This is a genomic window from Streptomyces sp. NPDC001852 (assembly GCF_042891825.1).
In the GTDB taxonomy this organism is placed as follows: Bacteria; Actinomycetota; Actinomycetes; order Streptomycetales; family Streptomycetaceae; genus Streptomyces.
In genome coordinates, this window is the sequence record NZ_JBIATN010000045.1 from 1 (window position 1) to 46,608 (window position 46,608).

Here is a 46,608-nt window from a genome sequence, read left to right on the forward strand (position 1 = left end):
CCAGCATCAGCACTTTGTTGCTCGTGAGTCCCATGGGCTGTTTCCTGCCTGCGCTTTCCGCCCGGCACCGCCCACGCTTGCTTGCGAAGGCTTGCCCGGGGCTTTCCTTGGCCTTTGACCCGACTTTCCGGTGAGGAGTGAACCTCCCTCCCCGAGACACCGTCCTAGAGGGCGCAATGTCGCCGGATGCCCGATCGGGCCCGGGTTCAAGGTCTCTCGCAGAACTACGGGATGCGATGTCTGTCAGGATAGATGGGGAAATGTCGGGCGAGGTTCCGAGCCGATCAGGCCGGGCGCGGCGCATACTGCGCGGCCCGCGCCCCGAGGCCGTCCCCGTCCTCGTCGGCAGGGCGGCCGCGCTCGTGGGCGTCCTGGACATTGCGGCGGGCGTGTTCCCGCGCTTCCGTCACAGCCGTATGCACGCCATCGCCGAGGTGCTGCCGGGCTCGTTCGGGCCCTTCGCGGCCGCCCTCTCGCTGAGCTCCGGCGTGCTGTTGCTGCTGCTCGCGCACGGGCTCAAACGGCGCAAGCGCCGGGCGTGGCGGGCCGCGGTCGCGCTGCTGCCGGCCGGCGCGGCGGCGCAGTTCGCGTACCGGCACTCGGTCGTCGGCGTGCTCATCGCAGTGGCGCTGCTCGTGCCGCTTCTGCTCCATCGTGACCAGTTCGCGGCCCTGCCGGACCCGCGCAGCAGGTGGCGCGCTCTCACCAACTTCGTACTCATGAGCGCCGGTTCCCTCGTCCTCGGACTCGTCATCGTCAGCGTCCACCCGCACCGGACGATCGGCGATCCGAGCCTGGCCGATCGGCTGACGCACGTCGTCTACGGCCTGTTCGGCTTCGAGGGCCCGGTCGACTACCAGGGCAACACGTCCTGGACCGTCGCCTTCTCCCTCGGCGCCCTCGGCTGGATCACCGCCGCCACCACCATCTACCTGGCCTTCCGCCCCGAGCACCCGGCCGCCCGCCTCACCGAGGAGGACGAGTCCCGCCTGCGGGCCCTGCTGGAGAAGCACGGCGGACGCGACTCGCTCGGCCACTTCGCACTGCGCCGCGACAAGGCGGTCGTCTTCTCGCCCAGCGGCAAGGCGGCGGTCACCTACCGCGTCGTCTCCGGCGTGATGCTCGCCAGCGGCGACCCCATCGGCGACGTCGAGGCCTGGCCGGGCGCCATCGAGCGCTTCATGGACGAGGCCACGGCGCACTCCTGGACGCCCGCCGTGATGGGCTGCTCGGAGACGGGCGGCGAGGTGTGGACCCGTGAGACCGGCCTGGACGCCCTCGAACTGGGCGACGAGGCGGTGGTGGACGTCGCGGATTTCTCGCTCGCCGGACGCGCGATGCGCAACGTACGGCAAATGGTCAAGCGCATCGAGCGAGCCGGCTACGAAACCCGAGTACGGCGCATCCGTGACCTCGGCGACGCCGAACTGGAGCGCATCCGCCGGGCGGCGGAGGACTGGCGCGGCACCGACACCGAACGCGGCTTCTCCATGGCGCTCGGCCGCGTCGGCGACCCCGCCGACGGCGACTGCCTGATCGCCACCGCCCACAAGCAGGACGACGAGCCCGGCGAGTACGGCGACCTGAAAGCGGTCCTGCACTTCGTCCCCTGGGGCACGGACGGCGCCTCGCTGGACCTGATGCGCCGCGACCGCAGCGCGGACCCCGGCATGAACGAGCTGCTGATCGTCGCCGCCCTCCAGGCCGCCCCGAAGTTCGGCATCACCCGCGTCTCGCTGAACTTCGCGATGTTTCGCTCCGCCCTCGCGCGCGGCGAGAAGATCGGTGCCGGACCGGTGCTGCGCGCCTGGCGCGGGCTGCTGGTGTTCCTCTCGCGCTGGTTCCAGATCGAGTCGCTGTACAAGTTCAACGCCAAGTTCCAGCCGCGCTGGGAACCCCGCTTCGTGGTCTACCGCAACAGCGCCGACCTGCCCCGCATCGGCTTCGCCGCCATGCAGGCGGAGGGCTTCGTCAACTTCGCCCTGCCGCTCCCGCGCTTCCTGCGCCGGCGCAGGGCGGCTGCCGAGCGCCCCTGCGCGCACGCCATGGCGGAACGGGACGTCCGCGCGGCCTGAGCACCACGCGCCCGCGTGTCCCGAACGCCAGACACCCGTACGGTCCGAGGGCCGGACGTCCGCGCGGCCCGAGCACCGCGGGACGGCGTGCGGGCCACGGGGCCGAGGGGTGCGGCCGAGGACGGGCCCGGGCGGCGCCCCACCCCCTCCGGCACGGGGCTTCCGCCCGGGCCGCCGCACGTGCCCGGCGTCCTCCTGGGCCTACGCTGAACGTATGAACAACCTCAGCGGGCGCGGCCGGGTCGCCGGCCTTCCGGTATGGGACCGGTGCGCGGTCATGGGTGTCGTCAACGTGACCCCCGATTCCTTCTCCGACGGCGGCCGCTGGTTCGACACGACCGCCGCCGTCAAGCACGGCCTGGACCTCGCCGCCGAGGGCGCGGACCTGGTCGACGTCGGCGGCGAGTCCACCCGCCCCGGCGCCACGCGCGTGGACGAGGCCGAGGAACTCAGGCGGGTCATCCCGGTCGTCCGGGGCCTCGCCTCCGAAGGCGTCGTCGTCTCCGTCGACACCATGCGCGCCTCCGTCGCCGAACAGTCCCTCGCGGCCGGCGCCGCCCTCGTCAACGACGTCAGCGGCGGCCTCGCCGACCCCGCGATGATCCCGGTGGTCGCCGACGCGGGCGCCCCGTTCGTCGTCATGCACTGGCGCGGCTTCCTCCAGGGCGCCGGCGTCAGGGGCGTCTACGAGGACGTCGTCACCGAAGTCGTGGACGAACTGCACGCGCGCGTGGAGGCCGTGCTGGCCGGCGGCATCGCCCCCGACCGGATCGTCGTCGACCCCGGCCTCGGCTTCTCCAAGGAGGCCGAGCACGACCTCGTCCTCCTCGCCCACCTCGACCGCCTGCGCGCCCTCGGCCACCCGCTGCTCGTGGCCGCCTCCCGCAAACGGTTCCTCGGCCGCGTCCTCGCGGGGCCGGAGGGCGCGCCCCCGCCGGCCCGGGAACGCGACGCCGCCACGGCCGCCGTCTCCGCACTCGCGGCGCACTCCGGCGCGTGGGCCGTGCGCGTACACGAGGTACGCGCCACTGCTGATGCGGTACGGGTCGCACGCGCCGTGGAAGGGGCGCGTACGGCAGACTCAGCGCCGGAGGCGGGAAGCGAGCGCGGGGCGCGTGCAGCGACGGTCGTGCCTGGCGCGGATGGCGGGCACCCGGCGCGTGACGCGGACAACACGCCGAGCGCGCTGGGCGAGCCCGGGGCGTGTGGCAGTGGGCGCGCGGCCGGTGCCAGTGGTGCGCGAGGGGCGGAAGGAGCCCGGTGAGCGCCCCTCACACCGATGTCGAGCAGGTCGAGGCCGCCAACACCGCCTTCTACGAGGCGATGGAACGCGGTGACTTCGAGGAGCTGTCCTCCCTCTGGCTCACCCCCGCCGACCTGGGCGTGGACGAGGAGTACCACGACCCGGCGGACACCGGCGTGATCTCCTGCGTCCACCCCGGCTGGCCGGTGCTCACCGGCCGCGGCGAGGTCCTCAGGTCGTACGCCCTGATCATGGCCAACACCGACTACATCCAGTTCTTCCTCACCGACGTGCACGTCTCCGTCACGGGCGACACCGCCCTCGTCACCTGCACCGAGAACATCCTCAGCGGCGGCCCCGCCCCCGAGGACGGCGCGGAACTGGGACCGCTGGTCGGCCAGCTCGTCGTCGCCACGAACGTGTTCCGGCGCACACCGGCGGGCTGGAAGCTCTGGTCGCACCACGCCTCGCCCGTCCTGGCGGAGAGTGACGAGGAGGACGGCGAGCCGGGCGTCGACGGCGTGAACCCGGACGACGGACCCCTCGCGTGAGCGGGTGGACGCCTCCACAGGAGCAAGAAGTGGTTGGAATCACCTACCCCGGGGTAGGAGCCGCTACCACCCCATGACAGCGCCGGGTTTCCCCGGGGAAACGCGAGATGAACCCTCGTGGTACCGGCCCGGGGCCACGGCCCCGCAACCCGGCATTGTCAGTGCCCGCAGGTAGATTCGTCAGTGGCCGGTGTGCCGCCCGCACGTGGTACGGACCGGTCCTTCCCGACGATTGCAGGAGTGATTCGCGTGGATCGTGTCGCGCTGCGCGGCCTCAAGGCCCGCGGGCACCACGGTGTGTTCCCCAAGGAGCGCGAGGAGGGCCAGACCTTCATCGTGGACCTCGTCCTGGGGCTGGACACCCGGCCGGCGGCGGCCGACGACGACCTGGCGAAGACCGTCCACTACGGCGTCGTGGCCGAGGAGGTCGTGGCCGTGGTCGAGGGTGAGCCGGTGGACCTCATCGAGACCCTCGCCGAGCGGATCGCCCAGGCCTGCCTGAAGCACGAAGGGGTCCAGGAGGTCGAGGTCTGCGTCCACAAGCCGGACGCACCGATCACCGTCCCCTTCGACGACGTGACCGTCACCATCACCCGGAGCCGAGTATGACCCGACCTTTCCTCCAGGGTCACAGCGACCCGACCGTCCAGCCGGTGCCCGCCTCCGTCGTCGAGAAGGTCGACGCCGCCGACACGACCCTGCAGAACCCCAAGTGGGCCGTCATCTCCATCGGCGCCAACCTCGGCAACCGCCTGGAGACCCTCCAGGGCGCCGTCGACGCGCTGGAGGACACCCCTGGCGTCCGCGTGAAGGCCGTCTCCCCGGTGTACGAGACCGAGCCCTGGGGCGTGGCACCCGGCAGCCAGCCGTCGTACTTCAACGCGGTCGTCCTCCTCAAGACCACCCTGCCCCCGGCCTCCCTGCTGGAGCGGGCCCATGCCATCGAGGAGGCGTACAAACGCGTCCGCGACGAGCACTGGGGGCCGCGCACCCTGGACGTCGACATCGTCGCCTACGCCGATGTCACCTCCGACGACCCCCAGCTCACCCTGCCCCACCCGCGCGCCCACGAGCGCGCCTTCGTGCTCGCGCCCTGGCACGACGTGGACCCGCAGGCCCAGCTGCCCGGCCGCGGCATGGTGGCCGAACTGCTGTCGGCCGTCACCCGTGCGGGCGTCGAGCCCCGCGAGGACCTGGAACTCCGACTGCCCGAGTAGTCGTTAAGGTCAAGACGTCTCCACCGACAAGGCCGAGACGACCGCAGTCCGGACCGGTCCGGGGGAGCTGAAGGGACACCGTGAGAGAGCTGCGCATCAGGGTGCTGGCGGGCGTGTTCGTCGTGGCCGGGATCCTGTCCTGGGCCGGTGCCCGCCTCTGGAACTCGATCGGGACCCTCCCCAGCGTCCCCCTGGCCGCGCCCATCGTGCTCGCCCTGATCGCAGTGGTCCTGCTCGCCACGGCGCTCTCGCTGCGGGCGCGCTTCAAGGCCCAGCGCGAGCGCCGGCCCGGCGCGAAGGGCGTCGACCCCCTGATGGCCGCCCGCGCGGTGGTCTTCGGCCAGGCGAGCGCCCTGGTCGCCGCCCTCGTCGCCGGCATGTACGGCGGTACGGGCGTCTTTCTGCTGGAACTCCTCGACATCCCCGCCCGCCGCGACCAGGCCTTCTACGCCGGCTTCTCGGTCCTGGCCGGCATCGGTGTCATAGCGGCGGCCCTGTTCCTGGAGCGGGTCTGCAAGCTCCCGGAGGACGAGGACCAGAAGCCCCCGGGAGCAGAGCCGGCGGCGTGACCGCCGGTTTCCGTCACCGGCGAGGTCACCTCGCCAGTATCAGACTCATCGCCTCGGCGCGAGTCGTGGCGTCGCGGAGCTGGCCGCGGACCGCCGACGTGGTGGTCTTGGCGCCGGGCTTGCGGATGCCCCGCACGGACATGCACATGTGCTCGGCCTCGATGACCACGATCGCGCCCCTCGCCTCCAGGATCCGCATGAGCGAATCCGCGATCTGGGTGGTGAGTCGCTCCTGCACCTGCGGGCGACGCGCGAAGACCTCGACCAGGCGCGCAAGCTTCGAAAGACCCGTGATTTTGCCCGTTTCGGCTGGAATGTAACCGACGTGGGCTACGCCATGAAATGGCAACAAATGATGCTCACAGAGCGATACGATCTCGATGTCCTTCACCAGGACCATCTCATCGTGCCCGAGATCGAACGTCGTCGTCAGAACGTCCTCGGGCTCCTGCCACAGCCCCGCCAATAGTTCCCGGTACGCCCGCGCCACTCGAGCCGGGGTTTCCCTGAGCCCTTCCCGATCCGGGTCCTCACCGACCGCGATCAGGAGTTCGCGAACGGCGTTCTCGGCGCGCTTCTCGTCGAACTCGCCGATCAAGCCTTCACCGGCCAGCGTCACGGGGTCGGTCATCTGTTGCCTCGTTCCTCTACGTCTTGCCCGCGGGCATACGAAAATGCCGCGCCCCCCAGGCTAAAACCTGGGGGGCGCGGCATTCATTCCGGCCGGGTTGGCCGAAACCCGATCAGTTCTCCGGGCGGTCTTCCGGCGTCTGGTCCGTCACCGGGGTCGGCTCAGCGGCGGTGGACTTGGCCGTGCTGATCGCGGCCGTCGCGCCGTTCGCGCCGTTCGTCAGTGCGAGCTCCTTCGGGGAGAGCACCGGCGGGCGGGTGGACGGGGTACGGCGGGAAGAGCCGGTCCAGGCGGGCCGCGGCGGGCGCTTGACGATCGGGGCGAAGATCTCAGCAATCTCCTCCTTGCCCAGGGTCTCCTTCTCCAGCAGGTGAAGGACGAGCTGATCGAGCACGTCGCGGTTCTCGACCAGGATCTCCCAGGCCTCGTTGTGCGCGGTCTCGATGAGCTTCTTGACCTCCTCGTCGACCAGCGCGGCGACCTCTTCCGAGTAGTCGCGCTGGTGAGCCATCTCACGTCCGAGGAAGGGCTCGCTGTTGTCGCCGCCGAACTTGATGGCGCCGAGCCGCTCGGTCATGCCGTACTGGGTGACCATCGCACGGGCCAGGTTGGTGGCCTTCTCGATGTCGTTCGCGGCGCCGGTGGTCGGGTCGTGGAAGACCAGTTCCTCGGCGGCGCGACCGCCCAGCATGTAGGCGAGCTGGTCGAGCATCTCGTTGCGCGTGGTCGAGTACTTGTCCTCGTCGGGCAGGACCATGGTGTAGCCGAGGGCGCGGCCGCGGGACAGGATCGTGATCTTGTGGACCGGGTCGGAGTTCGGCGAGGCCGCCGCGACCAGGGCGTGACCGCCCTCGTGGTACGCGGTGATCTTCTTCTCCTTGTCCGACATGATCCGGGTCCGCTTCTGCGGGCCCGCGACCACGCGGTCGATCGCCTCGTCCAGCGCCCTGTTGTCGATCAGCTTCTGGTCGCCGCGGGCGGTCAGCAGCGCCGCCTCGTTGAGGACGTTCGCCAGGTCGGCACCGGTCATGCCGGGAGTGCGGCGGGCGACGGCGGACAGGTCGACGTCGGGCGCGACCGGCTTGCCCTTCTGGTGGACCTTGAGGATCTCCAGACGGCCCTGCAGGTCCGGCGGGTCGACCGCGATCTGGCGGTCGAAGCGACCGGGGCGCAGCAGCGCCGGGTCGAGGATGTCCGGACGGTTCGTGGCGGCGATGAGGATCACGCCGCCCTTGACGTCGAAGCCGTCCATCTCGACGAGCAGCTGGTTCAGGGTCTGCTCGCGCTCGTCGTGACCACCGCCGAGGCCGGCGCCGCGGTGGCGGCCGACCGCGTCGATCTCGTCGACGAAGACGATCGCCGGGGCGTTCGCCTTGGCCTGCTCGAACAGGTCACGGACTCGGGAGGCACCGACACCGACGAACATCTCGACGAAGTCGGAGCCGGAGATCGAGTAGAAGGGCACCCCTGCCTCGCCCGCGACGGCACGCGCGAGCAGGGTCTTACCGGTACCCGGACGGCCGTAGAGCAGCACGCCCTTGGGGATCTTGGCGCCGACGGCCTGGAACTTGGCCGGCTCCTGCAGGAACTCCTTGATCTCGTGGAGCTCCTCGACGGCCTCGTCGCACCCGGCGACGTCGGCGAAGGTCGTCTTCGGGGTGTCCTTGGTGATGAGCTTGGCCTTGGACTTGCCGAAGTTCATCACCCGGGAGCCGCCGCCCTGCATCTGGTTCATCAGGAACAGGAACACGACGACGATGAGAACGAAGGGGAGCAGGGAGAGCAGGACGCCGACGAACGGGTTCTGCTTGGACGGCGAGACCGTGTAGCCGTCCGGGATCCGCTTCTGCTCGTACTTGGTCTGCAGCGAGCTGGCGATGGTCACGCCCTGGTCGCCGATGTAGCTCGCCTGGATCTTCGAGCTGCCGTCGACCTTCTGGCCGTCCTTGAGGGTGACCTTGATCGTCTGCTCGTCGCCTGTGGTCAGCTTGGCCGACTGGACCCTGTTGTCATTGATCGCCGCGACGACCTGGCCGGTGTCCACCGTCTTGTAGCCGCCGGACGAGCCGACGACCTGCATCAACACGACCACGGCAAGGACGGCCAGCACGATCCACATGACCGGCCCACGGAAGTATCGCTTCACGTCCATCCATACGGAGCGGTGCCGCCCCGTCCCTCCTGCCATAGTGAGTTTGATAAGACAGTTCTTCTGACGGTACCCCAGCGTGGTGGTCCGAAGCCGCACGAAGTCTGCTTCGAGGGGCCGGGAAACCCGTCTCTGCATGCTTCAACGGCGCGGAACCCGCCGGGGTTCCCGATCGTCCTACAAGGCTTGGGCCGAGTGGCTCACACCACCTCGGTCCGGCTCAGCCGCCGTAGACGTGGGGCGCGAGCGTACCGACGAACGGCAGGTTGCGGTACTTCTCGGCGTAGTCGAGGCCGTAGCCGACGACGAACTCGTTCGGGATGTCGAAGCCGACCCACTCGACGTCGATGGCGACCTTCGCGGCGTCCGGCTTGCGCAGCAGCGTGCACACCTTCAGGGAGGCGGGCTCGCGGGATCCGAGGTTATTGATCAGCCAGGACAGGGTCAGGCCGGAGTCGATGATGTCCTCGACGATCAGGACGTGCTTGCCCTTGATGTCGGTGTCGAGGTCCTTGAGGATCCGCACGACGCCTGAGGACTGGGTGCCCGCGCCGTAGGAGGACACGGCCATCCAGTCCATGGTGACGGGGGTGGACAGCGCCCGGGCGAGGTCCGCCATGACCATCACGGCGCCCTTGAGGACACCGACGATGAGCAGGTCCTTGCCCGCGTACTCCGCGTCGATCTTCGCGGCCAGCTCGGCCAGCTTCGCGTCGATCTCTTCCTTGGTGATGAGCACCTGCTGGAGGTCGGCACCCATGTCTTTCGCGTCCACCCGCATCACTTTCGGTCGTCCCACCGGCCGCTCACCCCTCGTGGGGGTAAGGATTCAGCCTTGCCGAATCACCAGTCTGCCACCCTGCCGCTGGGCGACGACTTTGCCCGGGAGATTGATGGCTCCCTGACCGCGCCAGCCGGTGATCAGACGGTCGACTTCCTCGATGTGGCGGGCGAACAGCGAACCGGCCGGGGCGCCGGCCTCGATGGCGGCGCGGCGCAGGATGCGGCGGCGGACGGCGGGCGGGAGGACGTGGAGCTTGGTGCACTCCAGCTGACCTGCGGCGTCACGCACGGAGGCCTCGGCCTGGCTGGCCCAGGCGTCGAGGGCGTCGGCGTCGTCGCGGGAGAGCTGGGCGGTGCGGGCGAGCGCCTCCACGACTCCTTTGCCGAGGGCCTTCTCCAGGGCGGGCAGGCCCTCGTGCCTCAGCCGGGAGCGGGTGTAGGCGGGGTCGGCGTTGTGAGGATCGTCCCAGACGGGGAGGGACTGGACCATGCAGGCCTTGCGGGCGGTCTGCCGGTCGAGCGCCAGGAAGGGGCGCCGGTAACGGCCGCCAGCCCCCGAGACCGCGGCCATGCCGGACAGGGAGCGGATGCCGGAGCCGCGGGCGAGGCCGAGCAGGACGGTTTCGGCCTGGTCGTCGCGGGTGTGGCCGAGCAGGACGGCGGTGGCGCCGTGGCGTTCGGCGAGGGTGTCGAGGGCGGCGTAGCGGGCGTCGCGGGCGGCGGCTTCGGGTCCGCCGTCGCGGCCTACGCTCACGGCGACGGACTCGACCGGATCGAGGCCGAGTTCGCGCAGGCGCAGGACGACCTCGTCGGCACGGAGGTCGGAGCCGGGCTGGAGGCCGTGGTCGACGGTGACGCCTCCGGCGCGGATGCCGAGCTTGGGCGCTTCGAAGGCGAGGGCGGAGGCGAGGGCCATGGAGTCGGCGCCGCCGGAGCACGCGACGAGTACGAGCGGGGAGGGGAGCCGCTCGGCCGTCGTCCGGTCCGGTTGCGCGCCGGAGGCGCGGTGGTCGTTGAGGATGTCGTGGAGGACGCGGCGGACCGCCAGGCGTATCGCCGCGACCGCAGGATGGGGACCCATGTCCGGTTCCCTTCATGAAGTTTTCGGGGGGTGAGCCCGAGTCGGTCACTCAGAGTGTGTAGATGGTGACAGAAGCGGGCGGTTCCCCGAGCATTGCACGCCTACGCATGGCCCACGGTCCCTCGGACGGGTGATTGGAGGGGCGTTCGCCTGCCGTCGGCCGGATTCGAATCACGACGTGTCCATGCCGTTCACGACTCGGCCTTGCGGTGCACCCGCGCGACCCAGTCCGCCGGTTTGGCGATCTCCGCCTTGGTGGGCAGGGTGTTGGGCGAGGTCCACACGCGGTTGAAGCCGTCGGTGCCGACCTGCTCGACGACGGCCCGTACGAACCGTTCGCCGTCCCGGTACTGCCTCAGTTTGGCATCCAGACCCAGCAGCTTGCGCAGGGCGAGGTCGAGGCGGGAGGCACCCTTGGCGCGGCGCTGCTGGAACTTCTCGCGGATCTCCGCCACGGTCGGTACGACGCTGGGGCCGACGCCGTCCATGACGTAGTCGGCGTGGCCCTCCAGCAGGGACATCACGGCGGTGAGGCGGGCCAGGATCTCGCGCTGGGCGGGGGTCTGCACCAGCTCCACGAAGGAGCGGCCGCCGTCCTCCTCCTCGCCCTCGGGACGGCCCCCGGCCAGGGACTGGGCGGCTTCCCTGATGCGCTCCAGGAAGGTCATCGGGTCGACGTCGGTCTCGGCCAAGAACGACTGGATTTCGCCCTCCAGGTGGTCGCGCAGCCAGGGCACGGCCGTGAACTGGGTGCGGTGGGTCTCCTCGTGCAGACACACCCACAGGCGGAAGTCGTGCGGATCGACGTCGAGTTCACGCTCGACGTGGACGATGTTCGGCGCGACGAGCAGGAGCCGGCCGCCGCCGTTCTCACCGGCGGGGAGGTCGCGGGTGGCGGGGGCGAAGGTCTCGTACTGGCCGAGGACGCGGGAGGACAGGAACGACAGCAGCATGCCGAGTTCCACGCCGGTGACCTTGCCGCCGACGGTGCCGAGGACCGCGCTGCCGGGGCTGCCGGCGCGCCGTTCCTGCATCTTCTCCAGGAGCGGCCGGAGGATCTCGCGGAAACCGGCGACGTTGGCCCGGACCCAGCCGGGGCGGTCGACCACCAGGACGGGGGTGCCGTGGAGGTCGTCGGTGCCCATACGAGTGAAGCCCCGGACGTGTTCCTCCGAGGCTTTCGCGTGCCGGCGCAGCTCCGCGACGACGGCGCGTGCCTCGTCGCGGCTGACGTCGGGGCCCGGCCGTACGAGCCGTGTCGCGGTTGCCACCGCGAGGTTCCAGTCGACCATCCCGGGAGATGTGGTGCCACCGAAGCCAGTCATGTCGTCAACCGTACGGGACCGCTCCCCCTTGGGGCAGGCCATGAGGGTCGGGAGGAGCCGGGGGCGTCGGGTGGGCGCAGCCCCGGCCCGGTGCCGTCGGCCGTGCCCGCCCGTCGTGCCCTCGGGGGCGCCGGCGCACGGCGGTTCAGCTGCAGCCGCACCCCGCCAGCGCCGTGGCCGTCCTGTCCAGGGCCGACTCGGCCTGAAGGGGGTCCGTCGTGCCGGAGGCCATGAAGGCGAAGGCCAGGAGGCGGCCGTCGGCGTCGACGACCGTGCCGGCGAGGGTGTTCACACCGGTCAGGGTCCCGGTCTTGGCGCGTACGACCCCTGCCGCGCTGTCGGTGTAGCGGTCGGCCAGGGTGCCGGTGAAGCCGGCCACGGGCAGGCCGGTGAGGACGGGGCGCAGGCCGGGGCGGCCGGGGTCGCCGGCCGTGACCAGGAGGGCGGTGAGGAGGTCCGGGGTGAGCCGGTCGTCGCGGTCGAGGCCGCTGCCGTCGTGGAAGGAGGCTCCGGACATCGGCAGACCCAGCTTGGTCAGCCGGGCGGAGATCGCCTTGGCGCCGCCGTCGAAGCTGCCGGGCTCGCCGCTGGTGAGGGCCGTCTGGCGGGCCAGGGCCTCGGCGATGTCGTTGTCGCTGTTGGTCAGCATGCGCTCGACCACGTCGGCCAGCGGGGGCGAGGAGACCGAGGCGAGGGTCTGCGCGCGCGTGCTGGCCTCGGAGGGGCCGGGGGGCGTGCTGGTGATGCCGGCGTCCTTCAGGAAGCCCGCGAACTTGGTGGCCGCGTCCTTCGCGGGGTCGCTCACGCGCGGCGCCGGACCGCTGCTGGAGCCGTTGGTGCGGCCCTCGTCGGCGATCAGGGCGCTGACCGGCGCGAGGTTGTCGTTGACGCCGATGGGGTGCAGGGCGGGGCCGGAGTACAGGGTCGTGTCGTAGGAGAGCGTGACCTTGCGGATGCCGCGCTTGTGGAGCGCCTGCGCGGTGTTCGCCGCCAGATCCCGCAGGCCGGCCCAGCCGTCGGTGTTCTTGCGGGCGGTGAGGGTGGGGTCGCCGCCGCCGACCAGGACGAGTTCGCCGGTGTCGGGTTCGAGGGCGGCGCGGGTGGTGAAGCGGTGGTCGGGTCCCAGGGCGGACAGCGCGGCGACGGCGGTGGCGATCTTGGTGGTGGAGGCGGGAGTGAGGGCCTTGCCGGCGTCGGTGCCGTACAGGCGCTCGCCGCTGGCCACGTCGACGACGGCGGCCGCGTGGGTGCCGCCCAGCGCGGAGACGCCCAGGAGGGGCGCCAGGACGTCGGAGAAGGGCTTTCCGTGCGGTGGGGCCTCCTTGGTGCCCATGGCGCTCGTCCGGCCGTCCAGGCCCACCAGGACCGGTCCGGCGCTCGGGGCGGGCCGGGGCTCGCCCACGGCCGCGGACCGGCCGTGATCTGTGCCACCTGTCCGCTCCAGGGCGGCGGCCCGGTCCCGCTCGGCCGTACGCTGGCCGTCGGCGTCCCAGGGACCGGCAGCGGTCACCACACCGGCGGCCAGCGCCAGGCCGGCGGTGGCGGCGCCCGCGGTGTACTGCCAGGTCTTCACGGCCCGTGGCCGCGGCAGGTGCAGGGCCCGCGTCAACCGCGCGATCCGCGGCCCCGCGGCCGCTCCGGCCCGCGCCAGACGCGGTCGTACGGCGTTCGCGATCCGCTTCACCCGCGGTCTCGCGGCCCGCCAAGGCCTCAGCTCTGGCACGACCACCAGCCCCTTTCGCGATCACACACCTGCGTGAGGGACACTTAATCACCAGAACTATGTGCTGATCATGGAGGAGCCACCGGTGGAGTTCGACGTCACGATCGAGATCCCGAAGGGTTCGCGCAACAAGTACGAGGTGGACCACGAGACCGGTCGGATCCGCCTGGACCGTCGCCTCTTCACCTCGACCGCCTACCCGACCGACTACGGCTTCGTCGAGAACACCCTCGGCGAGGACGGCGACCCGCTGGACGCGCTGGTCATCCTGGACGAGCCGACCTTCCCGGGCTGCCTCATCAAGTGCCGTGCGATCGGCATGTTCCGCATGACGGACGAGGCGGGCGGCGACGACAAGCTGCTGTGCGTTCCGGCCACCGACCCGCGTGTGGAGCACCTGCGCGACATCCACCACGTGTCGGAGTTCGACCGCCTGGAGATCCAGCACTTCTTCGAGGTGTACAAGGACCTGGAGCCCGGCAAGTCGGTCGAGGGCGCCAACTGGGTGGGCCGCACCGACGCCGAGGCGGAGATCGAGCGGTCCTACAAGCGCTTCAAGGAGCAGGGCGGCCACTGAGAGGCCTGTCCCGCGCTGAAACGGGCTGCACGCGCACGCGTGCAGCCCGCTTGTATGTCCGCTGCCTGTCCATGCGCATACTGAGGCCAGCGAAAGGTGACGTTCAGGGAGCGGTGCGAGGTGACGGAGGCGGAGGACCGCAAGCCCCGGTCGGACGAGGCGCGGTACGACCCGGAGATCACGTCCGAGTTCGCCATTCCCGCGGGCATCGAGGTCCCCGAGGGCGGTGGTGAGCCGGAGACCACCTCGGAGTTCGCCCTGCCGGAGGGTCTTCATACGCCGCAGCCGCCGAGTGCCGAGCCCGAGGGGTCGGCGTTCAGCCCGCCGCGCACCTACAGCGCCAAGGACGCCCCGACGGCCTTCACCCCGGCCGCCGGCGTTCCGCTGGTCAGCCTGGTCAAGGACGCGCCCTGGCAGGACCGGATGCGCACGATGCTGCGTATGCCGGTGGCCGAGCGGCCCGCGCCCGAGCCGGTGCAGCGGGTCGAGGAGGAGGGCCCCGCCGTCCCGCGCGTGCTCGACCTGACCCTGCGTATCGGGGAGCTGCTGCTGGCCGGCGGTGAGGGCGCGGAGGACGTGGAGGCCGCGATGTTCGCGGTGTGCCGCTCCTACGGCCTGGACCGCTGCGAGCCGAACGTCACCTTCACGCTGCTGTCGATCTCGCACCAGCCGTCGCTGGTGGAGGACCCGGTGACGGCCTCCCGGACGGTGCGGCGGCGGGGCACCGACTACACCCGGCTCGCGGCCGTGTTCCGGCTGGTGGACGACCTGACCGACCCGGAGACCCATGTCTCCCTGGAGGAGGCCTACCGCCGGCTGGCGGAGATCCGCCGCAACCGGCACCCCTACCCCGGCTGGGCACTGACCCTGGCCAGCGGGCTGCTGGCGGGTGCGGCCTCCACCCTGGTCGGCGGCGACCTGATCGTGTTCGTCGCGGCCGCACTGGGCGCGGTGCTCGGAGACCGGCTGGCCTGGCTGTGCGCGGGGCGCGGACTGCCGGAGTTCTACCAGTTCACGGTCGCCGCGATGCCGCCCGCGGCGATCGGGGTGGCGTTCGCGCTGGCGCACGTCGACGTGAAGGCCTCCGCCGTCGTCACCGGTGGACTGTTCGCGCTGCTGCCCGGGCGGGCGCTGGTGGCGGGCGTGCAGGACGGCCTGACCGGCTTCTACATCACCGCGTCGGCCCGTCTGCTGGAGGTCCTGTACTTCTTCGTGGGCATCGTCACCGGCGTGCTGGTCGTCCTGTACTTCGGGGTGAAGGTGGGCGGCAAGCTCAACCCGGACGCGGCGCTTGTCATCAACGAGCGGCCGCTGATCCAGATCGCGGCCTCCATGGTGCTGTCGCTGACCTTCGCGGTACTGCTCCAGCAGGAGCGGTCGACCGTGCTGTGGGTGACCCTCAACGGGGGCGTGGCCTGGACGGTGTACGGCGCGATGCACTACGTCGGCGGCATCTCGCCGGTGGCGTCGACCGCCGTGGCCGCGGGGCTGGTCGGTCTGTTCGGGCAGCTGCTGTCGCGGTACCGGTTCGCGTCGGCGCTGCCCTACACGACGGCGGCGATCGGGCCGCTGCTGCCCGGCTCCGCCACGTATTTCGGGCTGCTGAACATGGCCCAGAACCAGGTGGACAAGGGGCTGGTGTCGCTGGCCAACGCGGCGTCGCTGGCCATGGCCATCGCGATCGGGGTCAATCTGGGGTCGGAGGTCTTCCGGCTGTTCCTGAGGGTCGGGTCCGCCGGGAAGCGCCGGGCCGCCAAGCGGACTCGGGGTTTCTAGGCACCCCTGGACGGGCTACTGCCGGCGGTGGCCGTACGGGTGCTGGTTCTGGTCGTACTGGTGGTACTGGTTCTGGTCGTACTGCTGCTGGGCGTACGGCTGCTGGTACTGCTGGTGGTCGTAGTACTGCTGCTGGTCGTAACCCTGGTTCCAGTACTGCTGGTCCTGCTGCCCGTACGGCTGGCCCTGCTGCTCGTACTGCTGGTCCTGCTGCTCGTACGGCTGGTCCGGCTCGATGCGGCGCAGCTGGGTGGTCGCGGTGTCCATGACGGGGGTCTGCTGGTGCCGGGGCTGAGGTGCCGGGGCGGACCGTGCTGCCTTCTTCTCCTTGCCCCGTGCCCGGAGGAACTCGATCGCGATCGGGATCACGGAGACGAGGACGATCAGGATGAGGATCGCCTCGATGTTGTTCTTGACGAAGCCGATGTTGCCGAGCCAGGAGCCGAGCAGGGTGACACCCGCACCCCACAGGGCGCCGCCTATGACGTTGAAGATCAGGAACGAGCGGTACTTCATGCCGCTGACACCGGCGATGATCGGCGTGAACGTGCGCACCACGGGCACGAACCGGGCCAGGACCAGTGACTTCGGGCCGTACTTCTCGAAGAACTCGTGCGCCTTGGTGACGTTCTCCTGCTTGAACAGGCGGGAGTCCGGGCGGTTGAACAGGGACGGGCCGACCTTCTTGCCGAACATGTAGCCCGCCTGGTCGCCGAGGATCGCGGCGAGGCAGATCAGGCCGATCGCACCCCACAGCGGGAAGTGCATCTGGTGCGAGGTGATCAGCAGGCCGCAGGTGAACAGCAGCGAGTCACCCGGCAGGAAGAAGCCGATGAGCAGGCCGGACTCGGCGAAGACGACGAGGAGCAGGCCCCAGATCCCGAACGAGTTGAGGAGGTGGTTCGGATCCAGCCAGCTCGGGCCGAGGGCGAGTGTCATCACGGGTCCGGGCTCCTGAGGGGTGAAGGCGACTGCGGCGGCTGGTCTTCGACGAAGGGCCGCACAAAGCTATCAACGTGATGTGGCCGCCCCAGGTTCCACCGGTGTCTCCAGGATGCACTGTGGGATGACTGGGAGAAAGCTGTGACTCATGGGACTCGATGACTACGGCGGCGGCCAGGGGCCCCAGCCGGACGTGCTGGTCGTGACGACGAACGACGTGCCCGGACACCGGGTGCAGCAGGTGATCGGCGAGGTCTTCGGGCTCACCGTGCGGTCACGGCACCTCGGCAGCCAGATCGGCGCCGGCCTGAAGTCGATGATCGGCGGCGAGCTGAAGGGGCTGACCAAGACCCTCGTGCAGACCCGCAACCAGGCCATGGAACGCCTGGTGGAGCAGGCACGCGCGCGTGGCGCCAACGGGGTGCTGGCGTTCCGGTTCGACGTGACGGAGGCCGCCGACGTGGGCACCGAGGTGTGCGCCTACGGCACGGCGGTGGTCCTGGCCCGGGAGTGACCCCCGTGCACACCCGGGCCGGGACCGGTCAGGAGGTGCGGCGGTCGGCGTTGGCGAGGATCGCGTCGCGCAGGTGCTCGGCGAGCCCGGGGTGCATGGCGTCGTAGAACGCCTTGAAGCGCTCGTCGGAGACGTACATCTCCGCGAAGCACCGGTGCATCTCGTACGGGACGTCGAAGTAGTACCTGCTGATGTGCTGCCGGTGTTCCTCGGCCAGGTCCATGGCCGCCTCGCCGGTCGGCCGCTCGCCGGCGGCGACCAGGGCGGCGTACCGCTCGCCCCAGTCGTCGACCTCGGCCTGGATGCGCTTCCAGTCCTCCTTGGTGTAGGTGGCGGCGCGGCGCTGGGACTCGGCCCAGGCCTCGGTGTTGCCCCAGCGCTGCTCCGCCTCCTCGGCGTACTGCTCGGGGTCCTTGTCCCCGAACACCTCGAACCGCTCCTCCGGCGTCAGGTTGATGCCCATCTTGCGTGCCTCCATGGCGTGCTCCACGGCCGCGGCCATCTTCTGGAGCTTCTCGATCCGGGCGGTCAGCAGTTCGTGCTGGCGGCGCAGATGCGCGCGCGGGTCCGCGTCCGGGTCGTCGAGCAGGGCCGCGACCTCCTCGAGCGGGAAGCCGAGCTCCCGGTAGAACAGGATCTGCTGGAGCCGGTCGAGATCGGCGCCGGTGTAGCGCCGGTGACCGGCGTGGGTGCGCTCGCCGGGCACGAGCAGGCCGATCTCGTCGTAGTGGTGCAGGGTGCGCACCGTGACCCCGGCGAACCCGGCGACCTCTCCCACGGAGTAGACCTGTCCCACGGAGTAGCTCACTTTTCCGCTCCTTCGGTCGGTACGTCCTCCACGCTGAGGCCTCACGTCACGTGAGGTGCAAGCCGGATTCTGTTCGGGACGTTCGGGATGTTATAGGCATTTTGTCCGCTTATGGTGAGCCCGTGGCCCAGGAAACCGACGCGCCGCAGGCGCTCCCGACCGCACCTACGGCTCCGGCGCGGGCCCTGCTGCCGTTCATCCTGCCCGCCGTGGCCGTCGGCGTGGTCGCGAGTCTGGTCTACCTCGGGGTGAGCACTGCGGCGGAGCAGCTCCTGCACGTGCTGTGGGGGCCGCTGCCGGACGCGCTCGGGGTGGGCCGCTACTCGGTGGCGTGGATGTTCGTGATGCTGACCGCCACGGGCCTCGCGGTCGGGCTGGTGGTGTGGAAGGTGCCCGGGCACGCCGGGCCCGACCCGGCCACCCTCGGCCTGAACGCCCCGGTGATGCCGCCGGTCGTGCTGCCCGGGCTGGTGCTGGCGACCGGGCTGATGCTGGCGGGCGGCCCGAGCCTCGGCCCGGAGAACCCGGTCATCGCGGTGAACGTGGGCCTCGCGGCCTGGCTCGGCGCGCGCCTGATGCCCCGGGCGCCGGGCACGCTGTGGCCGGTGCTGGCGGAGTCGGCGACGATCGGCGCCCTGTTCGGCACTCCGGTCGCGGCGGCGCTGGTCATCTCCGAGGCACTGGCCGGGCACCCGATGCGCGGCCGGCTGTGGGACAACCTGTTCGCGCCGCTGGCCGCCGGCGCGTGCGGGGCCATCACGACCACCCTGGTGGCGTATCCGACCTTCGACCTGGGGCTGCCGCCCATGGGCCACCCGCACCCGCGGGACGTCCTGGCCGCCCTCGTGATCGCCCCGGCGGCCGCGCTGCTCGGCATGGGCGCCGTGTACGCCTTCCCGCTCGCCCACGCGGCCTTCCGGAGCTTGCGGCACCCGATGCTGATGCTTCCGGCCGGCGGGGTCGTACTGGGCGCCCTGGGGGCCCTCGGCGGCCATCTGACGCTCTTCAAGGGGCTGTCGGAGGTCGGGGAGCTGGCCCGGCACCCGGACGGCTGGTCGGCGGGGCAGTTCGCCGGGATGGCGGTGGTGAAGCTGGCCGCGCTGCTCGTCGCCGCGTCCTGCGGTTTCCGTGGCGGGCGCATCTTCCCGTCCGTCTTCGTCGGCTCGGCCCTGGGGCTGTGCGCGCACGCGCTCGTTCCGGCCGTGCCTCCGGCGCTGGGCGTGGCCACGGGCGTCCTGGGCATGCTCCTGGCGATCACCCGGCAGGGCTGGGTGAGCCTGTTCACCGCCGCCGTGCTGGTCGCCTCGCCCGCCATCATCGCCGTGCTGTGCATCGCGTCGCTGCCGGCCTGGCTGCTGGTGACGGGGCGCCCGCAGATGCAGTTGGGCGGGGGCGGCACCCCGATCCACTGAAAACCTTCCCCGGCAAGCCTGGAGGCACGTTCATGGCCCTGCACAAAGGTCCCGAGAAACACGAAGAGCGGACGATCTCCGTCAACCCGTTCTACGGGGAGGCCAATCCGGTCGGCGGCATGACCGAGGCCCCGCCCACGCACCGGCTCCCGGACGCTCCGCTGGCCCCGTCCACGGCGTACCAGCTGGTGCACGACGAGCTGATGCTGGACGGCAACTCCCGGCTGAACCTCGCCACGTTCGTCACCACCTGGATGGAGCCGCAGGCCGGGGTGCTGATGGCGGAGTGCCGGGACAAAAACATGATCGACAAGGACGAGTACCCGCGCACGGCCGAGCTGGAGAAGCGCTGTGTGGCGATGCTCGCCGACCTGTGGAACGCGCCGGATCCGGCCGCGGCGGTGGGCTGTTCGACGACCGGGTCGAGCGAGGCGTGCATGCTCGCCGGGATGGCGCTCAAGCGACGCTGGGCCGGGCGCAACGCCGACCGGTACCCGGGCGCCCGGCCCAACCTCGTCATGGGCATCAACGTCCAGGTGTGCTGGGAGAAGTTCTGCAACTTCTGGGAGGTGGAGGCCCGGCTCGTACCCATGGAGGGCGACCGCTTCCACCTGGATCCGCAGGCGGCGGCCGAGCTGTGCGACGAGAACACCATCGGGGTCGTCGGCATCCTCGGCTCGACCTTCGACGGCTCCTACGAACCGATCGCCGACCTGTGCGGCGCCCTGGACGCCCTCCAGGAGCGCACCGGGCTGGACATCCCGGTGCACGTGGACGGCGCGTCCGGCGGCATGGTGGCGCCCTTCCTGGACCCGGACCTGGTGTGGGACTTCCGGCTGCCGCGCGTGGCCTCGATCAACACCTCGGGGCACAAGTACGGGCTGGTGTATCCGGGCGTCGGCTGGGCGCTGTGGCGGGACAAGGAGGCGCTGCCCGAGGAGCTGGTCTTCCGGGTCAACTACCTGGGCGGCGACATGCCGACCTTCGCCCTCAACTTCTCCCGGCCCGGCGCCCAGGTGGTCGCCCAGTACTACAGCTTCCTGCGCCTCGGCCGCGAGGGATACCGCGCGGTGCAGCAGTCGACGCGGGACGTGGCGACCTCGCTCGCCGCACGGATCGCGGAGCTGGGCGACTTCCGGCTGCTGACGCACGGGGACGAGCTGCCCGTGTTCGCGTTCACCACGGCCCCCGACGTGACGTCGTACGACGTCTTCGACGTCTCCCGGCGGCTGCGCGAGAGCGGCTGGCTGGTGCCCGCGTACACCTTCCCGGCGAACCGGGAGGACCTCTCCGTGCTGCGGGTCGTGTGCCGCAACGGCTTCTCCCACGACCTGGCCGACCTGTTCCTGGCCGACCTGACCCGCCTGCTGCCCGAACTGCGCCGGCAGCCGCATCCGCTGACCCGGGACAAGGGTGCGGCGACCGGCTTCCATCACTGAGCCACCGGCCCCCTCATCTGCACGGCCTGGACCAATCTCCGGGCGGCCCGCAACCAGGGCCAGATGGACACCGGTCCACAGCATGGTGAAACGGAACAGCAGGAGCAGGCCGGCAGCGGTCGGGAGAGCCCCGGGGCCGCCGCGCGCCCGCCGGCCGAGCGCGTACGCCACCGCTGCCGTCAGCGTCAGAGCCACCGCCGACTGGAGCATGTCGGCGGCCGAAGATCGGTCGAACTTGATCAGCGGTCGTCCTCCGGGTGCCGCTCCCCCGTCGCGTACGGGTTCTCCGCGTCCTCGGCGAGCACGCCGACGAACGGATCGCCCTCGCCGGCGAACGTGTAGGCGCCGTTCTCCAGGCGCTCCACGAGGCCATGGGTCCACTCGGCCTCGGAGTCGGCCGTGTGGACCCACATGTTCATGATCTCGCCGATGTGGCCGAGCTGCCCGGGCCCCTCCTCGGGCACATAGTGCTCGGTGACCGAGGAGCGCCACGCCTCGATGCGGCGCGTGCGCTCCTTCAGCAGCGCCACCGCCTCGGCCCTCGGCAGGTCGACCATGAAACCGATGGCCGCCGTCTTCATGTCGCCGCGCTGGTCGTAGGTGACCAGCGCGTCGCGCAGCAGGGCGAAGTACTCCTCGGTGCCCTTCCCGGTCAGCTCGTACTCGGTGCGCGGCGGGCCGCCGGCCGTCGACGGCGCGATCTCGTGCGCGTGCAGCAGCCCCTGCTTGGCCATCTGCTTCAGGGCGTGGTAGATCGAGCCCGGCTTGGCGTTGGACCACTCGTGCGCGCCCCAGTACTCCAGGTCGTTGCGCACCTGGTAGCCGTGGGCCCTCCCGTGCCGGCGGACCGCGCCCAGCACGAGGAGACGGATCGCTGACATGCGGTCCAGGTTATTGCCGTACGGCCGCCCGCCCCACGGTCACCCCCAGGAGCCGCCCTGCTCCTGGGCCACCAGCTCGAAGGCCGTCCTGCCGTCCAGGGACTCGCGGATGATGTCGGCGTGGCCGGCGTGCCGGGCCGTCTCGCGGATCAGGTGCAGACACAGCCAGCGCAGGCTGACCCGGCCCTCCGGCGGGAACCAGGGGTCCGGCGGCAGCGGGAAGGTGTCGTCCAGGCTCGGCGCGGAGCGGATGAACTTCTCCGTCTCGGCGGCGACCTGCTCCCAGTACGCCAGCTGCGAGGCGACCGTCTCCTCGCCGACCAGCTGGAAGCTCTCGTGCCAGTTGGACTCGTCGCGCTTGACCGCCGGCGGCTCCTGCCTGGCCCGTGCGATCCAGATCTGCTCGACCTCGGCGACGTGCTTGAGCAGGCCGCCGAGCGACAGCTCGCTGGCGCTGGGGCGGGAGCGGGCCTGCTCCTCGGTCACTCCGAGCAGGGCCCGGCGGATCCCGCCGCGCTGCTCCTCGATGAAGGCGAGCAGCGCCCCGCGCTCGTCGCCCTGTGCCTCCGCCGGTACGTGCTTGACCATGGCCGGCCGCCTTTCGGTCCACCTTTGCCGGGGCCTGCGCCCCCTGACACCGACGACGCTACGGGCCATTGAGGTCAGGTACTGTCCGCAATGGCCCGCGACTTTCAGGGCAGCGGTCAGAACGGGAACCCGCTGCGGCCGTGCTGCACCGAGATCCACTTCACCGTGGTGAAGGCCTCCAGCGTCGTCTCGCCGTTCAGGCGGCCGATGCCGGAGTGCTTCTCGCCGCCGAAAGGCACGATCGGCTCGTCGTGGACGGTGCCGTCGTTCACATGGAACATGCCGGTGTCGATCTGCTTGGCGAAGGCGACACCCCGCTCGATGTCACCCGTGTGGACGGCGCCGCTGAGGCCGTACGGCGTGTCGTTGACGAGGCGCAGCGCCTCCTCCTCCCCGTCGAAGGGGATGAGGAACACGACCGGGCCGAACACCTCCTGCTGGAGCAGCGCGGAGTCGGCGGGTACGTCGGTGAGCACGCTGGGCGCCACGAGGTTGCCCTCCGTGGTGCCCCGGACGAGGGCCGTGGCGCCCTCGGCGACGGCCTGCTCGACGGTGCCGGAGACGGCGTTCGCCTGCTGGGAGTTGATCACCGGGCCGATGACGGTCTGCGGGTCGCGCGGGTCGCCCACCTTCAGCGACTTCACCTTGGCGACGAACTTCTCGGTGAACTCCTCGGCGACGGACGCGTCCACGAGGACCCGGTTGGCGGCCATGCAGACCTGTCCCTGGTGGACGAACCGGCTGAAGACCGCCGCGTCCACGGCGTAGTCGACGTCGGCGTCGTCCAGGACCACCAGGGCACTGTTGCCGCCCAGTTCGAGCACCGAGCGCTTGAAGTTCGCGGCGCAGACGGTGGCCACGTGCCGGCCGACCTTGTCGGAACCGGTGAAGGAGATGACCTTCGGGACCGGGTGCTCGATGAACGCGTCGCCGATCTCGGCGATGTCGGTGACGACCACGTTGAGCAGGCCGCCGGGCAGCCCGGCGTCCTCGAAGAGCTTCGCGATCAGGGTGCCGCCGGCGATCGGGGTGTTCTGGTGCGGCTTGAGGACCACCGCGTTGCCGAGCGCGAGCGCCGGGGCGACCGACTTGATCGACAGCAGGAAGGGGAAGTTGAAGGGGCTGATCACGCCCACGACGCCGACCGGCACCCGGTAGACGCGGTTCTCCTTGCCGTCGGCAGGGGAGGGCAGGATCTTGCCCTCGGGGCGCAGCGCCAGGTGGATCGACTCGCGCAGGAACTCCTTGGCGAGGTGCAGCTCGAAACCGGCCTTCACGCGCGTGCCGCCCAGTTCCGCGATGATCAGGTCGGCTATCTCCTGCTCACGGTCCTCTATGAGCCGGAGCGCCCGCTCGAAGACCGCGCGGCGGGCGTAGGGGTTGGTCTCGGCCCACTTCTTCTGGGCACGAGCGGCCGCCCTGTAGGCCTGGTCCACCTCGTCGACCGTGGCCACGGTGATCGAGGCCAGCTTCTCGTCGTCGTAGGGGTTGAAGTCGATGACGTCCCAGGAGCCGGTCCCCGGTCGCCATTCTCCGTCGATGTACTGCTGGGCCAGGTCGCTGAAGTAGGACGACATGTGATCCCTCAATCACTAGCGGAGACAGATCCTGGTCACGGTCTGATCGCACGTCATCGTACTTGTGCTGAAAGAGAGTTGAAGGAGGAGTCCGGACACTCGGAGAAGTCCGGGACACTCGGACAAGTCCTCAGGACAGTTGCAGCAGTCCCCGCAGCAGGTCCCGGCTCTCGTCGGGGCCCGGGCTGTCCTGCTGGAGCTCCTTCAGGGCCTGCTCGTACTGGGCGACGTCCTCGCGCTTGTCCAAGTAGAGGGCGCTGGTCAGCTGCTCCATGTAGACGACGTCGGACAGGTCGGCGTCGGGGAAGCTGAGGATGGTGAAGGCGCCGCTCTCGCCGGAGTGCCCGCCGAAGCCGAACGGCATGATCTGCAGCCGTACGTTGGGCCGCGCGGAGACGTCGATGAGGTGCTGGAGCTGGCCGCGCATCACCTCGCGGTCGCCGTAGGGGCGGCGCAGGGCCGCCTCGTCGAGGACGAAGTGGAACTCGGGGGCGCTGTGCGCGAACAGGTGCTTCTGCCGCTCCAGGCGCAGGGCGACCCGGCGTTCGACGTCGGCCGCGCTCGCGCCCTTCATGCCGCGCCGGACCACCGCGCGGGCGTAGTCCTCCGTCTGGAGCAGGCCGTGCACGAACTGCACCTCGTAGACGCGGATCAGGGACGCGGCGCCCTCCAGGCCCACATAGGTGGGGAACCAGCTGGGCAGGACGTCGGTGTAACTGTGCCACCAGCCGGCCACGTTGGCCTCCCGGGCGAGGGACAGCAGCGACTCGCGCTCCGTGTCGTCCGTGATGCCGTACAGCGTCAGCAGGTCTTCGACATCCCTGGTCTTGAAGCTCACCCGGCCCAGCTCCATCCGGCTGATCTTCGACTCGGAGGCGCGGATGGAGTACCCCGCCGCCTCACGCGTGATCCCCCGCGCCTCACGCAGTCGCCTCAGTTGCGAGCCGAGCAGCATCCGCCGCACCACCGATCCGGGCTCTCCCGCGCTCACGTTCGCCAGCCTCCCCAACCGTCTTCAGGGCCCGCAGTCTGCCACTAAAACACTCCGAGCAGTACTCGTCCGGTTACGGAAACGGAAAGAGGCAGGCCGTTTCTGCCTGCGCGTTGTCGGGAAGAGGTCAGGACCTCTGGCGGCAACCGCCAAGAAGATGGCGGAAAAAATGGCCAAGAAGCGGTACGGGCGGTGCCATTTCGGTCGCGTGCACGTGCATCTGCCCTTGCATCTGCTCTGCGCATCCGAAACCATGGTGCCGCGCCACCGCTGCATCGCAACGACCGCGAATTCCCGGGAGTGCCTCGCATGGGAACGAATGGATCGACCATGCTCAAGCCGTTACGGCAGGGCCTTCCGCCGCTGGATCCCGCAGCCGTGTCCGATGCCGCCTCCTGCGCCCTGCCCGCCCGGTACGAAGCGGTGCGCGAGGCCCGGCGCTTCACCCGCGGCACGCTCGACCAGTGGGACGTCGGCGACCGCTTCGACGACATATGTCTCGTCGTCTCCGAACTCGTCACCAACGCCCTGCGCCACGCACTGCCCTCCGACCCGGGGTGCCTCGAGCACCAGCCCTCGGTACGGCTGCACCTGATGCGCTGGACCGAGCGGCTGGTGTGCGCGGTGCGCGACCCGAGCCACGAGACGCCGGCGCCGCGCGACTCGGACGACTTCTCCGCCGAGTCCGGGCGCGGGCTGTTCCTGGTCGACTCCTTCGCCGACAGTTGGGGCTGGCACCCGCTCGCGGGCGCGCTCGACGGCAAGGTCGTCTGGGCCATGTTCCGGCTCCAGTCGGCCGGCTGACGCAGTACGACACCGACGGACGCCCGAGTTCTACGCGCGTACACCCCGACATCGTTGCCACGAACGGGCACAGGGGCGGGCCACGGGATGTCAACTCACGATCAGGTGGTCGAACTCGCCGTCCTTGATGCCGAGGAGCATGGCCTCGATCTCCGCACGCGTGTAGACGAGCGCCGGGCCGTCCGGGAAACGCGAGTTGCGTACGGCGACGTCGCCGCCGGGCAGCCGCGCGAACTCCACGCAGGAACCCTGCGAGTTGCTGTGCCTGCTCTTCTGCCAGGCCACTCCGACCAGCTGCGCGGCAGCAATGCCGTTGTACACGTCGTACCCCCCGTACACGCCGTCAACGTCGCGGTCCACAGGTCGCTCCCCGGTGGTGCACTGGCTGGTGTGGCCATAGATGCTGTGGTCAACTGACCCGGATCATAACCTTGTTCACATGCAGATGCATGAGCAAATGCACGTGCACGTGCGGTGTTCCCACGGTTACAGCTTTGACGTTCGCTTTACTGTCCGGGAGACCCCTGCGTCAGCGAAGCTGCTCCAGCGTCTGCCCCAGAGCGGGCAGGACATGCCCCCGCCACCCCCCGTCCATGATCTTCCGCGCCATCAGCTGAGCCGGGTCGTCCGGATCGAAACCTTCGTGCACCAGGAAAAGACGCGTACCGCGCCCTTCCTGTTCCAGGGTCCAGGTGATGGTCCAGTCCGCGGGGTTGGCCGGATCGGCGTCGGCCCAGCGGACGGACAGCATCCGCTCGATGTCGTAGGCCAGCACCCGCACCTCCACGACCCCGGAGAAACGGGCGTTGGGACGCGGGACGGAGGTCATCCGGTACCGGTGGCCGACCTCCAGCCGGAAGTCCTCGGCACCGGGCATCTGCCACTGGGTGAGCAGCCCGGGGTCGGTCAGGGCGCGCCAGACCTTGGCGGGCGGGTGCGGGAAGAACTGGTCGACGCGGATGGTGGTCAGGTCGTCCGCGCCCTTGTCACTGCCGGGGCCGGCGTCATGGCCTGGTTCGGTGCCGTTGCCTGGTTCGGTGCTCATGGCTGGTCATCGTCGGGCAGACGGTCGAGCAGGTCGCCGAGGCCCTTCAGCCGGTCGCGCCAGAACCGCTCGTACGGGTGGAGCCAGTCCTGCACCTCGGCGAGGGGAGCGGCCTCGAGGCGGTAGATGCGCTGCCGCCCCGAGCGCTGTTCGGAGACGAGGCCGGCCTCCCGGAGCACCTTGAGGTGTTCCGAGAGGCTCGGGCGGCGCATGTCGAAGTGGTCGGCGAGGGCCTGGACGGGCTGCGGTCCGCGCTCACGCAGCAGGCGCAGCACCTCGCGACGGGTGGCGTTGGCGAGCGCGGCGAAGACGCGGTCCTCGGCGGCGGCAGCCGTCCCGGCCCCAGTACTCATGGTGGGTTCAGAAGCCTTCCTTCTCCGTCAGCAGCATCAGACCGTTGCCGTCGGGGTCCGTGAAGGAGGCCATGCGCCCCCACGGGTACTCCTCCGGACCCTGCACCTCGGTGCCCGCCTCGGCGAGCCGCGCGCAGTCGGCGTCGACATCGGTCGTCACCAACATGATCCCCCGCGCCGAACCGGGCACGAAATCACCCATGCCCGGCCCGGAGAGCGTGAACACGGTCTGCGCGCCCTGCGGGGCGACCTGCAGCCATCGCCCGGGCGGCATCTGCAGATCGGCGGTGACCTGGAAGCCGAGCACGTCCCGGTAGAAGCGCAGGGCACGGTCCTGGTCGGCGACGGGGAGGGTGACGAAGGAGGCGTGGGTGATGTTCATGGGCACGAGGATAGGTAGGGGATTTCCTACTAGTCAAGCGTAGGGATTTTCCTACGTGTAGGTGATGGGCGGCTTCCCGACCTGTGGGGTGGGCGGCTTCACAACGGATTCCTGCCCGGCGTCCGATAGTCCTCCTGGTTGCTGCTGGTAGCTTGCTGCGGGCCGTCCGGCCGAGGGCGGCCGGCCGCTACAGCTTGGGAGCTTTCCGGTGACTACTGCGACTGGTGCGACTGCTGCGACTGCCAGGGTGCGGACCGCGACCGTGGCAGCAGGCCTGGTGGGCGCGCTCGCCGCGCTGACCGCGTGCAGCGGGGGCGGGGGCGGCGGGGGCGAGAAGACCACCGCCCCGACGAAGCCCAGCGCGACCGCGTCGGCCTCCTCCTCGGCCTCGGGAGCGGCGACCGGGGCCTCCGGCAAGGTCCAGGGCAGCTGGATCACCACGAGCGGCGGCAAGATCGTGGCACTGGTGATCACCGGCAAGAAGGCCGGGCTCTTCGTGACGGGCCGGAAGGCCTGGTGCCAGGGCGCCGCGGGCGAGGAGTCCGGGATGCAGATGATCCATCTGACCTGCCCCGACGGCAACAAGGACCGGGCCACCGGCATGGTGGACTCGGTGAACGCCAAGAGCATGACGGTGAGCTGGTCGGGCAAGACCGGCAAGGAGACGTACACCAAGGCGGAGGGCGGCAAGCTGCCTTCGGCGCTGCCGACCAAGGCGAAGCACTGAGGTGAAGCAGTGACAGGGGCGGATCCGGTGAGGAGTGACGCCACCTGAAGTGGTGATTCCGCCGGGGGTGGGCGTACCGGCCCGGCACGCAGGCGCCATGATGCAGGGGCACCGTCACGACCTCGATGGGACTGCTCATGCGCGCCATTCCGCTCACCGTCACGGCCCTCGCCGCCGCCCTGCTGCTCACCGCCTGCGACGACGGTGGGAGCAAGAGCGGCAGCAAGAACGGCTCGGCCTGCGAGATCGGCGGGGTCTCCGTGCAGATCGGGTCCGCGAGCGTGGCCCCGAAGGCCGGTGACACGGGTGAGATTCCGGTCAGCATCACCAACCAGAGCAAGCCCTGCACCCTGGACCAGTTCGCGGGCGTGGTCCTGAGCGCCGGCAACACCGAGGCCAAGGTGCCCGCGCTCAAGGGCGCCAAGGCCCAGAAGCTGAAGCTCGCCAAGGGCGACTCGGCGTCCTTCACCATCGCCTACGTGCGCGGCAAGGCGGGCGGCAAGGCCGCGTTGGACGCCAAGACCGTGAAGATCACCCTGCCGGGGACCACCGCGTCCCGAAGCTTCCCCTGGTCGTACGGCCCCGTCGCCACCCAGACCGGCGGCACCGCCCCGACCGCCTCCGTGACCGCCTTCCAGCAGGTCGGCGACTGACGACCACGGCAGGCTGCGCGTGCTGACCACGAGAGGCTGCACGGGCTGACCCCGACTTCGGCGGGCGGTTCCAGCCTGGGCGGGGTCCCTCCGGCACGGGGGTTGACGCCGGATTGAGGCCGCACCGCTCCGGCCTGGGTTGGGTTGGGCTGACGCCGGGTTTGGGGGGCGACTCCGGCCTGGGGCAGCTGACGCGGGATTCGGCGGCCGACTCCGGCTCAGGGCGGACTGACGTCGGGGTCGGGCGGGATCACTCCGGCCCCGGGCTGGGCTGACGCCTGATTGGGGCGGGCTGATTCCGGCCTGGAGTGGGCTGAGTTCAGCCGGGCTCGCGTCGGCTCCGGCTCCGTGCGGGTCGGCGCTGGATCCGGACGGGTCGGCTTCGGGCCGGACGCGATGACAGTGGCTTCGGGCGCTCTGTCTCCTGCCCGGGTGGGCTCACTCCAGGTTCCGGCGCACTGACGGCGGCTCCTGCGCGCCGGGCACCCGGGCTCACTTCAGGTTGCCGCGGACCGGCGGCTGCTCGAGGTGGGTTCAGTGCAGTCCGCGGCGGGCTCTGACCTGTGCCTGGTCCGCCGCGCGGGCGCCCTCCGTCCAGCCTGCCGCGTCGGTCACGCCACGCAGCCGGGTGGTGGTGGTCTCGGGGAACATGCGCTCCAGCCGGTCGGTGACGGCCACCTCCCTGGTGGCGAGGACCGGCAGCAGGTCCTCGCTGACCTGGGTCTCGACGGCGGCCGCGAGCCGGTCGCCGACCCGGTGGGCGTAGGCGGCCAGGAAGGACTGCCGGAAGGTCTTGGTCCGTTTCCGTCCGCCGGCTCTCTGAGCGGTCTCCGCCCTGGTCATCGCGTGCGTTGCCTGCACCAGCAGCGAGGTGTAGAGCAACTCGACCGCCTCCAGGTCCGCCTCGAAGCCGACGACCGTGGAGAAGCCGAACGGTTCGTGCCACACCGCGCGGCAGTTGTTCGCGCCGGCCACGGCGTCGAGCAGGACCGCCTTGACCTGTTCGTACGGCGGCTCGACCCCGATCCGGCAGGCCCCGGGCGCGTCCGGCGCGGGCGCCCCGGCGGCGAGCAGCGCCTCGTCGACACTGTGCCGCGCCATCAGCTCCTGCGCCTTGGCGCTGAGCGCCTCCGCCTCCTCCGGATACCCGGTCGCCTCGGCCTTGGCGAGCAGCGCGCGGATCCGGGCGAGCATGCGCGAGGCAGCCGGGCCGGGGGCGTTCCGGGGCTCCTCCAGTGGCTCCAGGGCGGGCAGGCGCAGCAGCAGGCGGTACAGCTCCAGTGTGGCCGTGGCCTGCGAGAAGCGGTCGGCCTCGCGGGCGGGATCCTCCGGCAGCTCCGCCAGCTGGGCGGCCCAGCGGCGCCCGCGGGGGCGGTCCCCACCGGCCTGGGCGCGGATCAGCGCGGCGGCCCGGCGCACATGCACATCCTCCAGCTCGCGCCGCACCAGCCGTACGACATCGGCGGGCTGCCAGCCGCGCCGCCAGGCCGTCGCCATGAACTCCTCGCCTCGCCGCGCGAGTTCGGCATCCGCGGTGGGGTCGGCGGCGAGCAGGGAGGCGCCGGTGTCGAGGCCGGTGTCGGTGTCGTCGTAGAGGGCGGCCCTGAAGGCCCTCTCGACCGTGCTGCCAGTGCTGGTCACACCGTCGATCGTGCCATGCCCCACCGACAGCAAACCGAACTTTGTCCACAGGCTGTGGACAAAGGGGCGGGGTGGCGGCGGGAGTGCGGCTCCGGGTTCGGGTCCGGTTCGGGTTCGGGGTCCGCTTCGGGGTCGGTCGAAGTCGCCGGGTGCGCCGGGGAAGTGCGGGGCCGTGGTGGTCAAGACCAACGTAGTGGCCACCCGTCCGCCCTCAACACCGCCACCCAGTGGACCGCTTGGCCGACGGCTCGTCTCAACCCCTGGAATTCCGCCACGCGCGCGTGGAGCCACGCGAAGCATGGCGGCATGGTGGACACGTCTCTCTATGCGGCGTTCCTGATCGCCGCTTTCGCACTCTGCGTCACTCCCGGACCCGACATGATGTTCATCGTGGCGGTGGGCGGCCGGGGCGGCCCGCTGACGGGTATGGCGGCCGCCGTCGGAGTCGCCTGCGCCATGCTCGTGCACACGGTCGCCGCGGCGCTCGGCCTGTCGGCGCTGTTCCTGACCCTGCCGACGCTCTACGAGGCGCTGCACTGGGCGGGCGCGGCCTATCTGCTGTTCCTCGCGGTCAGGGCGTTCCGGGGCGACGGCGGACCGGTCGACACCGAGCCGGCGCCGCGGAACGGGCGCCGACGGGCGTTCTGGCGGGGCACCGTCACCAACCTCCTCAACCCGAAGGTGATCCTCTTCAACGTCTCCTTCCTGCCGCAGTTCGTGAACCCCGCCCTGGGGCACGTGCGTGAGCAGTTCCTCGTGCTGGGATTCACGATCACGGCGATGGGCGTCGTGGTGGACGGCTCGGTCGGCCTGCTCTCCGGGAGGCTCGCCGCACTGCTGCGGCGCAGTCGGCGCCTCGCGCGGGGCCTGGACTACTTCGGCGGGACGGTGTTCGCAGGGCTCGCGGTGCGTCTGGCGGTCGCACCGAAGTGACCGGCACGCCACACCCGAGGAGACTGTCAACCATCGGTTGACAGCCTCGGAGGCGCAACCTACGGTTGACACATGGCGACCAACCCGAACATCACGGCATCCGTACGCCTCGACGACCTCATCGCGGCCATCAAGAAGGCCCACCACGAGCCCCTCGAACAGCTCCAGGACGCGGTGATCGCCGCCGATCACCTCGGTGATGTGGCGGACCACCTGATCGGCCACTTCGTCGACCAGGCCCGGCGCTCGGGCGCGTCCTGGACGGAGATCGGCCGGAGCATGGGCGTCACCCGGCAGGCGGCGCAGAAGCGGTTCGTACCGAAGGAGTCCGCCGACCTCGATGCCGGCGACTTCAGCCGCTACACCCCGCGCGCGCGGAACGTGGTCATCGCCGCGCACAACGAGGCGGTGGCCGCCCGCACCCCGGAGGGCCGACCCGAGCACCTGGTCCTAGGACTGCTGGCCGAACCCGAGGGCATCGGGGCGAAGGCGATCACCGAGCAGGGCGTCCTCCTGGACGCCGTACGGCAGGCCGCGACCGCCGCGCTGCCGCCCGCCGCGGACGAGGTTCCGGACCTCATCCCCTACGGCCCCGACGCCAAGAAGGCCCTGGAACTCACCTTCCGCGAGGCCCTCCGGCTCGGCCACAACTACATCGGCACCGAGCACATCCTGCTCGCACTCCTGGAGCAGGAGAACGGCCAGGGTGTCCTCAGCGACCTCGGCATCACCAAGGCCGGGACCGAGGCGTACATCGCCAGGGTGCTGTCGATGCTGACGGAGCAGACGAAGGCGGCGGCCGCGGAGGCAGCCGGCGCGGAAGCGGCCGACCCCCGCCCGAGCGAGGACTGAAACCGCAGGTCAGGCCGATTGTCAGAGCCGGCTGCCACACTCGCAGTCATGACCGACCGGTGGGCGCTCGCACCGGCCGAGGACGGAGGCGTGGATGTCGCCCCCCTCGGCCCGGACGGCCTGCCCGCCGGGCCGGTGCGGCGGGAGGGCGATCTCGCCGGGGCGGTGCGGAGCCGCCCGGAGGTGACGCGCTGGGTGTGGCGGTCCACCCCCGAGGTCTACCCGCGTCTGCTCGCCACGGGGGTGCGAGTGGAGCGGTGCTACGACATCGAGGACGCCGAGACACTCCTGCTGGGCCACGAGGGCCGGCATGGCGAGCCGCGCTCGGCCGCCGCCGCCCTGGCCCGCCTCCGGGGCGGCCCCGTACCGCCCGACCCGCCCCAGCGCCCGGCCGCACCGGGCGCCCAGTCCCCGCTGTTCGAGGCCACCAGCACCCGCCTGCCCCTGGCCGACCTCCTCGCGGTCCACGCCGAGCAGTTGCGGCGGCACGAGCGGACCGCCCACCCCGGCCGGATGCGGCTCCTGACGGCCGCCGAGTCGGCCGGCACGCTGGTGGCCGCCGAGATGAACCACGCGGGCCTGCCGTGGAGCGCCGAGGTCCACCGCCGCCTGCTGCACGACCTGCTGGGCGAGCGGTACGCGGGCGGCGGCGAGCCGCGCCGACTCGCCGAGCTGGCCGACGAGGTCTCCGCCGCCTTCGGCCGCCGGGTCCGCCCCGATCTGCCCGCCGACGTGATCAAGGCCTTCGCCCAGGCCGGGATCAAGGTGAAGTCCACCCGCCGCTGGGAGATCCGGTCCGTCGACCACCCGGCCGTCGAGCCCCTGCTGGAGTACAAGAAGCTGTACCGCATCTGGGTGGCCCATGGCTGGTCCTGGCTGCAGGACTGGGTGCGCGACGGCCGCTTCCGCCCCGAGTTCCTCGCCGGCGGCACGGTGACCGGACGCTGGGTGACCAACGGCGGGGGCGCACTGCAGATCCCCAAGGTGATCCGCCGGGCCGTGGTCGCCGACCCCGGCTGGCGGCTGGTCGTGGCCGACGCCGACCAGATGGAGCCGCGCGTGCTCGCCGCGATCTCCCGCGATCCCGGGCTGATGGAGGTGGCCGGCCGCGAGAGCGACCTCTACCAGTCCGTGTCCGACCGCGCCTTCTCCGGCGACCGTGACCAGGCCAAGGTCGCCGTGCTCGGCGCGATCTACGGACAGACCTCGGGCGACGGCCTGAAGAACCTGGCCGCGCTGCGCCGCCGCTTCCCGAAGGCCGTCGCCTACGTCGACGAGGCGGCCCGCGCGGGCGAGGAGGGTCGGCTGGTGCGCACCTGGCTGGGCCGGACCTGCCCGCCGGCCGCCGGAGCCGGCGAGGACACGGCGGGGGAGGCAGGCATCCCCATCGGCGACGACGCCGCCGAGACGCACGCCGACGGCCACAGCGCCTGGGGCCCCGGCTACGCCTCCACCAACTCCCGGGCGAGGGGCCGCTTCGCGCGGAACTTCGTCGTCCAGGGCAGCGCCGCCGACTGGGCCCTGCTGATGCTCGCCGGGCTCCGCCGGGCCTGCGCGGATCTCAAGGCGGAGCTGGTCTTCTTCCAGCACGACGAGGTGATCGTGCACTGCCCCGCCGAGGAGACCGACACGGTCGTCCACGCCATCCGTGCCTCCGCCGACCTCGCCGGCCGGCTGACCTTCGGCGAGACCCCGGTGCGGTTCCCGTTCACGACAGCGGTGGTGGAGTGCTATGCCGACGCCAAGTGAGCGCTGCGTCGGAGGTGTCCGCCCAAGGATGTGGAGGGAACTCGGCCGGCGTGTGCGGGTGCGCCGCGGCTGGTCGCGCCCCACGCGGCGGATCCGCACATCGGCACACTCCCGCGCCCCTTCGGGGTCACTCCGCGAGAAGTTCCCGCAGCTCTGTCACGACCGCCTGCTCGTCGGTGCCGTCCAGCGCCGCCAGTGCCGCGCGCCAGGCGTCGTACGCCTCCGTCCGCCGTCCCCGTGCGCTCAGCAGCAGCCCGTGCTGGTGCCGGGCCAGGGCCCCCATGTAGCAGTCGGCGCGGGCGTCGGCCCGGCGCAGCAGTTCGGCGCACTCACGGCCCGCCCGTTCGGTATCGCCCAGCTGCCGCAGCGCGCGGACCAGGCCGAGCCGGGTCTGGGACTCGCCGTGCCAGTCCCCGTGGCCGCCGAGGATGCGCAGGCTCTCCTCGAAGTGCCCGGCAGCGGCGGCCGGTTCGCCGAGGGTGAGATGGGCGTAGCCGATGTTGCAGTGCGCCGAGTGCTGCACGATGACCGCGCCGATCGCGTCCCCGATCGCCAGCGAGCGCCGGTGCTGCTCGATCGCGGCACGCGGGTCGGTGTGCTCGTAGAGATTGCCGAGATGGCTGCGGGTGACGGCCTCTCCGTAGGGATCGTTCAACTGGCGCGAGTACGCGAGGCTCTGCCGCAGCGCCTCCCCGGACTCCGCGAACCGCCCGAGCCCCTCCAGCAGCAGGCCGCGGTTGTTCAGACAGCGCCGGATCCTGGAGACGACACCGAGCCGCCGCCAGATCTCCAGGGACTGGTCGGTCAGCGCGAGGGCGTCCTTCTGGCGGCCGGTCAGGAAGTGCAGGCCCGCCAGGTCGCCGAGGGCGTACGCCTCGGCCGCCGCGTCCCCGAGCCGCCGTGCCGCCCCGAGCGCGGCCCGCCCCAGCACCTCCATCTCGGCGACCCGGCCACCGCGCTGGACGTAGGGGAAGAGCAGCCGCGCGAGCGTCGAGAGGTGCGCGGCCCGACACGGGTCGGACGTGCCCGCGTTGCGTGACACCAGGGCGACGACGTTCTCCAGCTCCACCTCTCCCCAGCCGAAGGCCTGCTCGGCGGACTCGAAGGACGCCAGCGCGGCCACGTCGGCCGCGTGCTCCGGCGGTTGCGCGGAGGTGGGCCGACGCCGGTCCTCCTGATCGATCCCGGGCTCCACGACTGCCTCCAGCAGCCGTTCGGCCACGGCGGCGTACCAGCGGAGGGCGATCAGATCGGGGGCGGGCGCGGCGGCGGGGTCGGTCCGGTCGCCTGCCTCCCCCTGCACACCCGGGCTCTGCTCGGTGTCCGCAAGGGCGCTCGGCGCGTGCGTACCGGTGCCCTTTCCCGTGTCCGCCAGTTCGCGGGCGAAGTCGCGGACCAGGTCGTGCGGGGCGTAACGGCCGTAGGCGGTCTCCTCCAGGAGGGCGACGTCGACCAGACGGTCCAGGGCCGCCTCGGCGCGCCGCGCGTCGGTGCCGGTGAGGCGGGCGATCAGCGGGGCGCCGTAGGTCGGCAGGTCCAGTGCGCCGATGCGGCGCAGCGCCAGCGCCGCGTCCCGGTCCGCCTCGCGCCCGGCTGCGGCGAGCGCGTCATGGGCGACGGCCAGGGAACGCCGGACGCTCAGGTCGTCGTACTCGAGATGACGCAACCGGCCACCGGTCTGCGCGAGTTGGCTCGCCAGCACATCCGGGGTGAGGGCGCGGCGGGCGGCGAGCCGGGCGGCCACGACGCGCAGCGCCAGCGGGAGCCGGCCGGTCAGCTCGACCAGTGGGTGACCGGCGTCCAGCCTCTCCCGTCCGCTCACCGCGCGCAGCAGTGCCGCGCTGTCCTCGCCGGTCAGCGGGCCGAGCGGGAAGCGCCGGGCGCCGTCGAGGGCGGTCAGTGGCGAGCGGCTGGTGACGATCACCGCGCAACCGGGCCCAGCCGGCAGCAGGGGCCGTACCTGGGCCGCGTTCGCCGCGTCGTCCAGTACCAGCAGGATGCGGGCCGGGGCGAGCAGCGAGCGGAGCAACGCGGCTGCCGCGTCCGGGTGTTCGGGGATGCTGCGGGGCTCGGCGCCCAGGTCCCGCAGCAGCGCGGCGAGCGCCTGGGCGGAGCCGAGCGGGGTCATGCCGGGGGTGGCGCCGTGCAGGTTGACGTACAGCTGCCCATCGGGGAAACGTTCCCGCAGCTCATGTGCGACAGCCAGGGCGAGGGCACTCTTGCCGACGCCCGCCATACCGCTGAGCACGGCGATGGCCGGAGCCGGTACGGGCGGATCCGTGAGCGCACGCCGTAGTTCGCGCCGGACATCGACGCGGCCGGTGAAATGGGCAGGGGGCGGCGGGAGTTGTGCGGGGCGTGGGGTCCGACGCGCATCGGGTGGGGTCCCGCCCGCGCGCGAAGCCGGCGTTTCGGCCTCCCCCCTGGCCACGCCGTCCACATGACCCATGGGCCCCGGCGATTGCCGGTGGGCGCCCTCGGCACCCCGCCGACTGCCGTCGCGCTCCCCCTCGGCCCCGTGCCGCTCCTCGCCACTCCCCCGCAGCACCTCGACATGGGCCTCGCGGACCGCCGGGCCGGGTTCGATGCCGAGTTCCTCGACCAGGCGGGCGCGCAGATCACGGTGAACGGCCAGCGCCTCGGCCTGACGGCCGGTGCGGTGCAGGGCGAGCATGAGCTGACGGTGGTACGCCTCACGCAGCGGATACTCGGCGACCAGCGCCGCGAGCTCCGGGACGATCCCGGCCAATCGTGCCCCGTCCAGGGCGAGTTCGGCGTCGTAGCGCCACTCCAGCAGGAACAGGCGGGCCTCCTCCAGACGCTGCACCAGGGCATAACCGCCGAGGTCGGCGGGGAGTCCGCTGAGCGGGGTGCCGCGCCAGAGCGCGAGCGCGGCCGTACAGGCCCGTACGACGCCCGGCCAGTCCCGCCGGGCATGCGCGGCCCGTGCCTCGGCGACCCGGGTGTCGAAGACGTGCACGTCCAACTCGCCGTGGTCGACGCGCAGTACGTATCCCGGCGGCACGGCCCTGAGCCGGTCGGGGTCGTCCAGGAGCCGGCGCAGCCGGGTGACGTGGTTGTGCAGGGACGCCTGCGCGGAGACGGGCGGCGCCCCGCCCCACAGGGCGTCCTTCAGCGCCTCCACCGAGACGACCCGGCCCGGCTCCAGCAGCAGTGCGGCCAGCAGTGCGCGCACCTTGGGGCTGCCGATGGCGTGGACGCCGTTGTGGAGGGATTCGTCCGAGATCCCGAACGCCTGTCGGCCGTACAGGACGGGTGGGCCGAGCAGCCCGAACCGCAGCTCGCACCGCCGCATCACGCCGCTCCAGGTCTTCCTGCGCGGTCGGGTCGACCGCGCTCCGCGACGAGCCTGTGCTCGCCGTTGTCTGGCGGAATTCCGCCCTGTACCGGACGGTTTCCCGCCACCGTCCGACGGCCGCACCAGCCCCGGATCGGCCCGGCCGAGGGCTCCTTTCGGATTCCGTCGGCGAGTTCCGGCCAACGGGTCCGCCATCGGCCGACGAACCGTTGGCCATATGTTAGCGATCCGTTGGCGAATCCTGATGTGATCATTCCATCGGATCTGGCCCGACGGCGCGCGCGTATGTCGCGTAACTCGGGGGAGTGTCGCCGTAGGCCGGGTCCGGGGACGCAGGGGGCCCCGGTCGGCGGAGGTGAACGCCCGGGGCCCCGTCCCGTTCCGCTCCCCACGCCCTGTTCGCGCCGGTCGGGCGATCGGCGATCGGCCCCGTGCGCGCCGGTCGGGCGAACGGTGGGGTATCCGCGTGCCCCCTGGTCGGCATCGTCATCGGCATCGTCATCACGGACGGAAGCGTCGCGCCCCGCCCAGCGGCGGAGGCCTCCTGCCCCAAGTCACCGGCGAAGACGCCGGGTCCGGCCAACTGACGGACACCCTGCGGCTCCGCCCACCGCCAGCCGCCCGACGCCTCCGCCCATCGGCAGATGCCCCACGCCCCTGCGCCCGGCAGACACCCCGACGCCTCGGCTCACCGGCAGACGCCTCACGTGTCCGAGCCCGGCAGACACCCCGACGCCTCGGCTCACCGGCAGACGCCTCACGTGTCCGAGCCCGGCAGACACCCCGACCCCCGGCCCATCGGGAGATGCCCGACGTGTCCGCGCCCCGGCAGACACCCGACGCCTTGCCCCACCGGCAGACGCCCACGTCTCCCGGCCCCGCCCCCGCAGGCGCCCCGCGCCTCAGCTCACCGGCGGGCGGGCGGCCGCGTCTCAGATCACCGGTGGGCGTCCCAGGCGGGTGAGCCGCCACGCCGTCCGCCAGCGCATGGGCCGACGCTCGCCGGCCGGCTTCCGCAGGCCTTCCACGAAACCGCCGAACCAGGCCTTCAGCCCCGCCGGGGAGCGCGTGCGGGCGAGGGTGAGCAGGGTCCACACCCCGAGGTGCACGGGGATGAGCGGCAACGGCAGCCGGCGCCGGACGAGCCAGACGCGGTTGCGGGCGTTGACGCGGTAGTAGATGGCGTGCCGGGCCGGCGAGGTCTTGGGGTGCTGGAGCAGCAGCTCGGGGGCGTAGAGGATCTTCCAGCCGGCGTCGGCGGCGCGCCAGGCGAGGTCGGTCTCCTCATGCGCGAAGAAGAACTCGGCCGGCCAGTCCCCGATCTCGGCCAGCATCGCCATGCGCAGGGCGTGCCCGCCGCCGAGGAAGCCGGTGACGTAGCCCCCGCGCATCGGATCCGACCTGCCCACGCGGGGCACATGCCGTTGCTGGGTCTCGCCGTGCTCGTCGGCGATGCGGAAACCGACGACGCCGAGGCGCGGGTCGGCGGCGTACAGGTCCCGTACGCGCCGCAGCACATCGGGGTCGACGAGCAGGCCGTCGTCGTCCAGCTCCACGACGACGTCGACGTCGCCGTACTCGCGCAGGCGGGCCAGGGCGACGTTCCGGCCGCCCGGGCAGCCGAGGTTCTCCTCCACGTCGATGGTGGTGACCTCACCGGGCAGGGAGAGCCGGCGGGCGAACTCGGGCAGCCGGCAGCCGTTGCCGACGATCACGATGCGGGCGGGGGCGAGGTCCTGCTTGGCCACGGACTCCAGCAGGGCGTCGACCTCGGCGGGCCGGTTGCCCATGGTCACCACGGCGACGGCGATCCTCGGCTCCACCACGTCCCTCACCCCATCCGGCCGACGGCGGCACCGCACCCTGACCGCGCGGTGCCCATCGTTCACCAAGATGTTGCCTCAGATCCGCGGGTTCACCGGACCCCGATTCACTTTGCGGGCCCTTTGCTGCGGCTTTGTCCTGGGTGGGCGTTGTCGTCGTCGCGTGGGGAAGCCTCGGCCCACAACGGCGGAGTCCGTGACAGCGGAGTCCGTGACAGCAGGAGATTGTTGGTCGCCATGGTGGCGAGCCGACCGGGAGTGACGCGGTCCATCGTTTCATGAGATGAACGTCACCTCCGGAAAGGCCGGGCACGGGCCGTCGAGCAGGTGCCTCTGGTCCCGGTCCCGCAGGTGCAGGTCGAAGAACGCGAGCGGGTACGCCTGCTGGATCCTCACGGCCCGGGCGGGATCAAGGGTGCCGATCCAGGACTGAAGATCCGCGGCGCTCATCCCGACGGCCTGTGCCAGCTGTGGGATCAGGAACTGGACGTCGCAGTACGACGAGTGCACCGCGCCCTCCGCCTGAACGTTGAGCCGCCATCCCCGCAGGTGCGACCAGAACTCGGCGACGCTCGGCTGGGTGGCCCGGGGGAACTCTGCGGTCATCAGCATGAACGGGCGGTCCAGGTCGGTGGTGACCGTGGGCTGCATCGGGCCGTCGAAGCTCAGCCCTGCCCGGACGCGCCGGTCCTCGCTCATCACGAACGCCGTCGCCGTCGCACCCTTCGACCAGCCGTACATGCCGATGCGCTGCGGATCGAGGGCACCGAGCAGGCCGGCCGGCAGCGGCCGGTGTCCGGCGTCGGGGTTGCGCCCGGACGCGAGGTCCTCGACGCGGTCGAGCACGAACCGGATGTCGGTGGCGAAGTCCCGCGGTGTCAGGGCGGGTACGTCGAGCGGGACCGTGAGCCGGCCGTCGGGGAACACGCTGAACGCGTCGTACGTGTGGTCCACCGTGACCACCACGTACCCGTGACCGGCAAGCTCCTGCACCACGATGGTGGTGTCCGCCCGGTGATCGTGCGCGCCATGCGAGAAGACGACGACGGGCAGTCGTCGGCCCGTTCGCAGCACCGGGGCACCCTCGTGCCCGGCCGTGAGCGGTGCCACCGCGACATCGGCCGGAAAGCCCGCCGACGTCAGGAGCGCCCGCACCACGGCAGGGGACGTCCAGCGGGCCAGTGGATACCGTTCGACGCCCCGGGCGGGGTACCAGACGGCGGCCATCAACTCACGGTGATGCCCGGGGCCGGCCACGGGATCCGGACGTGAGGTGTCGACGAGGTGCAGGGGCACCGTGCCCACGGGGTACGGTCCGGTGGGCACGGGCAGGGTGAGCTGCACCGGGCCCGCGGCGTTCGAAGCCGCCCACGCGGGGCGTGCGACGCCCATCGGCACGGCGGCCCCGACCGCCAGCGCGGCTCCGAGCAGGCGACGGCGCGTCATTCCTCCTCGGTTCATGAACGGCGTGGTCGTCACGGACCCTCCCTGGGGTGGTCGGCAGCACTGGGTTTCTGGGCAGCACCGGGCTGAGCCCGGCGCTCGGGCCGCCGGCCCGGCCCGGCAACGTTTCGGTATTGATCAGCTCAGTGGCTCGGCGGAGTGCGGCCGTCATGCGGCGCGGACATGAGGTAGGCGAGCACGGCCAGCACGCGGCGGTTGTCGTCGTCGGAGGGGGCGAGCTCGAGCTTGGTGAAGATGCTGGTGCTGTGCTTGGACACGGCCTTGTCGCTGATGAAGAGCCGGTTCGCGATGGCGCTGTTGGAGCGTCCCTCGGCCATGAGTTCAAGCACCTGGCGTTCCCGCTCGGTGAGCCTGGAGAGGAGCGCGCGTTCGCCACGGCTGCGGCGGCCGAGCAGCTTGGTGACCACTTCGGGGTCCATGACCGTGCCGCCCGCGGCGACCGTACGGATCACGTCGACGAACTGGTCGTCGCTGAACACCCGGTCCTTGAGCAGGTAACCGACCCCTCCGGCCCGGTCGGCGAGCAGTTCCTGGGCGTAGATCTGCTCGACGTACTGGGAGAGGAGGAGGATCGGCAGCCCGGGCATCCGTTCGCGGGCAGTCAGTGCCGCACGGAGTCCGTCGTCGGTGTGGGTGGGCGGCAGCCTGATGTCCACGATCGCGAGATCCGGCCGGAACTCCAGCAGCGCGCCGAGCAGCCCCGGCGCGCTGTCGGTGGCCGCCACGATCTCGAACCCACGCGCCTTGAGGAGCCTGACCAGCCCCTCGCGGAGCAGGAAGAGATCCTCCGCGACGACTACGCGCACGGCACCTCCATGACCACGATCGTCGGCCCCCCGGGCGGGCTGCTGACCGCCAGGATGCCGTCGAAGGCCGCCAGCCTGCGCTCCACCCCGGCCAGCCCGGTGCCCCGGGCGGGATCCGCGCCGCCCACGCCGTCGTCGACCACCTCGATGCGCAGCAGCCCGTCCGTCCGGGCCATGCGGATCTGGAGTCCGTGCGCCGAGGCGTGCCGGACGGCGTTGGTGACCACCTCGGCGACGGCGAAGTAGCAGGCAGACTCCAGCGGGGCGGCGAGCCGTTCGGGCAGGTCGATCTCGGTCTCGCACGGCAGGGGCAGGTCCAGCGCGAGCGCCCGGACCGCTTCCCCCAGGCCCCGGTCGGCCAGCATCGGCGGGTGCATCCCCCTGATCAGGCCGCGCAGTTCCTCCAGTGCCGCCGCCGAGGCGACGCGGGCCTCCACGACGAGTGCGGCGGCCTCGTGCGGATCGCTGTGGATCATCTCCTCGGCGACCCTGAGGTTCATCCCGATGGTGACCAGCCGTCCCTGTGCGCCGTCGTGCAGGTCCCGCTCGATCCTGCGCAGTTCCGCGGCCGCGGAGCTCACCGCATCGGCCCGCGTCTCCGTCAGCTCCCGCACCCGCCGGGCCAGCGCCGGATCCGGCTCCCGCCCCAACAGCCGCCTGGCATCCGGCAACACGGTCAGCGGCAGCAGCCAGAGCCCGAGGGCCAGCAGCGCCGCCCCCTGGATCCCGCCGAGGACCGACGCATGGTGAGCCGTCTCCATGGGGAGCAGCGGCGCCGGCCCGCGCGGGGAGCCGAACTTCTGCACCACCACCAGGGATTGCCCGAACCCGCTCTGGGCGACGTCGTACACCCCGATCCCCACCAGCCCCAGGGCCGACAGGTCCGCCGCCGCCCTCGGCCACCGCACCAGCCCGACCACGACGGCCGCCAACAGCACCAGCCCCACCAGATAACCCACCACGGCCGGCCCGATCCCGGTGCCCGGCGACGCGGACTGCCACAGATCGAGGCCCAGCAGATCGCCGGTCATCACCACGACGGCGGGTAACAGCAGGGCCCAGCGCGCGGACCTCGACGCGTCGGCTGCGGCCAGACGCCCGGGCCTGCCGCTCGCCAGCCGGTGCAAAGCCGCACCGGCGAAGGCGGCGAGCACCGGGACGCTCCCACAGCCCACCAGGACATTCAGCGGTGTCCGCCCGTAGCCGGCAGAGGAATGCGTGAGCCAGTACGTCCATTCCAGCAATTCCCCGGTCACCGCCCCGACCGCGGGCAGCACCCACCGCCTGGGCACGCTCGCCGAGCCGAGCAGCGCGGTGGCCAGCAGGCCGGCCATCAGCAACGCCGCCGGGAACAGCCCGTCGGGTTGCAGATCCGGCACAGTGACGACGTAGCCGGCCCCTACGGCGGAGTTGTGCAGGGCGAGCAGCAGAGCGGGCACACTGCCGTACGCCGCCGTACCCACCAGCCCCGCCACGACCGGCCACCCGATCCGCCCAGCCGGTCGTGCGACGCGCCCCGGCCGGTCCCGCGCCTGCTCCGCCCTGACGGCCAGCACAGCGCAGACCGCGGTCAACGCCACGAGCACGCCCGTCGGCCAGGGCGCCGCCCCGTCCACCGGAAACGGCCACATATCCGACCCCCGTCTCGTCATCCAGGCCACGCGCTGTGACCCGTAGATCATGCTGCTGCGAGGGGGTCGGCCGGCACCATGGGCCGAGACCTACTTCCGAGGTGGGCAAACACCTACCCCGGCCGGACCGGGAGCGCAGGGAGACCGAACGAAACAGCGCCCGAGCCGAACGAAGCCGCCCCGGGCGCTGACGAGCAAGTCGCGACCCCTTCGTGGGCGGCGAAGACGACGGTGCCGTCGGGCAGGTCCCACATGCCCCGGACGATGACAGCGGCGACCAGCACGGCCATGCATGCGAGGGCGGGTGGGCTTTGGCGGAAGCCCGGGAAGTAGGGCCGAGCCGCCTCCGCTGACGCATTGCTCACGCAAACCATCCCCCGGCGTTCCCACCGTGTGACGCGCCATGCCCCGAGCAACGCAAAAGGCCAGATCACGGGCTACGCGACCTGGCCTTTTCTGGAGCCGCCTTCGGGATTCGAACCCGAGACCTACGCATTACGAGTTGTCCGATCTTGGTCCACCAGTGTCCGCGGATGTCTGCGAAACGGACTCCGCTTCTGGTCACAGGGGGTTTCGGACCCCGACGGACGATGGCGAACGTTCACGGAAGAAGCGACGATCGAGACCGCAACTGAGACCGTCCCCTGGCCTTGAAGGCTCGGGGATCGCATCCGCCGGACGGGCGGAGGACTAACTGCCATCATCGGCTGATGGAGTACTTCACTCTCTCTGCGAAGCCGTCCGCGCATGACGCCGCCACCGTCGAATCCGCCCTTCGCCGAGCCTGGAACGCGTGCGCTGAGAAGGCCTGCCCCAAGTGCGGCGTCCCGCCTTGGCAGTACTGCCGCAACCGGATCAGCGGTGGCGCCTGGTACGTGACCCGTTTCCACCGACCCCGACAGGACGCGGCAGGTGCGCCCGGAATTCTTGCTTTGGTGGGTATCAACGGGCTCAGCTGGGCTAAAGGTACAGGCCGCTTCGTGTGGGATGACCGGCGCGTTCCGGCGGTGTGACTGGTTCCCTGCGCTGGCGACAACCACGGAGGGCCGGCGACGGCGGAGGAGGTCGTGGGAGCACTGGTCCTCATCGCGATGGCCTTCGACAAGGCCCTCTGGGAGTCGCTGGCCACCGGCGATCAAATCGTCAAGGAAGCGGGCACCACGACCCCGGTCAAGGAGGCACAGACAAGGCCGGCGGCGTACCGCCACTCGTTGCGGCTATTGCAGCCGTTTCTGAACCTGTGGCAGGATTTTTTCACGTGCTTCTCGTGAACCGATGATTACAGCGAGATTTTCCGCGTTCCTGCGCTCGCTGATGGAAACGTTGCCCCTTTGCTCGGCAGCAGATCCACGATCTTGGGATGAGTAGTCAATAACCATCGCCGACTCACTGCAACCAAGTGAAGCCCATGTTTCAGAACCGCTCGCACTTTGTGCCGAGGCGAAGTTGTAGGGGCCGGCAGGGTATTTTTGGCTCCCGCCCGAATCATTGCCAGGGCTCGCTATAGCAATATGCAGCAGTGATCGTTTAGGGTTCGCCGCGTCAGCAACCCGAAGACCACAAGAGTCCCCCTGGATGTAAGCGACCAGACGGTATGACCCCTTGCGGACTTCGCCTATCACCTTAGGTGTATGAGTTCCTCGAGGGAATTCTTCCGCCGCAATAAGTTGCTCTTCACTCGCGTCGACAGACTTAAGCTGACTTAGGTGCGTGAATTGGGTAGTCGATGAATCATGCGTAGCCCCATTTTCGCTCGCCGAAGTACATGCGACACAGAAGACCGAAAGGGTGACTCCTATGGCTAGTTTTTGAACAACTTTCATCATGGAGTCACCCTTTCAGGTACCAAAGTTACTGGCCGTCAACTAGTCTAGCCACGAATTGAAACACACGCCAATGGGCTTGAGCACATCGACTGTCCGGGTGAATCGGTGCCAAGGAATCGTGACCTGATAGTGCTCGTAGAGAGGGTACGCTCGGATGTTCCCGTGCTTGCCCTTGGGTACTTCGTAACGGGTCTCGTTTGCGACTTTGTAGGTATTTGTCACGCTGAAACCTACACTGACGGAGATGTCGCTTTTGCTGATTCCGGCATCCCCGCTGAGCTGAACCGACCGCTCCTTGGAGACCGACAACACCAGGGTGGTCGGTCCGGGGCCGTCCGTCGCACCCATCACGTCGGTGCCGCACCCCTCGCCCAGATCGACTCGCCCCTGCGGCTGAGCCGGCATGGTTGAAAGAGACCGCGCATAGTCGGCGTTGCGCTTGATTATCAGCTTGGCGCCAGGCTTGAAGAGGTCGCCCGGCAGTTTGGCTCCAGGCTCGAAGAACTTACCGACAGGACTTGCGGCAGTGATTCTACTCTGGGCCAGTGCCGGCGTTGCTGAAGCAGCCCCCAATCCCACACTCATGGCGACTGTGCCGATGAGTGCGCCGAGCCTCTTTGTGCGATTCATAACTCCCCCTGGGGTCGTGGAGCGATTTTTTTGCCGCCCCGCATGATGGATGCGGACTTGCATGAAGTTAACCGGGATTCACATTCGACGCCAACGCAGTGGATCACTTCAAGACAATTACTAGCCGCAGGATCATCCCCATCTGTCGCGACCAAGCGGCCTGCTGCCTCCTATACGGGATGAAAGGCTGCCTCCTCAATTGAATTGAGGGAGAATTGAGGGTGGAGTGATTGATTCCAGCAACAATCCACCGTTGGCGATTCTCTATTTGGTGTTCTTGCTGACTGCATAAAAGGATGAATAGCTCCCTGAAACGGGCAGGGTGGGTGAGTGCACAGCAGGGGAAATGCTGACTTGTCAAGAAGGCACCGAGCGGCTGCATCATCACACCGGGCGCCAGCGCTCACCCGCCCCCTCAGTGAACGAACAGCCCAGGAGCTGCGGCTGTTGTCCCCCGCTGCCTGTCAGTCCCGTGTGCTTGCCCAGTCGAGCGTTGCTGGCTGCGGATTTGGCGTTGCGGCGGGCGTCGGCGACCGCGCGGCGGGCGGCGGTGGTCTGGGCCCGCTGCCCGGCCCGTGATCCGGCCGCGGCCTTCTGCGCGGTACGCAGGGCCTTTATCTGTCCGACGTGGCCCGCAGCGCTCCGCGTGCCGCGGGTCGGGCGCTTGAACGCGCCCTGACCGGCCGCGCCGCGCTTGTTCGGGCCGGTGGCGGTGCTGGCGTGGCGGCCAGGGCGGCCGGTGCTTCGGGGGTGCCGATGCCCAACCAGATCCGGGAGATCACCGTCGCCACGTCCGACCGGCACCCCCGGCTGGACGAGGTGTCCGCCAAGGCCGCGGGGGCCGCCTACGCCCGTCGCTGGGACGCCGAGCGCACCGCATGGATGCGCGACCTCAGCCTGACCGACGACGCCGAGCAGCGCGAGGTAGCCCCGTCGGGTAAGGCGGGCAGGCTGAACCTGTCCGCGATGCGCGGGCAGGCCGGTGAGCAGGTCTCGCCGGACGAGGAGATCCTGCGCCGGTTTAGAACTCATCTCATTTGGCTGTCTGGGTAGGCTGTCGGCCGTGGTGGGGATTGTTGAGCGGCTGGTGCCGGACGAGTTGTGGGAGCTGTTCCAGC

The 46,608-nt window shown here is 70.8% G+C and carries 41 protein-coding genes and 2 pseudogenes; 19 read left to right on the forward strand and 24 right to left on the reverse strand.

The annotated features are described in order from the left end of the window. The first annotated feature begins 260 nt into the window (after positions 1-260). From ACFYZB_RS42500 to ACFYZB_RS42525, 6 genes and pseudogenes are all read left to right on the forward strand, one after another. Complete coding sequence (locus ACFYZB_RS42500) at positions 261-2,075, forward strand: phosphatidylglycerol lysyltransferase domain-containing protein (protein ID WP_388767250.1); 1,815 nt, start codon at positions 261-263, stop codon at positions 2,073-2,075. A gap of 214 nt (positions 2,076-2,289) precedes the next feature. After that, a pseudogene (gene folP / locus ACFYZB_RS42505) lies at positions 2,290-3,192 on the forward strand (dihydropteroate synthase); the annotation flags it as partial. Between the two features lie 143 nt (positions 3,193-3,335). Further along, on the forward strand, positions 3,336-3,869 hold the full coding sequence (locus ACFYZB_RS42510; protein ID WP_388767251.1) for a nuclear transport factor 2 family protein: 534 nt from the start codon (positions 3,336-3,338) through the stop codon (positions 3,867-3,869). Between the two features lie 249 nt (positions 3,870-4,118). Beyond that, the gene (folB, locus tag ACFYZB_RS42515) at positions 4,119-4,478 is read left to right on the forward strand and encodes a dihydroneopterin aldolase (protein WP_388767252.1); all 360 of its coding nucleotides are present in this window, start codon (positions 4,119-4,121) and stop codon (positions 4,476-4,478) included. Next, positions 4,475-5,086: a 2-amino-4-hydroxy-6-hydroxymethyldihydropteridine diphosphokinase gene (gene folK / locus ACFYZB_RS42520; RefSeq protein WP_388767254.1), complete on the forward strand. Its 612-nt coding sequence runs from the start codon at positions 4,475-4,477 to the stop codon at positions 5,084-5,086. Before folB ends, folK begins: the two co-directional genes overlap by 4 nt. An 80-nt stretch (positions 5,087-5,166) precedes the next feature. Then, positions 5,167-5,655 carry a DUF3180 domain-containing protein gene (locus tag ACFYZB_RS42525; protein ID WP_351210197.1) on the forward strand — a complete coding sequence of 163 codons (489 nt, stop codon included), beginning with the start codon at positions 5,167-5,169 and terminating at the stop codon, positions 5,653-5,655. A gap of 25 nt (positions 5,656-5,680) precedes the next feature. Here the strand turns inward: ACFYZB_RS42525 and folE are convergent, their stop codons facing one another. The 6 genes from folE to dacB form a co-directional block, all read right to left on the reverse strand. Beyond that, a complete protein-coding gene (gene folE / locus ACFYZB_RS42530) occupies positions 5,681-6,286 on the reverse strand; it encodes a GTP cyclohydrolase I FolE (RefSeq protein ID WP_351210199.1) in 606 nt (201 codons plus the stop codon). A gap of 112 nt (positions 6,287-6,398) precedes the next feature. Then, positions 6,399-8,438, reverse strand: coding sequence for an ATP-dependent zinc metalloprotease FtsH (gene ftsH, locus ACFYZB_RS42535; protein WP_351210201.1), 2,040 nt, complete (start codon positions 8,436-8,438; stop codon positions 6,399-6,401). A 217-nt stretch (positions 8,439-8,655) separates the two neighbouring features. Next, positions 8,656-9,216: a hypoxanthine phosphoribosyltransferase gene (gene hpt / locus ACFYZB_RS42540; protein ID WP_031165039.1), complete on the reverse strand. Its 561-nt coding sequence runs from the start codon at positions 9,214-9,216 to the stop codon at positions 8,656-8,658. A gap of 48 nt (positions 9,217-9,264) precedes the next feature. Next, positions 9,265-10,299, reverse strand: coding sequence for a tRNA lysidine(34) synthetase TilS (gene tilS / locus ACFYZB_RS42545; protein WP_388767255.1), 1,035 nt, complete (start codon positions 10,297-10,299; stop codon positions 9,265-9,267). A gap of 191 nt (positions 10,300-10,490) precedes the next feature. After that, entirely contained in the window at positions 10,491-11,624 is a 1,134-nt protein-coding gene (locus tag ACFYZB_RS42550; RefSeq protein WP_351210205.1) for a zinc-dependent metalloprotease, read from the reverse strand. A gap of 145 nt (positions 11,625-11,769) precedes the next feature. Further along, positions 11,770-13,308, reverse strand: a complete 1,539-nt coding sequence (dacB, locus tag ACFYZB_RS42555; RefSeq protein WP_388767256.1) for a D-alanyl-D-alanine carboxypeptidase/D-alanyl-D-alanine-endopeptidase — start codon at positions 13,306-13,308, stop codon at positions 11,770-11,772. Between the two features lie 124 nt (positions 13,309-13,432). Here dacB and ACFYZB_RS42560 point away from each other — a divergent pair, with 124 nt between their 5' ends. Together ACFYZB_RS42560 and ACFYZB_RS42565 are read left to right on the forward strand one after the other, a co-directional pair. Next, positions 13,433-13,924 carry an inorganic diphosphatase gene (locus ACFYZB_RS42560; RefSeq protein WP_031115900.1) on the forward strand — a complete coding sequence of 164 codons (492 nt, stop codon included), beginning with the start codon at positions 13,433-13,435 and terminating at the stop codon, positions 13,922-13,924. Positions 13,925-14,044: 120 nt separating this feature from the next. Beyond that, the gene (locus tag ACFYZB_RS42565) at positions 14,045-15,700 is read left to right on the forward strand and encodes a threonine/serine exporter ThrE family protein (RefSeq protein ID WP_388767257.1); all 1,656 of its coding nucleotides are present in this window, start codon (positions 14,045-14,047) and stop codon (positions 15,698-15,700) included. A gap of 15 nt (positions 15,701-15,715) precedes the next feature. On the opposite strand, the gene ACFYZB_RS42570 is transcribed toward ACFYZB_RS42565, so the two are convergent. Beyond that, entirely contained in the window at positions 15,716-16,639 is a 924-nt protein-coding gene (locus ACFYZB_RS42570) for a DedA family protein (RefSeq protein WP_388767258.1), read from the reverse strand. Positions 16,640-16,790: 151 nt separating this feature from the next. Here ACFYZB_RS42570 and ACFYZB_RS42575 point away from each other — a divergent pair, with 151 nt between their 5' ends. Next, entirely contained in the window at positions 16,791-17,156 is a 366-nt protein-coding gene (locus tag ACFYZB_RS42575) for a YbjQ family protein (protein ID WP_351210213.1), read from the forward strand. Positions 17,157-17,184: 28 nt separating this feature from the next. Here ACFYZB_RS42575 and ACFYZB_RS42580 read toward each other — a convergent pair whose 3' ends face one another. Further along, the gene (locus ACFYZB_RS42580; protein ID WP_388767259.1) at positions 17,185-17,964 is read right to left on the reverse strand and encodes a MerR family transcriptional regulator; all 780 of its coding nucleotides are present in this window, start codon (positions 17,962-17,964) and stop codon (positions 17,185-17,187) included. 122 nt (positions 17,965-18,086) lie between these two features. On the opposite strand from ACFYZB_RS42580, the gene ACFYZB_RS42585 reads away from it, so the two are divergent. Then, a complete protein-coding gene (locus tag ACFYZB_RS42585) occupies positions 18,087-19,376 on the forward strand; it encodes an ion channel protein (protein WP_388767260.1) in 1,290 nt (429 codons plus the stop codon). 32 nt (positions 19,377-19,408) lie between these two features. Next, a complete protein-coding gene (locus ACFYZB_RS42590) occupies positions 19,409-20,815 on the forward strand; it encodes a glutamate decarboxylase (RefSeq protein ID WP_388767261.1) in 1,407 nt (468 codons plus the stop codon). A 14-nt stretch (positions 20,816-20,829) separates the two neighbouring features. On the opposite strand, the pseudogene ACFYZB_RS42595 reads toward ACFYZB_RS42590, so the two are convergent. The 5 genes and pseudogenes from ACFYZB_RS42595 to ACFYZB_RS42615 all read right to left on the reverse strand — a co-directional run. After that, positions 20,830-21,037, reverse strand: a pseudogene (locus ACFYZB_RS42595) (ABC transporter permease); the annotation flags it as partial. 17 nt (positions 21,038-21,054) lie between these two features. Next, positions 21,055-21,696, reverse strand: a complete 642-nt coding sequence (locus ACFYZB_RS42600) for a PadR family transcriptional regulator (RefSeq protein WP_388767262.1) — start codon at positions 21,694-21,696, stop codon at positions 21,055-21,057. A gap of 39 nt (positions 21,697-21,735) precedes the next feature. Next, on the reverse strand, positions 21,736-22,284 hold the full coding sequence (locus ACFYZB_RS42605) for a DinB family protein (protein ID WP_388767263.1): 549 nt from the start codon (positions 22,282-22,284) through the stop codon (positions 21,736-21,738). A gap of 116 nt (positions 22,285-22,400) precedes the next feature. Then, entirely contained in the window at positions 22,401-23,861 is a 1,461-nt protein-coding gene (locus ACFYZB_RS42610; RefSeq protein WP_388767264.1) for an aldehyde dehydrogenase family protein, read from the reverse strand. A gap of 130 nt (positions 23,862-23,991) precedes the next feature. Beyond that, entirely contained in the window at positions 23,992-24,816 is an 825-nt protein-coding gene (locus ACFYZB_RS42615; protein ID WP_351210412.1) for a helix-turn-helix transcriptional regulator, read from the reverse strand. A 345-nt stretch (positions 24,817-25,161) separates the two neighbouring features. Here ACFYZB_RS42615 and ACFYZB_RS42620 point away from each other — a divergent pair, with 345 nt between their 5' ends. Beyond that, positions 25,162-25,656 carry an ATP-binding protein gene (locus tag ACFYZB_RS42620; protein ID WP_351210227.1) on the forward strand — a complete coding sequence of 165 codons (495 nt, stop codon included), beginning with the start codon at positions 25,162-25,164 and terminating at the stop codon, positions 25,654-25,656. A 90-nt stretch (positions 25,657-25,746) separates the two neighbouring features. Here the strand turns inward: ACFYZB_RS42620 and ACFYZB_RS42625 are convergent, their stop codons facing one another. The 4 genes from ACFYZB_RS42625 to ACFYZB_RS42640 form a co-directional block, all read right to left on the reverse strand. Further along, positions 25,747-26,016, reverse strand: coding sequence for a DUF397 domain-containing protein (locus ACFYZB_RS42625; RefSeq protein WP_388636146.1), 270 nt, complete (start codon positions 26,014-26,016; stop codon positions 25,747-25,749). A 169-nt stretch (positions 26,017-26,185) separates the two neighbouring features. Then, a complete protein-coding gene (locus ACFYZB_RS42630; protein ID WP_388767265.1) occupies positions 26,186-26,701 on the reverse strand; it encodes an SRPBCC domain-containing protein in 516 nt (171 codons plus the stop codon). Next, a complete protein-coding gene (locus ACFYZB_RS42635) occupies positions 26,698-27,054 on the reverse strand; it encodes a metalloregulator ArsR/SmtB family transcription factor (RefSeq protein ID WP_351210233.1) in 357 nt (118 codons plus the stop codon). The genes ACFYZB_RS42630 and ACFYZB_RS42635 overlap by 4 nt, the downstream gene beginning before the upstream one ends. Positions 27,055-27,061: 7 nt before the next feature. Next, on the reverse strand, positions 27,062-27,436 hold the full coding sequence (locus ACFYZB_RS42640; protein WP_351210235.1) for a VOC family protein: 375 nt from the start codon (positions 27,434-27,436) through the stop codon (positions 27,062-27,064). 262 nt (positions 27,437-27,698) lie between these two features. On the opposite strand from ACFYZB_RS42640, the gene ACFYZB_RS42645 reads away from it, so the two are divergent. Both ACFYZB_RS42645 and ACFYZB_RS42650 read left to right on the forward strand, forming a co-directional pair. After that, positions 27,699-28,163 carry a hypothetical protein gene (locus tag ACFYZB_RS42645; RefSeq protein ID WP_388767266.1) on the forward strand — a complete coding sequence of 155 codons (465 nt, stop codon included), beginning with the start codon at positions 27,699-27,701 and terminating at the stop codon, positions 28,161-28,163. 137 nt (positions 28,164-28,300) lie between these two features. After that, positions 28,301-28,816: a DUF4232 domain-containing protein gene (locus tag ACFYZB_RS42650; RefSeq protein ID WP_388767278.1), complete on the forward strand. Its 516-nt coding sequence runs from the start codon at positions 28,301-28,303 to the stop codon at positions 28,814-28,816. Positions 28,817-29,350: 534 nt separating this feature from the next. On the opposite strand, the gene ACFYZB_RS42655 is transcribed toward ACFYZB_RS42650, so the two are convergent. Further along, entirely contained in the window at positions 29,351-30,457 is a 1,107-nt protein-coding gene (locus ACFYZB_RS42655; protein WP_388767267.1) for a DUF2786 domain-containing protein, read from the reverse strand. Positions 30,458-30,763: 306 nt separating this feature from the next. Between ACFYZB_RS42655 and ACFYZB_RS42660 the strand changes: the two genes are divergently transcribed. From ACFYZB_RS42660 to ACFYZB_RS42670, 3 genes are all read left to right on the forward strand, one after another. Continuing rightward, positions 30,764-31,390, forward strand: a complete 627-nt coding sequence (locus ACFYZB_RS42660; RefSeq protein ID WP_388767268.1) for a LysE family translocator — start codon at positions 30,764-30,766, stop codon at positions 31,388-31,390. Positions 31,391-31,462: 72 nt separating this feature from the next. Then, entirely contained in the window at positions 31,463-32,242 is a 780-nt protein-coding gene (locus tag ACFYZB_RS42665; RefSeq protein ID WP_388767269.1) for a Clp protease N-terminal domain-containing protein, read from the forward strand. A gap of 48 nt (positions 32,243-32,290) precedes the next feature. Then, positions 32,291-33,991, forward strand: a complete 1,701-nt coding sequence (locus tag ACFYZB_RS42670) for a bifunctional 3'-5' exonuclease/DNA polymerase (protein ID WP_388767270.1) — start codon at positions 32,291-32,293, stop codon at positions 33,989-33,991. Positions 33,992-34,118: 127 nt separating this feature from the next. On the opposite strand, the gene ACFYZB_RS42675 is transcribed toward ACFYZB_RS42670, so the two are convergent. The 5 genes from ACFYZB_RS42675 to ACFYZB_RS42695 all read right to left on the reverse strand — a co-directional run bounded on the left by ACFYZB_RS42675 (position 34,119) and on the right by ACFYZB_RS42695 (position 43,034). After that, complete coding sequence (locus tag ACFYZB_RS42675) at positions 34,119-37,307, reverse strand: BTAD domain-containing putative transcriptional regulator (protein WP_388767271.1); 3,189 nt, start codon at positions 37,305-37,307, stop codon at positions 34,119-34,121. Positions 37,308-38,242: 935 nt separating this feature from the next. Beyond that, positions 38,243-39,136 carry a glycosyltransferase gene (locus tag ACFYZB_RS42680; RefSeq protein ID WP_351210247.1) on the reverse strand — a complete coding sequence of 298 codons (894 nt, stop codon included), beginning with the start codon at positions 39,134-39,136 and terminating at the stop codon, positions 38,243-38,245. Positions 39,137-39,409: 273 nt separating this feature from the next. Beyond that, positions 39,410-40,579, reverse strand: a complete 1,170-nt coding sequence (locus tag ACFYZB_RS42685; protein ID WP_388767272.1) for an alpha/beta hydrolase family protein — start codon at positions 40,577-40,579, stop codon at positions 39,410-39,412. A 140-nt stretch (positions 40,580-40,719) separates the two neighbouring features. Next, a complete protein-coding gene (locus ACFYZB_RS42690) occupies positions 40,720-41,403 on the reverse strand; it encodes a LuxR C-terminal-related transcriptional regulator (RefSeq protein ID WP_388767273.1) in 684 nt (227 codons plus the stop codon). Further along, positions 41,394-43,034, reverse strand: a complete 1,641-nt coding sequence (locus tag ACFYZB_RS42695; RefSeq protein ID WP_388767274.1) for a sensor histidine kinase — start codon at positions 43,032-43,034, stop codon at positions 41,394-41,396. Before ACFYZB_RS42695 ends, ACFYZB_RS42690 begins: the two co-directional genes overlap by 10 nt. Positions 43,035-44,101: 1,067 nt before the next feature. On the opposite strand from ACFYZB_RS42695, the gene ACFYZB_RS42700 reads away from it, so the two are divergent. After that, positions 44,102-44,305, forward strand: a complete 204-nt coding sequence (locus ACFYZB_RS42700; protein ID WP_388767275.1) for a hypothetical protein — start codon at positions 44,102-44,104, stop codon at positions 44,303-44,305. A gap of 594 nt (positions 44,306-44,899) precedes the next feature. Here the strand turns inward: ACFYZB_RS42700 and ACFYZB_RS42705 are convergent. Next, complete coding sequence (locus tag ACFYZB_RS42705) at positions 44,900-45,490, reverse strand: hypothetical protein (protein WP_388767276.1); 591 nt, start codon at positions 45,488-45,490, stop codon at positions 44,900-44,902. Between the two features lie 756 nt (positions 45,491-46,246). On the opposite strand from ACFYZB_RS42705, the gene ACFYZB_RS42710 reads away from it, so the two are divergent. Then, positions 46,247-46,543, forward strand: a complete 297-nt coding sequence (locus ACFYZB_RS42710; protein WP_388767277.1) for a hypothetical protein — start codon at positions 46,247-46,249, stop codon at positions 46,541-46,543. Positions 46,544-46,608 lie beyond the last annotated feature (65 nt).

Coding starts and splice junctions, on each gene's coding strand:
- ACFYZB_RS42500 (WP_388767250.1), top strand. CDS start 261: ATGTCGGGCGAGGTTCCGAGCCGATCAGGCCGGGCGCGGCGCATACTG.
- folK (WP_388767254.1), top strand. CDS start 4,475: ATGACCCGACCTTTCCTCCAGGGTCACAGCGACCCGACCGTCCAGCCG.
- folE (WP_351210199.1), bottom strand. CDS start 6,286: ATGACCGACCCCGTGACGCTGGCCGGTGAAGGCTTGATCGGCGAGTTC.
- ftsH (WP_351210201.1), bottom strand. CDS start 8,438: ATGGACGTGAAGCGATACTTCCGTGGGCCGGTCATGTGGATCGTGCTG.
- hpt (WP_031165039.1), bottom strand. CDS start 9,216: ATGCGGGTGGACGCGAAAGACATGGGTGCCGACCTCCAGCAGGTGCTC.
- tilS (WP_388767255.1), bottom strand. CDS start 10,299: ATGGGTCCCCATCCTGCGGTCGCGGCGATACGCCTGGCGGTCCGCCGC.
- ACFYZB_RS42550 (WP_351210205.1), bottom strand. CDS start 11,624: ATGACTGGCTTCGGTGGCACCACATCTCCCGGGATGGTCGACTGGAAC.
- ACFYZB_RS42570 (WP_388767258.1), bottom strand. CDS start 16,639: ATGACACTCGCCCTCGGCCCGAGCTGGCTGGATCCGAACCACCTCCTC.
- ACFYZB_RS42575 (WP_351210213.1), top strand. CDS start 16,791: ATGGGACTCGATGACTACGGCGGCGGCCAGGGGCCCCAGCCGGACGTG.
- ACFYZB_RS42590 (WP_388767261.1), top strand. CDS start 19,409: ATGGCCCTGCACAAAGGTCCCGAGAAACACGAAGAGCGGACGATCTCC.
- ACFYZB_RS42600 (WP_388767262.1), bottom strand. CDS start 21,696: ATGTCAGCGATCCGTCTCCTCGTGCTGGGCGCGGTCCGCCGGCACGGG.
- ACFYZB_RS42605 (WP_388767263.1), bottom strand. CDS start 22,284: ATGGTCAAGCACGTACCGGCGGAGGCACAGGGCGACGAGCGCGGGGCG.
- ACFYZB_RS42610 (WP_388767264.1), bottom strand. CDS start 23,861: ATGTCGTCCTACTTCAGCGACCTGGCCCAGCAGTACATCGACGGAGAA.
- ACFYZB_RS42615 (WP_351210412.1), bottom strand. CDS start 24,816: ATGCTGCTCGGCTCGCAACTGAGGCGACTGCGTGAGGCGCGGGGGATC.
- ACFYZB_RS42620 (WP_351210227.1), top strand. CDS start 25,162: ATGGGAACGAATGGATCGACCATGCTCAAGCCGTTACGGCAGGGCCTT.
- ACFYZB_RS42630 (WP_388767265.1), bottom strand. CDS start 26,701: ATGAGCACCGAACCAGGCAACGGCACCGAACCAGGCCATGACGCCGGC.
- ACFYZB_RS42635 (WP_351210233.1), bottom strand. CDS start 27,054: ATGAGTACTGGGGCCGGGACGGCTGCCGCCGCCGAGGACCGCGTCTTC.
- ACFYZB_RS42640 (WP_351210235.1), bottom strand. CDS start 27,436: ATGAACATCACCCACGCCTCCTTCGTCACCCTCCCCGTCGCCGACCAG.
- ACFYZB_RS42650 (WP_388767278.1), top strand. CDS start 28,301: ATGCGCGCCATTCCGCTCACCGTCACGGCCCTCGCCGCCGCCCTGCTG.
- ACFYZB_RS42660 (WP_388767268.1), top strand. CDS start 30,764: ATGGTGGACACGTCTCTCTATGCGGCGTTCCTGATCGCCGCTTTCGCA.
- ACFYZB_RS42665 (WP_388767269.1), top strand. CDS start 31,463: ATGGCGACCAACCCGAACATCACGGCATCCGTACGCCTCGACGACCTC.
- ACFYZB_RS42670 (WP_388767270.1), top strand. CDS start 32,291: ATGACCGACCGGTGGGCGCTCGCACCGGCCGAGGACGGAGGCGTGGAT.
- ACFYZB_RS42675 (WP_388767271.1), bottom strand. CDS start 37,307: ATGCGGCGGTGCGAGCTGCGGTTCGGGCTGCTCGGCCCACCCGTCCTG.
- ACFYZB_RS42685 (WP_388767272.1), bottom strand. CDS start 40,579: ATGACGCGCCGTCGCCTGCTCGGAGCCGCGCTGGCGGTCGGGGCCGCC.
- ACFYZB_RS42695 (WP_388767274.1), bottom strand. CDS start 43,034: ATGTGGCCGTTTCCGGTGGACGGGGCGGCGCCCTGGCCGACGGGCGTG.
- ACFYZB_RS42705 (WP_388767276.1), bottom strand. CDS start 45,490: ATGAATCGCACAAAGAGGCTCGGCGCACTCATCGGCACAGTCGCCATG.
- ACFYZB_RS42710 (WP_388767277.1), top strand. CDS start 46,247: ATGCCCAACCAGATCCGGGAGATCACCGTCGCCACGTCCGACCGGCAC.